The organism is Catenulispora sp. EB89 (genome assembly GCF_041261445.1).
Lineage (GTDB): Bacteria > Actinomycetota > Actinomycetes > Streptomycetales > Catenulisporaceae > Catenulispora.
Window position 1 is genome coordinate 457,646 of the sequence record NZ_JBGCCU010000004.1, and the last position, 57,671, is coordinate 515,316.

The 57,671-nt window shown below is 70.0% G+C and carries 53 protein-coding genes, 3 tRNA genes and 1 pseudogene (1 of these 57 cut by a window edge); 15 read left to right on the forward strand and 42 right to left on the reverse strand.

Annotation, left to right across the window (positions count from 1 at the left end; genetic code table 11):
* A protein-coding gene (locus tag ABH920_RS11650; RefSeq protein ID WP_370348919.1) for an AAA family ATPase crosses the window boundary here: on the forward strand, positions 1-728 show its 3' portion. It extends 1,132 nt beyond the left edge of the window; 728 of the gene's 1,860 nt are visible here — the last part of the coding sequence; the start codon falls outside the window, past its left edge; the stop codon is at positions 726-728.
* A gap of 206 nt (positions 729-934) precedes the next feature.
* On the opposite strand, the gene ABH920_RS11655 is transcribed toward ABH920_RS11650, so the two are convergent.
* From ABH920_RS11655 to ABH920_RS11690, 8 genes are all read right to left on the reverse strand, one after another.
* A complete protein-coding gene (locus ABH920_RS11655) occupies positions 935-1,816 on the reverse strand; it encodes a hypothetical protein (RefSeq protein WP_370348920.1) in 882 nt (293 codons plus the stop codon).
* Positions 1,817-2,212: 396 nt separating this feature from the next.
* On the reverse strand, positions 2,213-3,640 hold the full coding sequence (locus ABH920_RS11660) for a Fic family protein (RefSeq protein WP_370348921.1): 1,428 nt from the start codon (positions 3,638-3,640) through the stop codon (positions 2,213-2,215).
* Positions 3,641-4,337: 697 nt separating this feature from the next.
* A tRNA-Val gene (locus ABH920_RS11665) sits at positions 4,338-4,409 on the reverse strand.
* 139 nt (positions 4,410-4,548) lie between these two features.
* On the reverse strand, positions 4,549-5,250 hold the full coding sequence (locus ABH920_RS11670) for a Tellurium resistance (protein WP_370348922.1): 702 nt from the start codon (positions 5,248-5,250) through the stop codon (positions 4,549-4,551).
* Positions 5,251-5,333: 83 nt separating this feature from the next.
* On the reverse strand, positions 5,334-5,687 hold the full coding sequence (locus ABH920_RS11675; RefSeq protein ID WP_370348923.1) for a hypothetical protein: 354 nt from the start codon (positions 5,685-5,687) through the stop codon (positions 5,334-5,336).
* Between the two features lie 63 nt (positions 5,688-5,750).
* On the reverse strand, positions 5,751-6,212 hold the full coding sequence (locus tag ABH920_RS11680; RefSeq protein ID WP_370349036.1) for a peroxiredoxin: 462 nt from the start codon (positions 6,210-6,212) through the stop codon (positions 5,751-5,753).
* A 320-nt stretch (positions 6,213-6,532) separates the two neighbouring features.
* A complete protein-coding gene (locus tag ABH920_RS11685; RefSeq protein WP_370348924.1) occupies positions 6,533-7,048 on the reverse strand; it encodes a DUF3052 domain-containing protein in 516 nt (171 codons plus the stop codon).
* Between the two features lie 35 nt (positions 7,049-7,083).
* Complete coding sequence (locus ABH920_RS11690) at positions 7,084-7,317, reverse strand: DUF1918 domain-containing protein (RefSeq protein WP_370348925.1); 234 nt, start codon at positions 7,315-7,317, stop codon at positions 7,084-7,086.
* Between the two features lie 172 nt (positions 7,318-7,489).
* Between ABH920_RS11690 and aceE the strand changes: the two genes are divergently transcribed.
* The 3 genes from aceE (at position 7,490) to ABH920_RS11705 (ending at position 13,454) form a co-directional block, all read left to right on the forward strand.
* Positions 7,490-10,264 (forward strand): pyruvate dehydrogenase (acetyl-transferring), homodimeric type, encoded by a 2,775-nt coding sequence (gene aceE / locus ABH920_RS11695; protein ID WP_370348926.1) that lies wholly within the window; start codon positions 7,490-7,492, stop codon positions 10,262-10,264.
* 340 nt (positions 10,265-10,604) lie between these two features.
* Positions 10,605-12,998, forward strand: a complete 2,394-nt coding sequence (locus ABH920_RS11700; protein ID WP_370348927.1) for a tetratricopeptide repeat protein — start codon at positions 10,605-10,607, stop codon at positions 12,996-12,998.
* A 96-nt stretch (positions 12,999-13,094) separates the two neighbouring features.
* The gene (locus tag ABH920_RS11705) at positions 13,095-13,454 is read left to right on the forward strand and encodes a hypothetical protein (protein WP_370348928.1); all 360 of its coding nucleotides are present in this window, start codon (positions 13,095-13,097) and stop codon (positions 13,452-13,454) included.
* Between the two features lie 2 nt (positions 13,455-13,456).
* Here the strand turns inward: ABH920_RS11705 and ABH920_RS11710 are convergent, their stop codons facing one another.
* The 5 genes from ABH920_RS11710 to ABH920_RS11730 form a co-directional block, all read right to left on the reverse strand.
* Entirely contained in the window at positions 13,457-15,001 is a 1,545-nt protein-coding gene (locus ABH920_RS11710; protein WP_370348929.1) for a DHA2 family efflux MFS transporter permease subunit, read from the reverse strand.
* Between the two features lie 112 nt (positions 15,002-15,113).
* Positions 15,114-15,186: transfer RNA gene (locus tag ABH920_RS11715), tRNA-Arg, on the reverse strand.
* A gap of 83 nt (positions 15,187-15,269) precedes the next feature.
* A tRNA-Trp gene (locus ABH920_RS11720) sits at positions 15,270-15,342 on the reverse strand.
* A gap of 11 nt (positions 15,343-15,353) precedes the next feature.
* A complete protein-coding gene (locus ABH920_RS11725; protein ID WP_370348930.1) occupies positions 15,354-16,559 on the reverse strand; it encodes a hypothetical protein in 1,206 nt (401 codons plus the stop codon).
* A gap of 84 nt (positions 16,560-16,643) precedes the next feature.
* Positions 16,644-18,110 (reverse strand): gamma-aminobutyraldehyde dehydrogenase, encoded by a 1,467-nt coding sequence (locus ABH920_RS11730; protein WP_370348931.1) that lies wholly within the window; start codon positions 18,108-18,110, stop codon positions 16,644-16,646.
* 136 nt (positions 18,111-18,246) lie between these two features.
* Between ABH920_RS11730 and ABH920_RS11735 the strand changes: the two genes are divergently transcribed.
* The 4 genes from ABH920_RS11735 to ABH920_RS11750 all read left to right on the forward strand — a co-directional run bounded on the left by ABH920_RS11735 (position 18,247) and on the right by ABH920_RS11750 (position 22,312).
* Positions 18,247-18,738 (forward strand): Lrp/AsnC family transcriptional regulator, encoded by a 492-nt coding sequence (locus ABH920_RS11735; RefSeq protein WP_370348932.1) that lies wholly within the window; start codon positions 18,247-18,249, stop codon positions 18,736-18,738.
* Positions 18,739-18,801: 63 nt separating this feature from the next.
* Positions 18,802-20,178: an aspartate aminotransferase family protein gene (locus tag ABH920_RS11740; RefSeq protein ID WP_370348933.1), complete on the forward strand. Its 1,377-nt coding sequence runs from the start codon at positions 18,802-18,804 to the stop codon at positions 20,176-20,178.
* A gap of 56 nt (positions 20,179-20,234) precedes the next feature.
* Positions 20,235-20,915 carry a pyridoxamine 5'-phosphate oxidase family protein gene (locus tag ABH920_RS11745; RefSeq protein WP_370348934.1) on the forward strand — a complete coding sequence of 227 codons (681 nt, stop codon included), beginning with the start codon at positions 20,235-20,237 and terminating at the stop codon, positions 20,913-20,915.
* Entirely contained in the window at positions 20,903-22,312 is a 1,410-nt protein-coding gene (locus ABH920_RS11750; RefSeq protein WP_370348935.1) for an NAD(P)/FAD-dependent oxidoreductase, read from the forward strand. Before ABH920_RS11745 ends, ABH920_RS11750 begins: the two co-directional genes overlap by 13 nt.
* Before the next feature lie 134 nt (positions 22,313-22,446).
* Here ABH920_RS11750 and ABH920_RS11755 read toward each other — a convergent pair whose 3' ends face one another.
* Positions 22,447-23,001, reverse strand: a complete 555-nt coding sequence (locus ABH920_RS11755; protein ID WP_370348936.1) for a TetR family transcriptional regulator — start codon at positions 22,999-23,001, stop codon at positions 22,447-22,449.
* A gap of 161 nt (positions 23,002-23,162) precedes the next feature.
* Between ABH920_RS11755 and ABH920_RS11760 the strand changes: the two genes are divergently transcribed.
* From ABH920_RS11760 to ABH920_RS11780, 5 genes are all read left to right on the forward strand, one after another.
* Complete coding sequence (locus ABH920_RS11760) at positions 23,163-24,080, forward strand: oxidoreductase (protein WP_370348937.1); 918 nt, start codon at positions 23,163-23,165, stop codon at positions 24,078-24,080.
* Between the two features lie 256 nt (positions 24,081-24,336).
* Positions 24,337-25,161, forward strand: a complete 825-nt coding sequence (locus ABH920_RS11765; protein WP_370348938.1) for an ATP-binding cassette domain-containing protein — start codon at positions 24,337-24,339, stop codon at positions 25,159-25,161.
* A gap of 115 nt (positions 25,162-25,276) precedes the next feature.
* The gene (locus ABH920_RS11770; RefSeq protein WP_370348939.1) at positions 25,277-26,011 is read left to right on the forward strand and encodes a hypothetical protein; all 735 of its coding nucleotides are present in this window, start codon (positions 25,277-25,279) and stop codon (positions 26,009-26,011) included.
* Positions 26,008-27,045: an ABC transporter ATP-binding protein gene (locus tag ABH920_RS11775; protein ID WP_370348940.1), complete on the forward strand. Its 1,038-nt coding sequence runs from the start codon at positions 26,008-26,010 to the stop codon at positions 27,043-27,045. The genes ABH920_RS11770 and ABH920_RS11775 overlap by 4 nt, the downstream gene beginning before the upstream one ends.
* A complete protein-coding gene (locus ABH920_RS11780) occupies positions 27,042-27,884 on the forward strand; it encodes an ABC transporter permease subunit (protein WP_370348941.1) in 843 nt (280 codons plus the stop codon). The genes ABH920_RS11775 and ABH920_RS11780 overlap by 4 nt, the downstream gene beginning before the upstream one ends.
* Here the strand turns inward: ABH920_RS11780 and ABH920_RS11785 are convergent.
* From ABH920_RS11785 to ABH920_RS11805, 5 genes are all read right to left on the reverse strand, one after another.
* Complete coding sequence (locus ABH920_RS11785) at positions 27,881-28,597, reverse strand: NAD(P)-dependent oxidoreductase (protein WP_370348942.1); 717 nt, start codon at positions 28,595-28,597, stop codon at positions 27,881-27,883. The two genes, ABH920_RS11780 and ABH920_RS11785, sit on opposite strands and share 4 nt — an antisense overlap.
* 32 nt (positions 28,598-28,629) lie before the next feature.
* The gene (locus ABH920_RS11790; RefSeq protein WP_370348943.1) at positions 28,630-30,063 is read right to left on the reverse strand and encodes an MFS transporter; all 1,434 of its coding nucleotides are present in this window, start codon (positions 30,061-30,063) and stop codon (positions 28,630-28,632) included.
* A 19-nt stretch (positions 30,064-30,082) separates the two neighbouring features.
* Positions 30,083-30,505, reverse strand: coding sequence for a VOC family protein (locus ABH920_RS11795; RefSeq protein ID WP_370348944.1), 423 nt, complete (start codon positions 30,503-30,505; stop codon positions 30,083-30,085).
* Positions 30,506-30,567: 62 nt separating this feature from the next.
* Positions 30,568-31,725: a 23S rRNA (adenine(2503)-C(2))-methyltransferase RlmN gene (gene rlmN, locus ABH920_RS11800; RefSeq protein WP_370348945.1), complete on the reverse strand. Its 1,158-nt coding sequence runs from the start codon at positions 31,723-31,725 to the stop codon at positions 30,568-30,570.
* A 7-nt stretch (positions 31,726-31,732) separates the two neighbouring features.
* Positions 31,733-32,284: a PadR family transcriptional regulator gene (locus tag ABH920_RS11805; RefSeq protein WP_370348946.1), complete on the reverse strand. Its 552-nt coding sequence runs from the start codon at positions 32,282-32,284 to the stop codon at positions 31,733-31,735.
* A gap of 271 nt (positions 32,285-32,555) precedes the next feature.
* On the opposite strand from ABH920_RS11805, the gene ABH920_RS11810 reads away from it, so the two are divergent.
* Entirely contained in the window at positions 32,556-33,347 is a 792-nt protein-coding gene (locus ABH920_RS11810) for an alpha/beta fold hydrolase (protein WP_370348947.1), read from the forward strand.
* Between the two features lie 80 nt (positions 33,348-33,427).
* On the opposite strand, the gene ABH920_RS11815 is transcribed toward ABH920_RS11810, so the two are convergent.
* The 23 genes and pseudogenes from ABH920_RS11815 to ffh form a co-directional block, all read right to left on the reverse strand.
* Positions 33,428-34,576 (reverse strand): phosphatidate cytidylyltransferase, encoded by a 1,149-nt coding sequence (locus tag ABH920_RS11815; protein ID WP_370348948.1) that lies wholly within the window; start codon positions 34,574-34,576, stop codon positions 33,428-33,430.
* 155 nt (positions 34,577-34,731) lie between these two features.
* Entirely contained in the window at positions 34,732-35,289 is a 558-nt protein-coding gene (frr, locus tag ABH920_RS11820) for a ribosome recycling factor (RefSeq protein ID WP_370348949.1), read from the reverse strand.
* A 117-nt stretch (positions 35,290-35,406) separates the two neighbouring features.
* Positions 35,407-36,171 carry a UMP kinase gene (pyrH, locus tag ABH920_RS11825; RefSeq protein ID WP_012785746.1) on the reverse strand — a complete coding sequence of 255 codons (765 nt, stop codon included), beginning with the start codon at positions 36,169-36,171 and terminating at the stop codon, positions 35,407-35,409.
* Positions 36,172-36,225: 54 nt separating this feature from the next.
* Positions 36,226-37,056 (reverse strand): translation elongation factor Ts, encoded by an 831-nt coding sequence (gene tsf, locus ABH920_RS11830; protein ID WP_370348950.1) that lies wholly within the window; start codon positions 37,054-37,056, stop codon positions 36,226-36,228.
* A 100-nt stretch (positions 37,057-37,156) separates the two neighbouring features.
* Positions 37,157-38,170, reverse strand: a complete 1,014-nt coding sequence (rpsB, locus tag ABH920_RS11835; RefSeq protein WP_370348951.1) for a 30S ribosomal protein S2 — start codon at positions 38,168-38,170, stop codon at positions 37,157-37,159.
* A gap of 365 nt (positions 38,171-38,535) precedes the next feature.
* Positions 38,536-38,985 carry a Ser-Thr-rich GPI-anchored membrane family protein gene (locus ABH920_RS11840; RefSeq protein ID WP_370348952.1) on the reverse strand — a complete coding sequence of 150 codons (450 nt, stop codon included), beginning with the start codon at positions 38,983-38,985 and terminating at the stop codon, positions 38,536-38,538.
* 125 nt (positions 38,986-39,110) lie between these two features.
* Complete coding sequence (locus tag ABH920_RS11845; RefSeq protein ID WP_370348953.1) at positions 39,111-39,752, reverse strand: peptidoglycan DD-metalloendopeptidase family protein; 642 nt, start codon at positions 39,750-39,752, stop codon at positions 39,111-39,113.
* A 379-nt stretch (positions 39,753-40,131) separates the two neighbouring features.
* Positions 40,132-40,704, reverse strand: a pseudogene (locus ABH920_RS11850) (TetR/AcrR family transcriptional regulator); the annotation flags it as partial.
* Positions 40,705-40,771: 67 nt separating this feature from the next.
* Positions 40,772-41,599 carry an RNA polymerase sigma factor WhiG gene (whiG, locus tag ABH920_RS11855; RefSeq protein ID WP_370349037.1) on the reverse strand — a complete coding sequence of 276 codons (828 nt, stop codon included), beginning with the start codon at positions 41,597-41,599 and terminating at the stop codon, positions 40,772-40,774.
* Positions 41,600-42,146: 547 nt separating this feature from the next.
* Entirely contained in the window at positions 42,147-43,124 is a 978-nt protein-coding gene (locus ABH920_RS11860) for a tyrosine-type recombinase/integrase (protein ID WP_370348954.1), read from the reverse strand.
* Between the two features lie 278 nt (positions 43,125-43,402).
* Positions 43,403-44,644: a DNA-processing protein DprA gene (gene dprA, locus ABH920_RS11865; RefSeq protein WP_370348955.1), complete on the reverse strand. Its 1,242-nt coding sequence runs from the start codon at positions 44,642-44,644 to the stop codon at positions 43,403-43,405.
* A gap of 733 nt (positions 44,645-45,377) precedes the next feature.
* Positions 45,378-46,931 (reverse strand): YifB family Mg chelatase-like AAA ATPase, encoded by a 1,554-nt coding sequence (locus tag ABH920_RS11870; RefSeq protein ID WP_370348956.1) that lies wholly within the window; start codon positions 46,929-46,931, stop codon positions 45,378-45,380.
* Between the two features lie 627 nt (positions 46,932-47,558).
* A complete protein-coding gene (locus tag ABH920_RS11875) occupies positions 47,559-48,035 on the reverse strand; it encodes a YraN family protein (RefSeq protein WP_370348957.1) in 477 nt (158 codons plus the stop codon).
* A 215-nt stretch (positions 48,036-48,250) separates the two neighbouring features.
* A complete protein-coding gene (locus tag ABH920_RS11880) occupies positions 48,251-48,559 on the reverse strand; it encodes a DUF2469 domain-containing protein (protein WP_012785735.1) in 309 nt (102 codons plus the stop codon).
* A gap of 40 nt (positions 48,560-48,599) precedes the next feature.
* The gene (locus ABH920_RS11885) at positions 48,600-49,274 is read right to left on the reverse strand and encodes a ribonuclease HII (protein ID WP_194915428.1); all 675 of its coding nucleotides are present in this window, start codon (positions 49,272-49,274) and stop codon (positions 48,600-48,602) included.
* 114 nt (positions 49,275-49,388) lie between these two features.
* Positions 49,389-50,744, reverse strand: a complete 1,356-nt coding sequence (gene lepB / locus ABH920_RS11890; protein WP_370348958.1) for a signal peptidase I — start codon at positions 50,742-50,744, stop codon at positions 49,389-49,391.
* Positions 50,745-50,843: 99 nt separating this feature from the next.
* Positions 50,844-51,731, reverse strand: coding sequence for a signal peptidase I (gene lepB, locus ABH920_RS11895; RefSeq protein ID WP_370348959.1), 888 nt, complete (start codon positions 51,729-51,731; stop codon positions 50,844-50,846).
* Positions 51,732-51,923: 192 nt separating this feature from the next.
* Positions 51,924-52,283 carry a 50S ribosomal protein L19 gene (gene rplS, locus ABH920_RS11900; RefSeq protein ID WP_370348960.1) on the reverse strand — a complete coding sequence of 120 codons (360 nt, stop codon included), beginning with the start codon at positions 52,281-52,283 and terminating at the stop codon, positions 51,924-51,926.
* A gap of 159 nt (positions 52,284-52,442) precedes the next feature.
* Entirely contained in the window at positions 52,443-53,261 is an 819-nt protein-coding gene (gene trmD / locus ABH920_RS11905; protein WP_370348961.1) for a tRNA (guanosine(37)-N1)-methyltransferase TrmD, read from the reverse strand.
* A gap of 49 nt (positions 53,262-53,310) precedes the next feature.
* Positions 53,311-53,832, reverse strand: coding sequence for a ribosome maturation factor RimM (rimM, locus tag ABH920_RS11910; RefSeq protein WP_370349038.1), 522 nt, complete (start codon positions 53,830-53,832; stop codon positions 53,311-53,313).
* 38 nt (positions 53,833-53,870) lie between these two features.
* Complete coding sequence (locus tag ABH920_RS11915) at positions 53,871-54,110, reverse strand: RNA-binding protein (RefSeq protein ID WP_012785728.1); 240 nt, start codon at positions 54,108-54,110, stop codon at positions 53,871-53,873.
* Positions 54,111-54,112: 2 nt separating this feature from the next.
* Positions 54,113-54,601, reverse strand: coding sequence for a 30S ribosomal protein S16 (gene rpsP / locus ABH920_RS11920; RefSeq protein WP_370348962.1), 489 nt, complete (start codon positions 54,599-54,601; stop codon positions 54,113-54,115).
* A 242-nt stretch (positions 54,602-54,843) separates the two neighbouring features.
* A complete protein-coding gene (gene ffh, locus ABH920_RS11925) occupies positions 54,844-56,400 on the reverse strand; it encodes a signal recognition particle protein (protein ID WP_370348963.1) in 1,557 nt (518 codons plus the stop codon).
* 162 nt (positions 56,401-56,562) lie between these two features.
* On the opposite strand from ffh, the gene ABH920_RS11930 reads away from it, so the two are divergent.
* Positions 56,563-57,453, forward strand: coding sequence for an exonuclease domain-containing protein (locus tag ABH920_RS11930; RefSeq protein ID WP_370348964.1), 891 nt, complete (start codon positions 56,563-56,565; stop codon positions 57,451-57,453).
* The last annotated feature ends 218 nt before the right edge of the window (positions 57,454-57,671 follow it).

A 57,671-nucleotide genomic window follows, 5' to 3' on the forward strand; every position in this document is an offset into this window, starting at 1 on the left:
GCACCCAGGTGAGCGCAGCGATAACCAGCTCGCAAAGGGCAATCATTTCGGAGCATCTAGGCTTCCGTGCATCGGACTTGATCCAAGCAAATTCCATTATTTGGGTCGAGGGCCCTTCTGACCGGATTTACATAAACGCCTGGCTCCACCAATTGGACCCCGAACTTAAAGAAGGCGTCCACTACTCTGTCATAATTTACGGAGGGCGCATTCTGAGCCACTTGAGCGCAACCGACGGCGATGAATCTACCGAGCCCGTCGACGATTTTATCCTACTGCCGAAGATAAATCGGCACATGGCGATCGCCGTTGACTCCGATAGAACCAACGCACACGACCCAATCAACTCGACCAAGGAGCGTATTATTGCAGAGTTCGAAAACCGTGGATATGCGTGGGTAACGCAAGGGCGTGAGATCGAAAATTATGTGCCAGCCAACGTTCTACATCAAGCTGCGGCGAGTGTTCATTCGGAAACAGCAGTAGGCGCACCATCTGGCGACGCTTTTGGAAAGCGGTTCGAAGAGATGGGCCTACCTAATCCCAGGAAGGTTCGAATAGCAGAAGAGGCCGTAAAGTCATTGAACGGCGAAGTTTGGGATGTACTAGATCTCCAACAGCGAGTCACCGAACTCGCGCTACATATCCGCAAATGGAACGGACTCGATACCCGGCGGGACGGCAGCGGCGCGGTGGCGTGGCGTGGCGTTGAAGTCACCGCTCTGTAGGCTGAGGGGCGTTGTTGAACGCGAGTCGCGCGGAGGTCAACCTGACGATGGCAATGACGACGGAGCAAGTCGCGTCTGCGCTTGAGCGCCGGGGAGAGGCCTGACTTGCGACGTTTATCAACGCCCAGACGGCCAACTCGCTGCTGACGACTCGCATGGACCACCGCCAGGCATTCTAGTTGCAGAACTGCGCGATTGGCTTATCATCACGAAACTGCTGCCTGTTCGTGGGCTGATGGGTCCGGCGACGGTTGTGCAATGCCGGTCGCTGCCTGCATGAAGCCGTCGACTACTCGACTAAGGGCCTGCTGCTGGACGTCGTCCGACAGAGTGCGAGCTATTCTTTCGGCTGCAAGCATGTAGCCTGCTACGACTGGTTCTCGAAAGAAAACCTCTGCTTGGCGGACGGATATTTGGTAGCTCCGTAGTAAAGTTGTGGCAATGTAGCCGCCTACAGACGAGGCCAGACCCGAAAGACTAGCGATCGTCACGCTCGTAGCCGTGTTGTTGGCAAGGACTGCCAGCCCACAGCCAATTAGGATGAGGGTCGCTGCGGCCACCATTACACCCTGCGCTAGCCGGAACGCAGATCGGGACTGGCCCGTCGAAAGCTGGTGATACTGCTCAAGCAGCGCACGATTGACTGCCAGCAGCGTGCCCAAGTCTGTTGAACTGCTGGCAGCCTTCACAGTCTCTTCGGTTCGCGCAGCTAGATCTGCGAGCTCCAACTGAGTCTGCCGGCCAGCATGCCGCCATATATAGACGAAGAATACTATGCCCACAAGGGCAAGGGCGACGCATCCGGCAGTAACCCAGGGCCATACCGGTTTGGTGGGATCACCGTAGTTCTGATTTGCATTATCAAAGTCCACGGATAAAGCAAGGGATAAGAATATTACGCCTGTTCCCGCAAGGACCATGGTCGACGACCCGAAGATCATTCGATCCCTGCGAGTCTGAAGCCTAAGGCGTAGCCGAAGTGCCTCCCTATCCGCGTTGACGCTTGGGTCAGCCGATCGCTGGCCATGGTCTGTGCCAGGCCCTTTAGCAACAGGTCCGTCGATGTTTGCGCGTGCCTCCTCGGCCATAGGGCGATGATGCCATGAATATGAGTGTTGAGGAACACGGCTATCGGCACGGTCTAATCTTGTTCAACCGGCGGGGTGACTTGAGCTTGGGAAATCCGTTGTGTTCGGGGCGGATCATGCGGCCTAGCTGGGCACACAGTCGGGTGTAGGGCCATGGGCGTCTCGTGGACGGCCGACCCGTTAGCCGCGATTTACCGCGCTGCACCGCTCTTTCGGGCACGCGGCGGGCACGTGCCCTTGGGCCGCCGAGCAATGTTTGTATGCTATCTCCGTATGCCAAGCCTCTGACTTGCTGCTTATATGGAAGCCTACTGCGGCAAAGTCCGTAACGACCTGCGCCCGTTGGGTGCTAGTCCTCGACTGCTGGTGTCAGCCGTTGGTGACGGCCGGGGTTCGTCATAGGCTGTCCGGCTGAAAGCGTCGTGGACCGGTATCGCGCAATCCGGTAACTCTCTGCTGACCGCCTGACTTGGGATAGGCAGTCAAACACGTCGCAACATATCCGGCCGCATCGTGAATTCCCATCTCGCGAACATTAGAACCGCATCGAATAACGCAAGCTTTAGATTCAAGCGGTTTAATGATAACCTCGTCCGGAAATTTTCCATCGCTTGCGGGCACATGCATGTATTTATGCACTGACGCCAAGCTCGGATCGCGAACAGACGCGAAGATGGACGGGTATCCCGATGTACTTCCTACGGCGCTGACATAGTCTGGGCTATTAAAGCCAAACCATAGCAACCACTCTGGTTGGCGACTCTGCCCGAAGACCTTAAGGAACCATGAATTTCCCTCGGATGCAAGACTTGCCAATAACGAAAAGGATCGAACGTCGGGTAGGCCTTGAACTTCGGCGCTCCATCCCTTATCCAGCAGAGCGCTATTCAGGTGGACTGCGAACTCTCTCACGAGTGGACGCCACATAGCAAGCTTCTCGCTCCACGAGGCCAAGAACCTTCCTTGAACGATATCGCGCACATAATTCGGCGAAGACATCGACCGGACGGTCCGGCGCAGAATCTGAACAAACAAGTCGTAGAGAGGAAGGATATCACCTTCATCGCTAGCTGCAAGGCAATCATAATACTGGCCTCGATCGGCGCCTGACCTGACCAGCAGGGGAGGGTAGGAGTGCTGGGCAAGCGCCATGTTCGCTAATAGTCGGGCCATTCTGCCGTTGCCATCGTCGAATGGATGGATATGGGTGAGCCATGCGTGAATTACCGTGGCAGTCAGCACAGGATCGGCTTTAGTATCACTCCACCAGTCGGCCAGCTGGCCCATTACGCGCTGCGTATCCCAGGGTGCCGCCGTCTTCAGGTTTGTGCCTCCGATATCGTTCTTGGCCTGCTTATAGTTCCCGGCATAGTGCCCCCCTGCCATAATTAACCCGTGAAGTGACCTAATTTCAAACTGGCGGGGTGTTGTGTTACCTTTAGCCCACTCATCAGCAATTAGATGGGCTTTATATAGGCCAACTGCCTGAAATACGCGAGGATCGCTCCTGAGTGCTTCGACGATAGTGCCTACAGACTGATCAAGAAGTTCACGGTAAGTCGCCACTACATCGCGTACCTGTTCCGTCGTCCATGGCATATCCTCGATGGAGTTACTTTCTGCCACAAGGTCGCTACGTACCGCAGAAAGATATGGTAGGAGTAGTTCATGAGCCTCGCTCTGTATCCTGGCCTGAACTTCGATCGCTTTGCTACGCGCATTCTTTGCGCGATTTTCTACGACGTCCAACCTCTTCTCCGGTACCTCGCCGGTCGGCAGCAAGTACGGAGTTCCATCGAGCCCGCGATTCAAATCAATAATCATAGATGCCCGCCGTAATCGGATGGCCACTTAACGTACGCATGCCATAGTTTACTGCTACGGAGCGGCGCCAAACAGTTCCGGCGAAGCTGAACAATCGGCGAGTCTTGTCGCACTACTTAGCCGAGGTTCTGGTCCTCTCCTCGGTCGGGCAAAGCTTGTCTCTACGTCAGGTTCTGCCGGCACCGCAAGGCTCGGCGAAGCCGACCTCGCGAAGCGAGGCTTGGCCTTGCGGTGCCGGCAGGTTCTGACGTAGCCACTCGTGGTGTCCGACCGAGGAGAGGACCAGAACCGACCCACGCCACCCACCCAACCGCAGCTTCCCCGTCCACTCTCTGAGGGAGGGCCCGCCGGAGGCGCATGTTTTTCATCACGCTGCGGACGCGCGCGACCTGCCGGAGCCGGGCCGCGAGCGGGGCGGAGACAGGAGCGGCGGGCCGGTGGCGGCGCGCCGCGCGGCACGCCGCCAGGCGTGCCCTTGTATGAGCAGTGAAGCTCTTGACAGCCTCGCAGTGCGTCCACGCACGCGTCTGTCACTGGCCCCGTCTATCACTGCGGCCGTAACTATCGCATTGTCCCATGTCGGCGCGGACCGTTCCCTGTTCTCTCTCGACCCAAATGACGCACTGAAGTGGCAAGATAGTGGGCAGAACACCAGGAGGGGCGCACCGCACGGTGTGCCCCTCCTGGTCATTGCGGGTGGGCGCAGACAGGTTCGAACTGCCGACCGCTCGGGTGTAAACCGAGTGCTCTTCCGCTGAGCTATGCGCCCTCCAGGAGGCCGCCTGGGCGACCCTCAAGAGGGAAAGAGTACCCGACCCGACCCCGTCCTGCGGCACGTGATTCCCAGGCTGGAGCGCGCACGGGGCCCGGCATCCGCCGCCAACCCGATGCGACCCCCAGTAACGCCCTCAGCCCAGGCCCTTGGGCTGCCCGTCCTGCCAGCGCATCCCCCAGCCGTACATCCGGTCCAGTTCCGACTGGAACCCTGTCGTGAACTGCACCTCGCGCTGGACCACCAGCTCCGAGCCGTGCCGGAGCAGCATGGCCACCGCGCACGACTTCGCCTGCGCGATCGGGTTCTCCAGCTTGATCTCCAGCGGGTTGCCGTTGGCGGGGTGCAGGGTGACCTTCGCGTTGGCTCCGTCGAAGGCGCCTTGGTAGGCGAAGACGAAGATGAGGACGCGGTTCATCTCGTCGGCGTGGTCGAGGTTGATGAACAGGTTCTCGCCTATGGCGCTGCCGCTGCGGTCGTCCTGGTCCAGGCGGATGTAGGGCGGCCGTTCGAAGTCGCCTCGGCGGTGGCCGAGGGCCTGGACCACGCCGCGTTGGCCGGCTGTGAACTCGTAGAGGCAGCCGAGGTCCAGGTCGACGAGGCGGCCGTGGCTGATCGGCGGGGGTTCCAGGCGGCGGGAGGAGAGTTTCAGGCCTCCGGTGGGGCGGGGGGTGGGGATCATCGGGAGCTGGTCCCAGATCAGGTTCACGCGTAGCGTGCCGTTGGCGGCGCCGCGGCTGGTGAGCGACTGGACCGGGCGGGCCGCGGTCATCTTCTCGACGCGGTTGCCCCCCTCGCCCTCGTCCGACGCCCTGATGATCATCCGGTTCAGGCGCATCGCTCTCCCCCTTTGATGAAGTTGTCTGACATCCCTGTCCATCTGACTACAGTTTGCTACCCAGTGGCGGCAAGGCGGAACGTTCAGTCCGTTCTCTGGCCGAAATGGCGCTCCAGGGCGGCGTGGACGTCCTCGGACAACGAGGTGAGGCCGGAGCGGGATTCGGCCGGGTTGTCGGCCGGGTTGTCGGTCGGCGCGGCGGTTTCCGCGGCCACCTGGTCCTCGGCTCCGCAGTCCTTGCACTGCGTGCTGCCCAGGGCGCGGACCAGGCGTGCGGAGCCGCACGACGCGCAGTGGGCCAGGTCGGCGGTCCAGTCCCGGCCGTTCTGGCAGTCCGGGCAGACCAGGACCTGCTCGCCCGCGCGCACGCCCCGCCGCCACGGTGACGCGCCTCGGACCGGGTCGGTCTGGCGGGCGCCGCAGCGGTGGCAGGGCATGGCGTGGAGGTTCCTATACGGGTGAGTCGCCGGCGCCTGGGCCGGCGAGTCGGATGGGGTGGGTCACACGCCGGCCGCGGTGAGGGCGGCTCGGTATTCGTCCAGCGAGCGTGCGTCCGCCAGGCCGTTGACCACGGACCAGCGCACCACCCCCGCACTGTCGATCAGGAAGGTCCCTCGGACGGCGCAACCGCGCTCCTCGTCGAAGACCCCGTACGCGCGCGCCGCCCCGCCGTGCGGCCAGTGGTCGGCCAACAGCGGGAAGCCGAAGCCGGCTTCGTCGGCGTACGCGCGCAGCGAGTACAGCGCGTCGCACGACGCCGCGAGCACCTGGACGCGCTCGTTCTGGAAGTCGTCGACGCTTTCATGGATCGCCTGCAGTTCCGAGCCACAGACCCGGGAGAAGGCGAACGGATAGAAGACCAGCAGCACGGCCTGCTTGCCCCGGAAATCCGCCAGGGAGACGGTCTGCCCGTGCTGGTCGGTCAGCGTGAAGGCCGGGGCCCGTTCGCCGACCGCCGGCACCGGCGGCTGCTCTGCTTCGACCTGCGAGGCCGGTCCGGCCGCGGCTCGGGGCGCCGCTCCGGACCCGCTGGAGACGCCGGTGACGCCGGGCGCGCCGGACCCGTCGGAGACGACCGACAAGCCCGACACGCCCGAGACGCCCGAGACGTCAGACACGCCCGACACCGCGGACGCGCCCGAGGCGCCGGAAACGCCGGACGCTCCGGCACCGCCTCCGGGCACGCCGACAGCGCCGGACGACGCCGGACCGTTTGAGAGATGGGTGGTGGAAGGGCCGCCGCCTGGCGGCCCGTTCGGGGAGGACATCGCCGCTAGTTCCTCTAGTTCCCCGCGCTGTCGTCGACCTTGGCCCGGACCGTGGACTTCGCCAGCTTGCCGCCGGCCTTCGGGCTCACCAGGCGGGTGCCGGACCAGTTCGGGCCGGCGCTGATGCTGGAGGTCGCCGACAGTCCGGCGGTCGGGGCCGCCTCGCCGATCTCGCTGGGCTCCACGTGGCCGTCGCGCCCCACCTTGGGCGTCAGGAGCCAGATCGGTCCGCCGTCGGCCAGCGCGGTCAGCGCGTCGACCAGGTTGTCCACCAGGTCGCCGTCGTCCTCGCGGTGCCACAGCACCACCGCGTCGACCACGTCTTCGAAGTCCACGTCGACCAGATCCGCGCCGATCGTGTCCATGATGGCCTGACGCAGTTCCTCGTCGCAGTCCTCGTCCCAGCCGAGTTCCTGCACCACCTCGCCCGCCTGGAAGCCCAGGCGCACCGCCAGCGGATTGGCGGCGGCCGCCGGAACCGTGTCCGCGACCGCGCCCACGGAACTGTCCTCCTTCATGTCGTTCTGCATTCCCCTAGTCCATACGCCGGAAGCCCAAGACGCAACTACCCGTCGGACGGCGAGTCCGGCGCGGTGTCGCCCGAGAGGTCCTCCACGGCCCGCCCCTCGACCACCGCGTCGGGTCCGGGGAAAACCAGTCCTTGATGCCCGTCGTCGAAGCGCACCAGGTAGGGAGGGGTGCCGGCGGCCCCCTTGACGTCGATGATCTCGCCGGTCCGGTCGGCCTCGCCGACGTGGGCGGCGTGCACGTGAAGCCGGTCTCCCACTGAAGCTCGCATGTCTCCAGTTCACACCCGGCTGCCGGCGATGACCACCCCTCGGCACGCATTTATACCGATCTATAACGGTTACCATCGAGTAGATGTGACGTCCACGGCATGCGCGTTAGACGATGGTGGACGATGTAACCGAGAAGATCTACAAGATCTCTGTCTAGGTTGAAGGACGACTGTGGCACCCGGACAAGAGCGTTTCCCCATCATCAGTGACGGCCTGCCCACTCAGCTGCCGGACGTGGACCCGAACGAGACCGCGGAGTGGATCGAGTCCCTGGACTCAGTCGTCAACGAACAGGGCCGCCAGCGCGCGCGGTACCTGATGCTGCGCCTCCTGCAGGAAGCCCGCGCGAAACAGGTCGGCGTGCCCGGCCTGCGCTCCACGGACTACATCAACACGATCCCGCCGGAGGCCGAGCCCTGGTTCCCGGGCGACGAGGACATCGAGCGCCGGATCCGGGCGTTCATCCGGTGGAACGCCGCCATCATGGTGTCCCGGGCGAACCGTCCGGGCCTGGGCGTCGGCGGCCACATCGCCACCTACGCCTCGGCCGCGTCGCTGTACGAGGTGGGCTTCAACCACTTCTTCCGCGGCAAGGACCACGGCGAGTCCGGCGACCAGGTCTACTTCCAGGGCCACGCCTCGCCGGGCATCTACGCCCGCGCGTTCCTCGAGGGCCGGCTCACCGAGCAGCACCTGGACGGCTTCCGTCAGGAGACCTCCCAGGCGCCCTTCGGCCTGTCCTCCTACCCCCACCCGCGCCTGATGCCGGACTTCTGGGAGTTCCCGACCGTGTCGATGGGCCTGGGCCCGATCGGCGCGATCTACCAGGCCCGGTTCAACAAGTACATGTACTCCCGCGGCATCGCGGACACCTCGCGCAGCCACGTCTGGGCGTTCCTCGGCGACGGCGAGACCGACGAGCCGGAGTCGCTCGGCGCGATCGGCCTGGCGGCCCGCGACGAGCTGGACAACCTGACCTTCGTGATCAACTGCAACCTGCAGCGCCTGGACGGCCCGGTGCGCGGCAACGGCAAGATCATCCAGGAGCTGGAGTCCACCTTCCGGGGCGCCGGCTGGAACGTCATCAAGGTGATCTGGGGCCGCGACTGGGACCCGCTGCTGGCCCAGGACACCGACGGCGCGCTGGTGAACAAGATGAACACCACGCCCGACGGCCAGTTCCAGACCTACTCGGTGGAGTCCGGCGCCTACATCCGCGAGAACTTCTTCGGGGACGACGCCCGGCTGCGCAAGATGGTCGGCGACATGTCCGACGACCAGCTGCGCACCCTCTCGCGCGGCGGCCACGACTACCGCAAGGTGTACGCGGCGTTCAAGGCGGCCCGCGAGCACACCGGGCAGCCGACCGTGATCCTCGCCCACACCATCAAGGGCTGGACCCTCGGCGAGCACTTCGAGGCCCGCAACGCCACGCACCAGATGAAGAAGCTCACCAAGGCCGAGCTCAAGAGCTTCCGCGACCGGCTGCACCTGCCGATCACGGACGCCCAGCTGGAGGCGGACCTGCCGCCGTACTTCCACCCGGGCGAGAACTCCCCCGAGATCCAGTACATGAAGGAGCGCCGCGCCGCGCTCGGCGGCTACCTGCCGCGCCGGCAGATCCGCTCCAAGCCGCTGATCCTGCCCGGCGACGACGTCTACGGCCAGCTCAAGAAGGGCTCCGGCAAGCAGGCGATGGCCACCACCATGGCCTTCGTCCGGCTGCTCAAGGACCTGATGCGGGACAAGAACATCGGCGCGCGGTTCGTGCCGATCATCCCGGACGAGGCCCGCACCTTCGGCATGGACTCGCTGTTCCCGACCGCGAAGATCTACTCGCCGCACGGCCAGACCTACGACGCGGTCGACCGCGACCTGCTCCTGTCGTACAAGGAGTCCACGCAGGGCCAGATCCTGCACGAGGGCATCAGCGAGGCCGGCTCCACGGCGTCCCTGGTGGCCTCGGGCAGCTCCTACGCCACGCACGGCGAGGCGACGATCCCGGTCTACATCTTCTACTCGATGTTCGGGTTCCAGCGCACCGGCGACCAGTTCTGGCAGATGTCCGACCAGCTCGGGCGCGGCTTCGTGCTGGGCGCCACGGCCGGCCGCACCACGCTGACCGGCGAGGGCCTGCAGCACGCGGACGGCCACTCGCACCTGCTGGCCTCCACCAACCCGGCGGCGGTCGCCTACGACCCGGCGTTCGCCTTCGAGATCAGCCACATCGTGCAGGACGGTCTGCGCCGCATGTACGGGTCCTCGGAGGAGCACCCGCACGGCGAGGACGTGTTCTACTACGTCACCGTCTACAACGAGCCGTACCAGCAGCCCGCTGAGCCGGCCGGGGTGGACACCGAGGGCATCCTCAAGGGCCTGTACCGCTACGCGGCCGCCCCGGACGGCCCCGCCGACAGGCCCAAGGCCCAGATCCTGGCCTCGGGTGTCGGCGTCACGTGGGCTCTGAAGGCGCAGCAGATGCTGGCCGAGGAGTGGGGCGTGGCGGCGGACGTGTGGTCGGCCACCTCGTGGACCGAGCTGCGCCGCGACGCGCTGGCCGCCGACGAGCGCGCGCTGCTCTATCCCGAGGAGGAGCCGCGCACGCCGTACGTCACGCAGATCCTGGGCGCCACCGAGGGCCCGATCGTGGCGGTCTCGGACTGGATGCGCGCGGTACCGGACCAGATCGCGCAGTGGGTGCCGGGCGACGCCACGTCGCCGCAGCGGTACACCTCGCTGGGCGCCGACGGCTTCGGTTTCGCGGACACCCGCGGCGCCGCGCGCCGGTTCTTCCACATCGACGCCGAGTCCGTGGTGACCGCGGTCCTGGCCCAGCTCGCCAAGCGCGGCGAGGTCAAGCGGGAGGCCCCGGCCGAGGCGGTCCGCAAGTACCAGCTGCACGACGTGCGCGCCGCGGGCGCCGGTCCGACCGGCGGCGAGGCGTAGCGCACATTTCGGCGCAAAAAGCGCCCCGGCCGTCGGAACTCGACGGCCGGGGCGCTTTTTGCTTGGGGCGGGAAAGCCGCAGCCGCGTCTTGCGGAACCCCCCACGAGTTCCGCAAGACGCGGTGAAGTCGGCCGTCGCAACCCCCCGATCCCGGTGGGCGCGGCCCCGGCTCCGCCCCACGCAGCCGGGTCGCCGCCGCACCGTCAGTTGCGCGACTCGCAGGGTCGAGGTTATGCATTGGCGATACCCGGAAGCGAGAATCCCGTACAACTCCGTACACTCGTCCGCAAGCCGTAGACCTGCGGCGATCCTCGGAAGCGGTGCCACGGAAGGGGTTCTGTGACGGACGAGACGATCTCCGCGGCGCCCGAGCCGGCGGGGGCGGTGGATCTTGCCGACTTCATCGAGCGGCTGCGGACGCTGCGGGCGCACGCCGGCTCGCCGTCGTTCCGGGTGCTCGCCAAGCGCGTCGGGCCGCTGCTGAAGCCGCCGCAGGAGATCACGCACTCGACGGTCAGCGACGTCTTCGATCCGAGCCGGCGACGGCTGAACCAGGAGCTGGTCGCGGCGATCGTGCAGGCCCTCGGCGTCCCCGAGGCGCAGGTCCCGCGCTGGCGCGCGGCGTGTGTGGCGGCGCACGCGACCCGGCGCCCGACCGGCACCGCCGGGGTGTTCCGGCAGCTGCCGGCGGAGCTGGCGACGTTCACCGGCCGACGTGCGGAGCTGGCCGCGGTGATGGGGCTGGTCGGCGCCGCGGACGCCGCTGGAGCTGCTGGAGCTGCTGGCGCCGCTGGCGCAGCCGCCGATATCAGCGCCGCTGATATCACCCCGCCCCACACCGTCGTGGTCTCCGCGATCGAGGGCATGGCCGGCGTCGGCAAAACCCAGCTGGTCATCCGCGCCGCCCACGAACTGGTCCGCGCCGGCCGCTTCGCCGACGTCCAGCTCTACGTGAACCTGCGCGGCTTCGACGCCGACGCCGACCCCGCCGACCCGGCCGACGTCCTCGACTCGTTCCTGCGGCAGCTGGAGGTGCCGGCCCGGCGGATCCCGGCGGACCGGGCCGAGCGCGCCGCGATGTTCCGGGACCGGATCGCCGGCCGCGACGCGCTGGTGGTGCTGGACAACGCCGCCGACGAGGCCCAGGTCGCCGATCTGATCCCGGCCGATCCGCGGTGCCTGGTGCTGGTCACCAGCCGGCGGAACCTGGCCGGGCTGGACGGCGCGCGCCTGTTCCGGCTGGACGTCTTCCCGCTGCGCGACGCGCTGGAGCTGCTGGCACGCGTGGTCGGCGACGAACGGGTCGCGGCCGAACCGGACGCCGCCGAGCAGGTGGTGCGGCTGTGCGGGCTGCTGCCGCTGGCGGTGTCGTTGGCGGCGGCGCGGCTGCGGTCGCGGCCGGCGTGGAGCCTGGAGCGGCTCGCGGCGTATCTGCGGGACAGCGGGCTGGACGCGGTGCGGGCCGGGAGCAGGGAGCTGCGTCCGGTGTTCGATCTCTCCTACCGCGACCTCCCGACGGACCCGGCGCGCGCCTTCCGGATGGTGAGCCTGCATCCCGGCCGCGGCTTCACGACCGGCGCGGTGGCGGCGCTGATGGGGACGTCGGAGGGCGCGGCGCGGGGCGCGCTGGAGATGCTGGTCGACGAGAACCTGGTCGAGCAGCGCACCGCCGACCGCTACGAGCTGCACGACTTGCTGCACGCCTACGCCTTGGAGCGTGCCGAGATCGACGAGAGCGCGGCGGAGCGGGACGAGGCGCTGGCGCGGTTGCTGTCGTGGTACCTGCACACCGCCGAGAACGTCTCGCGCGCCGTGGAGAAGCGGCGCCTGCTGGAACCGCTGCCGCCGCGCCCGGGCGAGCCGGCGCCGCCCCGGTTCGACTCGGCACCGGAGGCGATGGCCTGGTACGACGCCGAGCGCGGGAACCTCAGCGCGGTCCTGGCGCTCGCCGCCGACACCGGCCGGCACGAGCTCGCGCTGCGGCTGCCGGTGACGCTGCTGGGCTGCTACCAGCTGCGCAAGGACTGGACCCACTGGCGGGCCGGCTACGAGAGGGGGCTGGCCAGCGCGCGCGAGATCGGCGACCGGGCCGGGGAGAACCGCCTGCTGAACGGCCTCGGCCTGGCCCTGTACGACGTGCAGGAGTACGAGAAGGCGGTCGAGGTCTACGAAGCCGGCTTGGCGGTGGCCGAGGAGCTGGGCGACCTGTCGCAGGTGGCCTCGATCCTGGGCAACATCGCCGGCTGCCACAGCCGCCTCGGCGACTACGCCACCTCCGAACAGATGCACCTGCGCGGCCTGGAGCTGTTCCGCGAGGTGGGGAACCCGCAGAACCTGGCCTCGTCGCTGACGAACCTGGGCAACATGCTGCAAGAGGCCAAGCGCCTGGAGGAGGCGCGCACGGCGCAGACGGAGGCGTGGGCGGCGGCGCGCGAGGCCGGCAACCGCCGGTACGAGGCGATCATCCTGTTCAACCTCGCAGAGGTCTGCATGGACCTGGGCCGCCTGGCGGAGGCCGAGGAGGACTACCGCCTGTCGGTGGCGGCCGCCCGCGAAGCCGGGGACCGCCCGGTCGAGGCGGAGGCGCTGCGGTCGCTGGCACGGCCGCTGAGGGCCCTCTCGCGGCCCGCGGAGGCCCGGGAGGTGTTGCGGGAGGCGCTGGCGGTTTTCGAGGCGCTGGGGTCGCCGGAGGCGGCGGTGACGCGGGAGCGGTTGGCGGAGCTGGGAGGGTAATCCCCGACGGCGCGGGCGCGAGGCGCCGGTTACCTCCGGATCACGAGCGGCGTAGCTTGATATCAGAGGTCATATTCACTGCGAACGGGGATATTCATGAATGCCGATCCGCAGCACGAAGGCACCGTCGAGCGGCCCGACCCGGGGGAAGTCACAGGCGGTGCCGTCGAACGGCCGGCCCCGGGCTACACCGGTGGAGCCGTCGAACGACCCGATCCGGACATGACCGGCGGGGCCGTCAAGCAGCCCGACCCGAGCGAGATCTCCGGGGCCGTCGAGCAGCCCGATCCGGACGTCACCGGCGGGGCCGTCAAGCAGCCGGACCCGAGCGAGACGTCCGGCGCTGTCAAGCAGCCGGACCCCGAGGTCACCGGCGGCGCCGTGAAGCAGCCCGACCCGAGCGAGATCTCAGGCGGGGTCTCCCAGCCCGACCCGGGCGGCGTGACCGGCGGCTGATCTCAGGCCGAAGCCCCGCCGACCCCCGCCGGAGCGTTCCCCGCTCCCCGCTGGTGATCCGGCTCCAGCCCCGGACTGCCGATCGGCAGACACGTCGTGCACTGCGGTCCCTCGACCGGGTGCTCCGGGGTCGGCCGGGTCGCCGCGTCGCGGATGCCGAACCACGCGATCGCGCCGCTCACCGCGAACAGCGCCGCCGACAGCACCATCGCCTTGCTGAACGCCGGCTCCAGCTTGGCCGGATCCGCGTACCCGTCGCCCTTCAGTCCCACCAGCAGCGGGAACGCCGCCACCGCCAGCGCCCCGGCCGCGCGCGCCACGGCGTTGTTCACGCCGCTGGCGATACCCGCGCGGTCGGTGGTGGTCGAGTTCAGGACCGTCACGGTCACCGGGACCGCGACCATCACCATGCCCAGCGAGAACACCAGCAGCGCCGGCAGGATGTGCGCCCAGTAGTTCGGGTGGTGCCCGGAGGTCGCCAGGAGCAGCGTGCCGATCGCGGTCAGCACGCCGCCGGCGGTCATCAGGCGGCGCGCGCCGAGCTTCGTGGTCAGGGCGCCGACCCGGGAGGACAGCGTCATCATCACGATCGTGGTCGGCAGCGACGCCAGCCCCGCCTGGAGCGGCTTGTAGCCGCCGACCACCTGCAGGTACGTGGCGAAGAAGAAGAACAGCGCGCCGAGCGCCCCGTACGCGGTCAGCGTCAGGGCGTTGGCCGCGCTGAACTCCCGGGAGCTGAACAGCGACAGCGGCATCATCGGGGCCGGCGAGCGCCGTTCCACCAGCACGAAGGCCACCAGCGCGGCGATCCCGGCCACAGCCGTCACGATCACGCTCGCCGATCCCAGCCCCTTCGCCCCGGCCTCGACCAGCGCGTAGGTGACGCCGGCCAGTCCCAGCGCGCCGAGGACGGCGCCGGGCAGGTCGAAGTGGCCGGCGACCAGTTCCCTGGACTCCGGCACGTAGCGCAGCGCGATCGCCACCACCGCGACCGCCAGCGGCAGGTTGATCAGGAAGATCCAGCGCCACGACGCGTACTCGATCAGGTACCCGCCGACCAGCGGGCCGGCCGCGCCGGCGATGCTCGCCAGGCCGGACCAGGCGCCGACGGCCTTCGCGCGGTCGTCGGGGTGGAAGACGGACTGGATCAGCGCCAGGGCGCCGGGCGTCAGCAGCGCGCTGCCCACGCCCTGGATCGCCCGGAACGCGATCAGGAAGCCCAGGCTCGGGGCCAGGCCGCAGGCCAGGGAGGCGAGCGCGAACCAGATCACGCCGATCAGGAACACCCGGCGGCGGCCGAAGCGGTCGCCGAGCGAGCCGCCGACGAGGACGAACGCCGCCAGCGTCAGCGTGTAGCCGGTCACGGTCCACTGCAGCCCGGCCAGCGAGGCGCCGAACTGGTGGCCGATCCGCGGCAGCGCGATGTTCACGACGGTCCCGTCGAGGAACGCCATCGCCGAGCCCAGGATGGTGGTCGCCAGGACGCCGCGGCCGATCGGCGTGCCCAGTCGGACGCTGCCCGCTTCGGCGGAGGCAACCGGGGTCACGACTCGTTCACCATGCGGACCATCGTGTCACGGGCTGGGGGCGAGCGCATGCCGTCAGGGGCGCGGGGCTGGCAGGACCATGACACGAGGTGAGCGACGGCGATTCGCGGGGCCCAGGCGGCCGGATTCGAACCGGCGTCCTCCGCATCCGTAGTGCGGCGCGATTTCCTCTGCGCTACGCCTGGATTCACCCGCCGCCGCGTGTCAGGAGCATGGCACGAAAGCCCGCGCTCGCGCGACAGCGTTCGGCGACGCGGTTGGGCGAAGGACCGGGCGGCCGGATTCGAACCGACGTCCTCCGTATTTGGAGTACGGCGTGACTGCCTCTGCACCACACCCGGAAGGGAGCACCCTACAGCGCCGCCCGATCGGAGACGAGGCCGTCCACCACCGCCAGCCGATACGCGTCGCAGTCCACGCACTCACGGATCAGCTCGGTGTACGGCCCCGGCTCGATCAGCGGAGCACCGAGGTCGATCGGCGTCCGCGGAAGGCCGGCGCTCCCCAGAGCGCCGTCGGCGGCGTCCAGGATCGGATCCACCGCCCCGGCCAGCATCGAGGCACGCACCGGCTCGACCATCCGCGACAACGCGCCGGCGCGCTCCTGCTCCAGTACCCACACCGGCTCCGGCCCGGTGGTGAGAGCCAGCGTCACATAAGCGGCCCAGCGGATCGCCGGCTCTGTCAGGCTGCTGTTGACGCGCCGCAGAACCCAGTGCACCAGCACCGGATCGTCAGCCACCAGCAAGGGCTCCAGCACCGACGCGTCCTTGTTGTGCGTCTTCAACCGGGACACGAAATCGGGCCGGAAGCCGCCGGCCGCATCCGCCAGGCGGACCAGGCCGACTCGCAGCGCGCGGTCGGCCCCGGGCGTGAAGTACGCATGCTCCAGCACTGCGATGTCATGGCGCTCCCGCAGTACGTGCTCCCGGACTTTCGCGAGCTCGTAGGCCGGATTCCGGTCGAGCGCGACGCGCATCGCGCGCGTCCCGGAAACCCCGAGCGCGTGGTCGACGAACTCCGGGTGCAGCGGACCGCGGTCCAGCATGCGCGTCAGGATCCCGCCGGCCGCCTCGTTCGTGGCGCACTCGCCGAGGAACGCCTCCCGCACCCCGGGCGGCGCCATCGCCAACAGCACCGCCGAGGCGTCCACGCCACGCGGCCAGCGCGAAGCCCGGCCCGACCACGATCCGGGATCGGCGTGCTCAGGATGCACGACGGAGTCGATCAGCTCCGGCACCGAGCCGCGGTGGGAACCGGCGCGCATCGCCAATGCCAGCCAGGAATCCTCGTCGTCCCCGACCCACCGCTGCACCAACGCCGCGACGACGGCGAGCAGCTGCCGACGCCAGGGCTCGAAGTCGCTGCGGGTGACACGGAGCCCCTGCGGCTCGCGACCGCTCAGGTAGTCCTGGGTCAAGGAGTCGATCGGCACCAGCAGGCCCAGCAGTTCCACCGCCGGGCGGGTGTGCACCACCACGTCGGCGGCGTCCAGCGCGCCGGACATCAGGCCGGTGATCAGCTCGCCGCGCTCACGGAAGTGGGTGCTCGCGTCCATGCGCTCATCATGGTCGAACGCGCGTGGGGCCGGCCCGGGAATTCCCGAGCCGGCCCCGCGCCGTGCCGGCCGCGCCGGGGCGCGTCAGCCCTCGATGTTGCTCATCACGTGCTTGATCCGCGTGTAGTCCTCGAACCCGTACACCGACAGGTCCTTGCCGTACCCGGAGTGCTTGAACCCGCCGTGCGGCATCTCGGCGACCAGCGGGATGTGCGTGTTGATCCACACGCACCCGAAGTCCAGCGCCTTCGCCGCGCGCATCGCCTTGCCGTGGTCCTTGGTCCACACCGACGAAGCCAGCGCGTACTCCACACCGTTGGCCCAGCTGAGCGCCTGCTCCTCGCCGGAGAACTTCTGCACGGTGATCACCGGCCCGAAGACCTCGTTCTGGATGATCTCGTCGTCCTGCTGCAAGCCGGAGACGACGGTCGGTGCGAAGAAGAAGCCCACGTCCCCGACCCGGGTCCCGCCGGTCTCCACCTTCGCGTGCGCCGGCAGCCGGTCGATGAAGCCGGTGACGTGGCGCAGCTGGTTGGCGTTGTTCAGCGGGCCGTACAGCACGTCCTCGTCGTCCGGGTTGCCGGTCTTGGTGTTCTTCGCGGCCTCGGTCAGCTTCTCGACGAAGGCCTCGTACGCCGCGTCCTCGACCAGCACGCGGGTGGCCGCCGTGCAGTCCTGTCCGGCGTTGAAGAACCCGGCGACCGAGATGCCCTCGACCGCGGCGTCCAGGTCGGCGTCGGCGTAGACGATGACCGGGGCCTTGCCGCCGAGCTCCAGGTGCACGCGCTTGACGTCGGCGGCGGCGCTCTTGGCCACCTCCATGCCGGCCCGCACCGAGCCGGTGATCGAGGCCATCGCCGGGGTCTTGTGCTCGACCATCGCGCGGCCGGTGTCCCGGTCGCCGCAGATCACGTTGAACACGCCGGCCGGCAGGATCTCGCCGATGATCTCGGCCATCAGCAGGGAGGACATCGGCGTGGTGTCCGAGGGCTTGAGCACCACGGTGTTGCCCGCGGCGATGGCCGGCGCGAACTTCCACACCGCCATCATCGCCGGGTAGTTCCAGGGCGCGACCTGCGCGCAGACCCCGACCGGCTCGCGCCGGATCCAGGAGCTGTGGCCGGCCAGGTACTCGCCCGAGGCGGTGCCCTCCAGCATCCGGGCGGCGCCGGCGAAGAAGCGGATCTGGTCCACCATCGGGGGCAGTTCCTCCGAGGCGGTCAGGCCCAGCGGCTTGCCGGTGTTCTGCGACTCCACCGCGACGATCTCGGCGGCGCGCGCCTCGATCGCGTCGGCCACCTTCAGCAGCAGCCGCTGCCGCTCCGAGGGGGTGGTGTCGCGCCAGGCCGGGAAGGCCTCGGCAGCGGCGCGCATCGCGGCGTCGACGTCGTCGGGCTCGGAGATCGGCGCGTTCGCGACCACCTGCTCGGTGACCGGGTCGATGATCTGGCTGGTCCGGCCGGACACGGTGTCGACCGGCTTGCCGCCCACGTAGTTGCGCAGCTGGCGTGGTTCCACGGTGTGGTTCTCCTCTGGGATCAGGTGGATCATGGCCGGTCCGGATGAGACCAGCCTACACAGTTGAGTCGACAGTGACGATGGATTCAGTGCTCAAAAACGCCCTCGCGTACGGATTCCATCGAGGAAGCCTTGCCAAGATACCGTTCCCGTTGTCACAATCCCTTTCGTGACCGACAGGACGAACGACCGGGCCAGCGGCGGCGTGGGCGGCTACCACTTGGACCCGCTGTCCAAGGCCATCATCGAGCAGCTCCAGCAGGACGGTCGGCGCGCCTACGCGACGATCGGCCGCGCGGTGGGCCTGAGCGAGGCGGCGGTGCGCCAGCGCGTGCAGAAGCTGATCGACGCCGGCGTGATGCAGATCGTGGCCGTGACCGACCCGCTGACCGTGGGCTTCCACCGCCAGGCGATGATCGGCATCCGCGCCGAGGGCGATCTGGAGCCGGTGGCCGACGCGCTGGCGGCGATGGCCGAGGTGGACTACGTGGTGATGACCGCCGGGTCCTTCGACCTGCTGGTCGAGGTGGTCTGCGCGGACGACGACCACCTCCTGGAGATCATCAACAAGCGGATCCGTGCTCTCCCGCAGGTCCGGTCGACCGAATCTTTCGTCTACCTGAAGCTTCGCAAGCAAACGTACACCTGGGGCGCTCTGTAACGGCAAGAACGACGCCCGCGACAGCCCCGCCCCGAACGATCCACTCCTTGACGCGAGGAAGATATGAGCACCGACAGCCAGGACAAATCCGCCTACGACCATCTCTGGATGCACTTCACCCGGATGTCCGGGTACAAGGACAGCCCCGTGCCGACGATCGTCCGGGGCGAGGGCGCACGCATCTACGACAGCAACGGCAAGAGCTACCTGGACGGCCTGGCGGGCCTGTTCGTCGTGCAGGCCGGGCACGGCCGCGTGGAGCTCGCCGAGGCGGCCTACAAGCAGGCCCAGGAGCTGGCGTTCTTCCCGCTGTGGAGCTACGCGCACCCGCAGGCGATCGAGCTGGCCGACCGGCTGGCCCACTACGCCCCCGGCGACCTGAACAAGGTGTTCTTCACCACCGGCGGCGGCGAGGCCGTGGAGACCGCGTGGAAGCTGGCCAAGCAGTACTTCAAGCTGGTCGGCAAGCCGATGAAGCACAAGGTGATCTCCCGGAACATCGCCTACCACGGCACCCCGCACGGCGCGCTGTCCATCACCGGCATCCCGGACGCCAAGAAGTACTTCGAGCCGCTGGTCCCCGGCGCGCACAAGGTGCCGAACACGAACTACTACCGCGCCGACGAGATCACCGGCGTGCCCGGCATGAGCGAGGAGGAGTTCGGGATCTGGTGCGCCAACCAGGTCGAGAACATGATCCTCACCGAGGGCCCGGACACGGTCGCGGCGGTGTTCGTCGAGCCGGTCCAGAACTCCGGCGGCTGCTTCCCGCCGCCGCCCGGATACTTCCGGCGGCTGCGCGAGATCTGCGACGAGTACGACGTCCTGATGGTCTCCGACGAGGTCATCTGCGCGTTCGGCCGGCTGGGCACGATGTTCGCCTGCGACAAGTTCGACTACGTCCCGGACATCATCACCTGCGCCAAGGGCATGACCTCCGGCTACTCGCCGATCGGCGCGACCATCGTCTCCGACCGCATCGCGGCGCCGTTCTACGAGGGCACCAACTACTTCCCGCACGGCTACACCTTCGGCGGCCACCCGGTCTCCTCGGCGGTGGCGCTGGCCAACCTGGAGCTGTTCGAGCGCGAGGGCCTGAACCAGCACGTGCTGGACCACGAGGGCGCGTTCCGCTCGACGCTGGAGAAGCTCAAGGACCTGCCGATCGTCGGCGACGTGCGCGGCGACGGGTTCTTCTACGGCATCGAGCTGGTGAAGGACAAGGCCACGAAGGCGACGTTCGACGACGACGAGTCCGAGCGCCTGCTGCGCGGCTTCCTGTCCAAGGCGCTGTTCGACGCGGGGCTGTACTGCCGCGCCGACGACCGCGGCGACCCGGTGGTGCAGCTGGCGCCGCCGCTGATCGTCGGGCAGAGCGAGTTCGACGAGATCGAGCAGACGCTGCGCTCGGTGCTCACCGAGGCCTGGACGCGGCTGTAGCCGCGCAAGCCTGGCGCCTTCGGTCCCCTTGCCGGAGGCGTCTTTTCTCCCCCTGAATGGTTCTGATACAGATGAACGCCCTGGGCTCCACATCACGAACCCGAGTCCGCCGACTGCCCGAGAAGGCGGCCACCGACCACGCCGCGCTGCACACCGTCCTGGACGCCGGCCTGGTCGCGCACGTCGCGGTCACCGACAACAGCGGCCCGAACGGCGCGGCGCAGCCGTACATCCTCCCGGTCGCCTACGCGCGGGACGGCGAGCGGGTGCTGTTCCACGGCTCGACCGGCTCGCGGCTGTTCCGCGCGCTGGCCGAGGGCGCGCCGACGTGTCTCACCGTCACGCTGCTCGACGGTCTGGTCGTGGCGCGCTCGGCCTTCGAATCCTCGATGAACTATCGGGGTGCGATGGTCCTGGGGACCTGCCGGATGCTGCCGGAGAGCGAGAAGGAGGCGGCGCTGGAGCGGATCACCGAGCACCTGATGCCCGGCCGCTGGCAGGAGCTGCGCGCGCCGAAGCGCAAGGAACTCGCGGCGACCGTGGTGCTGGCGCTGCCGCTGACCGAGGCCTCGGTGAAGATCTCGACCGGCGACCCCGACGACGATCCGGACGACCTGGATTCGCCGGTGTGGGCCGGGGTCGTACCGCTGCACGAGGTGTACTGCGACCCGAGGCCGGCGGCGAACCTCGACCCGGGAATCGACGTGCCCGCCTCCGTCAGGAAGTGGCGCCGGTGAGCACCGTCGACGGCAGTCTCTCGCTGTGGCTGGAACAGGCTTCAGCCACCGACGCCGCGCCGAGCCGGCCCGCGCCGGACCGCGACATCGAGGCCGACGTCGCGATCGTCGGCGCCGGCTACACCGGCCTGTGGACCGCGTACTACCTCGCCAAGGCCGATCCGTCGCTGCGGATCGTGGTGCTGGAGCGCGAGTTCGCCGGGTTCGGCGCGTCGGGACGGAACGGCGGCTGGTGCTCTTCGCTGTTCCCGTCCTCGCTGGCGAAGGTCGCCAAGGTTGCGAAAACCAGTGGCGGCCGAGAGCGCGCAACCGCCTTGCAGCGCACGCTGAACGAGACCGTCGACGAGGTCGGGCGCGTCGTGGCGGCCGAGGGCATCGACTGCCACTTCACCAAGGGCGGCACCGTCGTCCTGGCGCGCACGCCGATCCAGCTGGACCGCGCGAAGGCCTCGATCGAGGAGGAGCGCTCGTACGGCTTCGGCGAGGAGGACGTCCGGCTCCTGAGCGCGTCCGAGGCCTCGGCGATGGCCGGCGCGACGAACGTCCTCGGCGGCACGTTCACCCCGCACTGCGCGGCGATCCAGCCCGCGCTGCTGGCGCGCGGCCTGGCCGAGGCGGTCGAACGGCTCGGCGTGACGATCCACGAGCACACGGCGGTCACGGCGATCCGCGACGGCGTCGTGGAAACCGCGGGCGGCCGGCGCGTCCGGGCCGGCAAGGTCGTGCGCGCGACCGAGGGTTACACGCCCTCGATCGCCGGCTTCCAACGCGACGTGGCCCCGGTGTACTCGCTGATGGTCGCGACCGAACCATTGCCGGACGCGGTCTGGGAGCAGATCGGGCTGGCCGAGCGCCAGACCTTCTCCGACTTCCGCCACCTGATCATCTACGGCCAGCGCACCGCCGACGGCCGGCTGGCGTTCGGCGGACGCGGCGCGCCGTACCACTTCGGCTCGCGGATCGAGGCCGGCTTCGACCGGGACGACCGGGTGCACGCCGAGATCCGCCGCACCCTGCGCGAACTGTTCCCGGTGCTGAAGGACACGACGTTCACCCACCGCTGGGGCGGGGCGCTCGGCGTGCCGCGCGACTGGTTCGCCTCGGTCGGCTACGACCCGGCGCGCCGCCTGGGCTGGGCCGGCGGCTACGTCGGCGACGGCGTGGGCGCCACCAACCTGGCCGGCCGCACGCTCGCGGACCTGCTGACCGGCAGCGACACCGAGCGCACCCGGCTGCCCTGGGTGAACCACCGCTCGCCGCGCTGGGAGCCCGAACCGCTGCGCTGGCTCGGCGCGAACATCGGCCTGCGGACGATGAGCGCGGCCGACGCCGAGGAGGAGCGAACCGGGAAGGCTTCGGTGCGCGCGAAGGTGTTCGGGCGTTTCCTCGGGCACTGATTCAGAGGTGTGGAGAGACGGCCGATCCGTCGCCGCTACTTGGTTAGCTGGTCCAGCCCTGCCAAGACCCACTCAGCGAATTCCATGTCCCACCCCTCGGCTCGCCGCGAACAGACGACGCCCGGAACCTCAGCTCAGACCGCGAAGGCTTGACCAGCCTCTTCGAACGCCGCGTCGAGGACTGAGGCGGGGTCCTCCCGGCCGTCGGAGGCGGCCCAAAACTGCATGGCGCCGGCGAACGCGAGCAGACCGAGGCCGGCGGCGAACTGATCACGCGGGCTGGGGACGTCCCGGCCGGCGCGGCGCGCCAGGACCGCGGCGAGGTCGTCGCGCAGCAGGTCCTGGCGTTCGGCGAAACGCGCGCGCAGCGCCGGGATCTGCATGGTGTGGCGGATCAGGGCCACCGACTTCTCGCGGTCCTCGGCGAAGTCCTCGGCGGTGACGGTCTTGACCGCCTCGCGGATCGCGACCGCCGGCGGCTCCTCGGCCGGCCGCGCGGCGACCTCGGCGACGATCGCCTCGCAGACCACGACGACGGAGGAGATGACGACGTCCTCCTTGGACGCGAAGTACCGGAAGAACGTCCGGCGGCTGACGCCCGCGGCGGCGGCGAGCTCGTCGACGGTCGTCTCCTCGAAGCCCTGCCGGGCCAGCAGGCGCAGCGCGGCCTCGGCCAGCTCGTCGCTCACCAGCCGGCGTTTGCGCTCGGCCAGCGTTAATCCAGGCTCTTCGGTTCTGCGCCTCACCCGACCACAGTAGCAGCGTGTCGGCGCCTGAGGGTCATTGTTGACACTGAGTGCCAAGCAAGGCATCGTGTGCAGCAGACCGCACGGCACGAGGAGGAGAAGTCATGAGCACGAAGTGGACCGCCGACGCGATCCCGGCCCTGGCCGGACGCACGTTCGTGGTCACCGGCGCGAACAGCGGCCTGGGGCTGGAGGCCGCGCGGCTGCTGGCCGGGAACGGCGCGCACGTGGTGATGACCGCGCGCAGCCAGGCCAAGGGCGAGGCCGCGGCGGCCCGGATCGGGCAGGACGTGCCGGGCGCGTCGCTGGAGCTGCGGACGCTGGACCTGGCCGACCTGGACTCGGTCCGGGCCTTCGCCCGGGGGCTGCACGACGACAAGGTCGGCGTCGACGTCCTGATCAACAACGCGGGCGTCATGATGGCGCCGCAGGGCCAGACGAAGCAGGGCTTCGAGGTGCAGTTCGGCACCAACCACCTCGGGCACTTCGCGCTCACCGGGCTGCTCCTGGACCTGCTCACAGAAGGCAGCGACCCCCGCGTGGTGACCGTCTCTTCGACGTTCCACAAGCAGGGGTCGATCGACTTCGACGATCTGATGCGGACCAAGAGCTACAACCCCAACGCCGCCTACGCGCAGTCGAAGCTGGCGAACCTGTTGTTCGGCCTGGAGTTGCAGCGCCGGCTCAGCGCCGCCGGCTCCCCGGTGCGCTCGCTGATGGCGCACCCCGGGTACTCGGCCACGAACCTGCAGTTCGCCGGGCCGACCGGCTGGCGCAAGGCGATGATGTACGTCGGCAACCCGCTGTTCGCGCAGAAGGCGTCGATCGGCGTGCTGCCCGAGGTGCGGGCCGCGGTCGCGCCGGACGTGGTCGGCGGCCAGTACTACGGCTCCCCCAAGTTCATGGAGATGCGCGGCTACCCGGAGCTGGTGCAGCCGAGCAGGCGCGCGCAGGATCCGGCGGTGGCGGCGCGGCTGTGGGAGGAGTCGGAGAAGCTGACCGGGGTCGTGTTCCCGCTGTAGGCGCGGTCTGATTCCGGTTCGGCTCTGCTGTGACTCCGATGTAGCTCCGTTGTCGGTCCGCTGTAGCTCCGGGCCGGATTCCCGCTTTTACTATGGATTCCGCGCTGTTCGAACACTGCCGGGCACGCGGGGGTACACGGCACGCATTCCACGACTCCCGGCGCCTGCGCCCCCGCCGCTGGTCCAGCGTGGGAGGGTCGCACATCCGGCGCAACGTTGGTTAGGCGGTTGCGCCCTTCAGGGCACACGGCTGCTCGTGAGCATCCCGTCCGACAACCCGATCCTGCTGGCCCGCGACTTCGGGCCCGACGCGGTCTCCCTCGCCGTCGGCGAAGGCGAGATCGTGGCCCTCAGCGGCGCCTGCGACGAAGCGTTCCTGCGCGCACTGTCCGGCGCCGACCCGGCGTGGCCGGGCGGACTGTGGCTGAAGGGCGAGCCGCTGCACACCCTGCGGCCGGCGGCCCGGCTGCGCTTCGCCCACGCGCAGTGCGCCGTCGTCCCGCGCGTCGGCAAACTGCTGGCCGAACTCACGGTCCTGGAGAACACGGCCCTGCCGTTGATCCTGACCGGCCTCGGCCGCCAGGAAGCGCGCCGCCGCGCCCTGCGCTGGCTGGAGCGCCTGGACGCCGTCCACTGCGCCGAATGGCGGGTCGCGGAGCTGACCCCGTCGGAGATGCGCCGCGTGGCGCTGGCCCGGGCGCTGGTGCTGGACCCGGCGGTGCTGCTGGCCGAGGACCCGACCGAGGGCCTGAGCGCGCCGGAACGCTTCCACCTGCTGCGGATCCTGCGCGCGGCGTGCGGCACACACGGCCTGACGATCGTGGTCGCCAGCGACGACCCGGACGTGATCGGCTGGGCCGACCGGCGGATCACGGTGAAGGTCGCCGCGGCCGAGGCGGCGGAACCGGTCGCCGAACCAGCTGCCGAACCCGCCGTCCCGGCGGTCGCCGCTCCGATCACCGACCCGGCCACGATGATGGGCCACCAGTCACGGGGCCTGCCGCACCGGATCGGCCGGCACGCGCGCGGCGAGCACCGGTTCTCGTCGTCGGTGGGCTCCGGATCGGAGCGCGGCCGATGAGCACCCTGACCACGACGCCGGCAGCCACCACGCCGGCCTGCTCGACCACCCGCGTCGACGGCCCACACGCCGCCGTTGCGCAGCCGTGCGGCGCTTCCGGTTGGGAGGCCTCGCGATGAGCGCCCTGACCACCACCCCCATCGCCCGCTTCGACTACCGCCTGCGGATCGCCGCAGCGCTGCTGCGCGCCGCGCCGCGCGCCGAGCACCTGCTCGTCGGCGGCATGGCGCTGGCCTCGGCCGCCGCCGCGTGGCCGTTCGCCGGGGCCCTGTACCCGGCGGTCGCGATCCCGGCGCTGCTCGCCCTGGCCGCCCTGATCCGCCACCATCTCGACGGCCTCGACGCCCGCCGCGACGCCCTCACCGCCGCCGGCGCCGACCCGGCCGACACGCTGGTGATCCAGGTCGCCGGTCCGCTCGGGGCGACGTGCGCGGGCACCGTGCTCGGGATCGGCGCCTCGGTCGCCGTCGGCCGGCCCCCGGCGCACGCGCTGCTCCCGCTCGCCGTCGGCCTCGTCGCCGCGCTTCTCATCCGGCGCGCGTGGCTCGGGGCGCCGGCGCTCGCCACCGGTTCGGTGGTCGCGCTGGTCACGGCCGCCCTGGTGCGGGTGTCGTCGTCCGCGTCCACCGCCGCGCCGTTGGCTGAAGCGCGCTCCCGGAGCGGCGCCGTCGTGCACCTCCCCCAAGCCACCGCCTCCGCCTGGAGCGCCGCGTGGCCGACCGCGCTCGCCGCGGTCCTCGCGCTGGCCGCGACGCAGCTCGTCATCGCGCGGCGGCAGCAGCTCCGCGGCCTGGCGCGCGCCCTGACCGCCGCGGCCATGCGCCGCATGATCGCGAGGAGCGGCGCATGATCCGGGCCGTCGGACTCACCAAGCGCTACGGCGACAAGGTCGCCGTGGACCACGCCGACTTCACCGTCGAGGCCGGGACCGTCACCGGCTTCCTCGGCCCGAACGGCGCCGGCAAGTCCACCACGATGCGCATGGTCCTGGGGCTGGACCGGCCGACCGACGGCACGGTCACGGTCGACGGCAAGCCGTACCGGAACCTTCCGGTGCCGCTGCGCGAGGTCGGTGCACTGCTGGACGCCAAGGCCGTGCACGGCGGCCGCACCGCCTACAACCACCTGGCGTGCCTGGCCAAGTCCAACGGCATCCCGCTGCGCCGGGTCGACGAGGTGATCGGCCTGGTCGGGCTGGAGCAGGTGGCGAAGAAGCGCTCGAAGAACTTCTCCCTGGGCATGGGCCAGCGCCTGGGCATCGCCGCGGCGCTGCTCGGCGACCCCGGCACGCTGCTGTTCGACGAGCCGGTCAACGGCCTGGACCCCGAGGGCATCCTGTGGGTCCGCAACCTGATGAAGTCGCTGGCCGCGCAGGGCCGCACGGTCTTCGTCTCCAGCCACCTGATGAGCGAGATGGCGCTGACCGCGGACCGGGTGATCGTCATCGGCCGCGGCGAGATCAAGGCCGACACCACGATGCGCGAGTTCATCGCGCAGAACGCGACCACGCATGTCCGCGTCCGCTCCCCGCACATCGGCAAGCTGCGCGAGCTGATGGTCGGGCAGGGCTGGCGCACCGAGGCCCTGCCGGACGACGACGGCGCGGTGGAGGTCTTCGACGTCGCCTCGGAGGCCGTCGGCGACCTGGCCGGCCAGAACGGCCTGTGGCTGCACGAGTTGGCGGTGGTCCAGCCGTCCCTGGAGGAGGCGTTCATGAGCATGACCGCGGACAGCGTCGAGTACCACGCCGGGGTGCCCGGCATGGAGCCCGGCCAGGTTCTGGGCCAGCCGGGAATGGGTCAATGGGGCGCGAGCCCGAACCAGGGTCAGGCTCAGGACCAGGTCCGGCCGCAGTCCGGCGACAGCGGGGAGGCCCGCCGATGACCGCCGCTCCCGCCACCGCGACCGGACCGGGGCCGGGGCGCGCCGTCGAGGGCCACGCCGGCTTCGGCAACGTGATCTCCAGCGAGTGGATGAAGATCCGCACGGTCCGCTCCACCTTCTGGACCCTGGTCGCCCTGTTCGCCGGCTCGGCGCTCATCACGCTGCTGATCTGCCTGGCCGCCGCGAACTCGTACGCCAAGGACCTGGCCGCCGGCAAGCCGGACTCGGCCGACATCGTCCTGGTCGGCCTGGCCTTCGTCGGCCAGATCGCGGCCTACGTCCTGGGCGTGATGACGATCAGCGCCGAGTACTCCACCGGCGGCATCCGCACCACGCTGACCGCGATGCCGCGGCGCACGGAGATCCTGGTGGCCAAGGCGATCCTGCTGGCCGCGTTGGTCTTCGTCATCGGCCTGGCCACCGCGTTCCTGTGCTTCTACCTGGGCAACATCCCGCTGAAGGCCAAGCACGTCGGCGTGGACATGTCCTATCCCGGCGCCACGCGCGCCATCTTCGGCAGCGCGCTGTACCTGGCCGGGCTGTCGGTGTTCGGGCTGGCGATGGGCTTCCTGCTGCGGCACACCGCTGGCGCCATCACCATCGGCCTGGCCCTGATCTTCATCATCGGCAACCTGGTGCAGCTCATCCCCGGCTCGGTCGGCCGCTGGCTGTTCAAGGTGATGCCGGGCAACGCCGGCGGGCAGGTGACCTCGTTCGGCGAGACGAACCGCCATCCGGACAAGGCGTTCGCGCCGTGGACCGGGTTCACGGTGTTCGCGATCGAGGTCGTGGTGCTGCTGATCGTCGGGGCGCTGCTGTTCGAGCGGCGGGACGCTTAGGCGCCTACCGCCAAGCCGTAGACGGCGGCCTGGCTGCGGTGCACCGTCGGCGTGTCGATCTGGTCCAGCACGGCGACGGCCAGGTCGGCGTAGGACAGGTGCACGGTGGCCTTGGGATCGAAGACGTCGTCCCCGAGGAGGTAGCGGCCGGTCGACCGGGTGTGGGACGCCAGGCCCGGCGGCGGGCTCAGGACCAGCCAGTCGACGCCGTCGGGCTGGTCGCGCCAGGCGTTCAGGCCGCGCAGCCGGGCCACGGCGAAGGGCCGCAGGAACTCGGGGAACGCCACGACGTCCTGGTACACACGCGAGACGTCGCTGGTCTTCAGCATCGCGAACAGGCCGATCTCGACCACGCGGCAGTCCCGGTCCGCGACCGCGCGGCTGAGGTTCTCGACGAGGTGCACGTAGTAGTCGTCGTCGAAGTCGTCGAACGACTCCGGTGGGGCCGTGAAGGGGGTCACGGCGTTCACCACCGCCGCGGCTTCGCCGGACACTCCGGAAATCACCGACTCGACACTGCCCGCGTCGGTGAGATCGCCGGCCACGACCGTGACATCGTCCCCCAGCTCGGCCAGCCCCGGATACCGGGCCGGATCCCGGACGACGCCGACCACGCGGTGCCCGCGGCGCAGCGCCTCGGCGACGATCGCCCGGCCAGCCCGGCCGCCGGCCCCGAAAACGATGATCGAGCTGTTCTTCCGGTCCATGGCCATGAGGCGGACGCTATCCCGGGCCGCCGGTCTCTTCAACGAAGCGCAGGCGGCGTCTGGACCAACTCGCGGGCGCCGACCCGGGGCGCGAGCAGCGCGGTCGCGCCGGCCGCCGCCGCCATGATCGCGAAGATCAGAATGTACATGCCCTGATTCCCGGGCCCGGCGTGGTGCAGCGCGTGGAACACCGCGCCGGTGCCGCCGGTCAGCGCGATGGCAGCCAGGCTGTCGCAGATCTGCATGGCCGAGGAGTTCGTGCCCTGACTCTCCTTCGGCGAGTACCGGAGCAGCAGCAGGTTCAGGGTCTGGTAGACCAGGCTCATCCCGAAGCCGCCGAGCACCATGCCGACCGCGACGATCACCGCCGGCGCCGGAAGCACCGCGGCCGAACCGGTCACGACGATCGACGCGATCGTCACCAGCGGCCCGAGCCGCACCATCGTCTCGCGCGAGAACGGCAGCTTCCCGCGGCTGGCGAGCTGCGCGGCGCCGGCCCAACTGGCCGCCTCGCCGACCAGGGTCAGGCCGGCGATCGTCGGCGACAGACCGCGGTCGGTCTCCAGCATCGTGGTGATGTAGTTCTCGGCCCCGAAGAAGGCGGCGCCGAGCACGCCGTGCATGACGATGACCGACGGCAGGCCGCGCGCGGCGCGCAACGTCCCGCGTGGCAACAGCTTGGGGACGCTCGGGACCAGCAGCGCGATCCCGCCGAGCGCCAGCACGATGCCGACCGGCGTGAAGTCCTGGCCCGAATACTGCAGCGCACCGGCGCCGACGGCGACGACGATCGCGAGCCGGACGCGTCGGCGAGGCGTGCCGCTCGCGCCGCTTTCCCCTGACGCCGCAACGGATCCGCTCATCCTCCGGAGCGGCGCGGCCGTCAGGGCCACCGGCAGCGGCACCAGCAGCGCCACGCCGAGGAAGACCCAGCGCCAGGACACGTCCTCGGTCAGGAACCCGGCCACCAGCGGACCGACGATCGACGGCATCACCCACAGCGCGGCCATCATCGCCAAGGCCGACGCGCGCAGGCTTTCCGGATAGCCGCGGCCGAGGATGACGTACAGCAACACCATCACCAGCCCGGCGCCGAAACCTTGCAACGCGCGCCCCGCGACCAGCTGCGCCATCGTGTCCGCGGACCCGGCGACGAGCAGCCCGATTCCGAAAACCGTTGTGCCGCCGAGGAAAGGCACCGCCGGCCCGGCCCGGTCCGCACGGACGCCGCTGACCACCATGCCGACCAGGCTGGCCGTGGTGAAGGCGGTGAAGCAGAGCGAGAGGTAGGCCGTGCCGTGGACCGCGCCGACGGCCACCGGCAGCGCCGTGAAGACGGCCAGACCTTCGAAGGCGGTCAGCAGGACCGAGGACGCCAGGCCGAGGGTGATGGCGAGATACCGAGGCGAGAACAGGGAATCCGGCTTCGCCGCTGAGAATCCGCTCCCGGCGGCCGCGGCTGAGGCGGACATCGTTCCAGCGTAGGGAAAATCAACCCTCTACGTCGGGTCCGTGCTCCCCGGGCGCCACGACCTCGATCTCGAAGCCGGCGGCGTCGGTGAGGTAGGCGGCGTAGTGGTCCGGTCCGCCGGCGTGCGGGTATTTCTCGGCGAACAGCGGCTGCCAGCCGTTTGCTTCTGCTGCCGCGTGGATGCGGTCGACCGTCGTACGGTCGGGCGCGTGTACCGCCAGATGGTTCAGGCCGGGACGCATCCGGTCGTAGGGCAGCCCCGGCCGGACCGCCGAGGACTGCTCGACCACCAGGTACGACTCGCCGATGCGCCAGCTGCGCCCGGCGGGCCAGTTCTGGTAGAGCGCCCAGCCGAGTTCGCCGAGGATCCAGTTCCAGGAGGGCTCGGCCGACGCCAAGTCCGCCACCCAGATCTCGACGTGGTGGAATCCGGACGGCGGCATCTGTGCTCCCAGCTCTCGGCGCTCCTCGGGTTCCGCGTGGCCCGCGTGGCCCGCGTGGTCCGCTACTTCACCGCCGCGGCGAGCTGACCACACGCTCCGTCGATGTCGCGGCCCCGGGTGTCGCGCACCGTGACCGGCACGCCCCACTCCTCCAGCCGGCGCACGAACTCGGCCTCGTCCTGCGGCCGGGAGGCGGTCCACTTCGAGCCCGGCGTCGGGTTCAGCGGGATCAGGTTCACGTGCACCAGCTTGTTGCGGAGCATGCGGCCCAGGCGGTCGGCGCGCCAGGCCTGGTCGTTGATGTCCTTGATGAGCGCGTACTCGATGGAGACCCGGCGCTTGGTGACCGAGGCGTAGCGCCAGGCGGCGTCGAGGACCTCGGAGATCTTCCAGCGGGTGTTCACCGGGACCAGGGTGTCGCGCAGCTCGTCGTCCGGGGCGTGCAGCGAGACGGCCAAGGTCACCGGGATGCGCTCGGCGGTCAGCTTCTCGATCGCCGGGACCAGACCGACCGTGGAGACGGTGATGTGCCGCGCGGACAGCCCGAGGCCGTCCGGCACCGGCTCGGTCAGCCGCCGCACGGCGCCGATCACGGCCTTGTAGTTGGCCAGCGGCTCGCCCATGCCCATGAACACGACGTTGGAGACCCGCCCCGGCCCGCCGGGCACCTCGCCGCGCGCCATCGTCCGGGCACCGGCCACCACCTGCTCGACGATCTCGCCGGTGGACATGTTCCGGGTCAGCCCGGCCTGGCCGGTGGCGCAGAACGGGCAGTTCATCCCGCAGCCGGCCTGCGAGGACACGCACATCGTGGTGCGGTCGCGGTAGCGCATCAGCACCGACTCGACGGTCGCGCCGTCGAAGAGCCGCCACAGCGTCTTGCGCGTGGTGCCGTTGTCGGCGGTCTGCTCCTGGATCGGCGTGAGCAGCTTCGGCGTGAGAATCCCGGCCAGCTCCTCGCGCTTGGCGGCCGGCACGTCGGTCCACTCGGCCGGATCGTCGGTGAGGTGGCCGAAATAGTGCTTGGAGACCTGCGCGGCGCGGAACCCCTGATGCCCCAGCTCGGTCAGCGCCTGCTTGCGCTCGGCCGAGGTGAGGTCGGCCAGGTGGCGCGGCGGCTTGGCCCGGCGCGGGGAGCTGAAGGTCAGCTCGCCGGGGCGCGGCGGCTTCGGCGCGATCTCGACGTCGACGGCGGGCGTTTCAGGAGCTTCAGCAGACATAGTGTTACTAGTTTCCCACGGCCGAGTGACCACTCTGCGCCTCGAGCTCCCCGATGGTGTTCCGCAGCCACTCGATCTCCGTGCGACTGGTCACACGCGCGATCTGCAGCACGCCGCGCCGGAAGGGGTCGCCGACGTCCTCGGCGCTGAGCGGACGGTCGCCCTCGTAGAAAAAGCTCGCGGGAGTGCTCAGGAACTCCAGACGGCGACGGAGGACGGCGGCCTGGGCTGCCGGGTCGTCGAGGTGGCGGAGGAACGCCAGGAGACAGAACCACTGGTTCTCGTCGGTGATGAAGATGTCATCGGGCTCACGCAGCATGAGCAGCAGCGTGCCGTGGCCGGCGGGGCTCAGCTCCAACATGTGCCGAGGCGCGGCGATCGACCCCGCCTCGAGGTTCTTGAGCACCAGGTCGGCCGCCACCAAGCGCTTGATCGCCGGGTAGAGCGTGCCGTCGGAGAGCGGTCGCACGTGGCCGGTGAGCGCGGCGAGACGCTTGCGCAGCTCGTAGCCGTACAAGCGGGACTCGAACAGGAAGCCAAGGATCGCGAACTCCAACACAGGTTGAGGATACCTCGACGCCGAGGTATGGTCCTCGCCATACCTCGACACCGAGGTATATCGGCACCGAGGTATATCGAATCGATGTACATCGGATCGAGATGCATCGACACCGAGGTATCTCGCTACCGAGGTACCGCGGTCACGATGCGCGCCTCGAATCGATGTACATCGGATCGAGATACCTCGCCGCCGAGGTATCTCGCTACCGAGGTACCTCGGTCACGATGCGCGCAAGCAGCGCGATGCACGCAAGCAGGAGGGGCAAGTCATGACACTGCACACCGCCGAAGTCCGCGCCGACGGCTCGGCCATCCACTGGACCGAACTGCCCGGCACCGAGCCGGCCCGCGTGTACATCCACGGCCTCGGAGGCAGCTCGGCCCACTGCTTCGCCGAGGTCGCCACGAGCGACGGCCTGCGCGGCCGGCGCTCCCTGCTCCTGGACCTGCTCGGCTTCGGCGCCAGCGACCGGCCCGCCGACGCCGGCTACACCATCGAAGACCACGCGGACTGGGTCGCGACCGCGCTAAGGACCGCCGGCGTATCCGGCGCGCAGATAGTCGCGCACAGCATGGGCGGCTCCATAGCGACAGTTCTCGCGCTCAGACACCCCGACGTAGTGACGAGCCTGGTCCTGATCGACTCGAACCTCGACCCGGCTCCGGAGATCCCGCGCTCCGGCTCCTCGCAGATCGCGCGTTATGGCGAGACCGTGTTCCTGCGCGGAGGCGGCTATGAGGAGACTCTGGCTCGTGTGAACCCGGGGTGGCGCGGGACGATGCGGATGGCCGGTCCCGTGGCTCTCTATCGGAGCGCGGCCAGCCTGGCGCGGTTCGAGGGGCGCGCAATTCTGAAGACGCTCGACATCCCGCGGACCTACCTCTACCCAGCCGCCGACGGCCCTCTGGAGGGCGCTGACGCACTGATCGACGCAGGGGTCCGGGTCGTGGCGCTGCCGGATTGCGGGCACAACATCACCCTGGACAATCCGACCGGCTTCGTCGAAGCGGTTCTCGCCTCCGAGGCGGCTACTGCGAACTCCTGGGTAGACGCTGCTTAACGGAATCAAGCTCTAATAACGAAGAGCCCTGCGAGATTTCCCTGTAGGGATTTCTCGCAGGGCTCCTGCTCTATAGGGCGCTACTTCCACCCGAGGAAGAGGCTCAGCAACAGCCACGCCACCGGTGCCGTCGCGAGCATCGAGTCCAGCCGGTCCATGATCCCGCCGTGGCCGGGCAGCAGGTTCCCCATGTCCTTGATCCCGAGGTCCCGCTTGATCACCGACTCGACCAGGTCGCCGAGCGTCGCCGAGGCCACTCCCGCGACGCCGAGCAGCACGCCCTGCCAGATCTTGCCGTCCAGCATCTGCGAGATGCCCACGGCGCCGACGGCGGCGGTCACGATCAGCGAGCCGACCAGGCCCTCCCAGGTCTTCCCGGGGGAGATCTTCGGGGCCAGCTTGTGCTTTCCGAAGAAGGCGCCGGTGGCGTAGCCGCCGGTGTCGTTGGCGATCGGCAGGGTCAGGAACAGGATCACGCGCTTGTAGCCGTTGTCCTGGGCCAGCATCAGCACCGCGAACGAGGCCAGCATCGGGACGTAGACCAGGGTGAACAGGCCGGCCGTGGCGTCGCGCAGGAAACCGTCCGCGCCCTCGGCCATCCGCCAGACCAGCACCGCCAGCGAGGTCATCGCCAGCACCGCGACCATCGCGGTCGGGCCGCCGAACCAGGAGCCGGCGATCATGCCGAGCCCGCCGGCGGCGATCGGGGGCCAGGGGACCTGGACGTCCCGGGTGGCCATCGCCCGCGCGAGTTCGCGGACTCCTATGACCACCGCGATCGCGACCACGACGGCGAAGGCGCCGCGCAGGAAGAGCGTGCCCAGCAGCACCGCGGCCAGGCCCACGCCGACGCCGATGGCGGCCGGCAGGTTGCGCCCCGCACGGCCCGGGGACTTGCCGGGGGCGTCGCCCGCGCTTCCGGGGTTGCCGCCCGCGCCGCGCGCACCGGCGCCGGAGCGTCCGCCACCGCCGCCGTTTCCGCCGCCGCCCGCGCCGTCGTCGGGACCGCCCGGACCGCCGGGGCCGCCCGAACCGCCAGGACCACCTCGGCCACCGGGTCCGCCCGAACCGCCGGGCCCACTCGGACCGCCGTAACCGCCCGGACCCGGACCAGGACCGCCAGGACCGCCGCGGCCCCGCGAGCCCGCGCCAGGACGCCCGGCACCGCCGCCGCCCGGCCCCTCGCCGGGGGCCTGCGCCTCACCGCGCCTGGTCTGCGTGGATGCCATGCGCCCGCACCATCCCCTACTCGCCCCTCGTGAACTCCGCCGTCCCTCTCCCGTGAACTAGGTGAGAAAAAACGCGACGGACCGGCAGCGATCATAGCCGCCGGTCCACGGTGGACGTCGGATAGCCTGCCCGGCCGGTGCGAGCCCCGAAGGGCTCAGACCTCCAGCAGCTCGGATTCCTTGTGCTTGAGCAACTCGTCGATCTTCCCGGTGTGCTTCTGGGTCAGGTCGTCCAGCTGCTTCTCGGCGCGGCGCACGTCGTCCTCGCCGGCGTCGCCGTCCTTGGCCAGCTTGTCCAGGGTCTCCTTGGCGTGCCGGCGGATGTTGCGCAGCGAGATCTTGGCGTCCTCGCCCTTGCTCTTGGCGACCTTGATGTACTCCTTGCGGCGCTCCTCGGTCAGCTGCGGGAACACCACCCGGATCACCACGCCGTCCGAGGACGGGTTCACGCCCAGGTCGCTGTCGCGGATCGACCGCTCGATCGCGCCGAGCGCCGTCTTGTCGTACGGCGAGATGACCACCATGCGCGCGTCCTGGACCTGGAAGGAGGCCATCTGGCTCAGCGGCGTGGGAGTGCCGTAGTAGTCGGCGGTCAGCTTGTTGAACATCGCCGGGTTGGCGCGGCCGGTACGGACCCCCGACAGATCCTCCTTGGCGACCTCGACGGCCTTGTCCATCTTCTCCTCGGCCTCGAGGAGGGTCTCATCGATCACTTGGGGGCTCCCTAGAAGTCTTCGCGCTCTGCTGTGTCCACTACAAAGCTCAAGCGCAGCTTAGTGCGTTCGCGGTCGGCCGCACTGAAACAGTGCGCGCTCGCCTTGATGCGCCGGTTAGTGCGCCGGGCCGATGACGGTGCCGAGCTTCTCGCCGCGGATGGCGCGCGCGATGTTGCCGGGCTGCAGGCCGAACACCACGATCGGCATGCCGTTGTCACGGCACAGGGACACCGAGGTGGCGTCCGCGATCTTCAGGTTGCGCGCCAGGAACTCGTCATAGGACAGCGTGTCGTACTTGACCGCGTCCGGGTTCTTGTTCGGGTCGGAGTCGTACACGCCGTCGGTGCCCTGCTTGGCCATCAGGATCGACTCGGCGTGGATCTCCAGCGCGCGCTGCGCGGCGGTGGTGTCGGTGGAGAAGTACGGCATGCCGGCGCCCGCGCCGAAGATGACCACGCGGCCCTTCTCCAGGTGCCGGATCGCCCGGCGCGGGATGTAGGGCTCGGCGACCTGGCTCATTGTGATCGCGCTCTGCACCCGGGTGGGGATGCCGAGCTTCTCCAGGAAGTCCTGCAGAGCCAGACAGTTCATCACTGTGCCCAGCATGCCCATGTAGTCCGCGCGGGAGCGCTCCATGCCGTGCTGCGACAGCTCGGCGCCACGGAAGAAGTTGCCGCCGCCGACGACGACCGCGACCTCCACACCGCCCTCGGAGACGACGTCCGCGATCTCCTTGGCGATGCTCTTGACGACCTCGGGGTCCACCCCGATCTGCCCGCCGCCGAACACCTCGCCGGAGAGCTTGAGCAGAACCCTGCGGTTCTTTTCAGTACGCGAAGGAACCGCCGCCGTGTCGGTTTCCTTATTGGTTTCCTTCACAGCAGCGGCTCCTTCGACGTAGCTATTCGGTGCTCTTTAGTTTTTCAGATCCGGTCAGCTACCGACGCGGAACCGCGCGAAACGCTTAAGCGTGACGCCGTTCTCGTCGAGAATCTTCTTCACGGTCTTCTTCGGGTCCTTGGCGAACGCCTGCTCCAGGACGACGTTCTCCTTGAAGAAGCCGTTGACCCGGCCCTCGATGATCTTCGGCAGCGCGGCCTCCGGCTTGCCCTCCTCGCGGGAGGTCTCCTCGGCCAGGCGCTTCTCGGTCTCCACGACGTCGGCCGGGACCTCGTCGCGGGTCAGGTAGGTCGGCGAGAACGCGGCGATGTGCTGCGCGATGTCCTTGGCGACCTCGGCGTTCTCCTTGTCCAGCTCGACCAGGACGCCGATCTGGGCCGGGATGTCCGGGGAGGTCTTGTGCAGGTAGGAGGCGACGTAGCCGTCGTGGAACTGCGCGAAGCGGCGCAGCTCGATCTTCTCACCCAGCGTGGCGTTGGCCGAGTCCAGGAAGACCTGCACGGTCTGGCCCGGCTCGATCTCCGAGGCCAGCAGCGCCTCGACGTCGGCCGGCTTGGCGTTCACGACGTGCGCGAGCACGGTGGCCGCCACGGTCTGGAACGCCTCGCCCTTGGCGACGAAGTCGGTCTCGCAGTTCAGCTCGATCAGGGTGCCGGACACGCCGTCCACAGCGCTGGCGACCAGGCCGTTGGAGGCCGAGCGGCCCTCGCGCTTGGTGACGCCCTTCAGACCCTTGACGCGCAGGAACTCGACAGCCTTGTCGAGATCGCCGTCGGTCTCCTCCAGCGCCTTCTTGCAGTCCATCATGCCGGCGGCGGTGAGCTCGCGGAGCTTCTTGACGTCGGCGGCGGTGTAGTTCGCCATGGTTACTCGTCCTTAAGAGTGGATCGTCGTGGATCGGCTTCCGGCGCGCCGGACGGGGTCACCGCCCGGCGCACCGCGGAAATCAACCAGTCGGACCGGCTCAGGCCTGCGCGTCCTCGGCCGGAGCGGCCGGGGCCTCGGCGGCCTCCGCAGCCGGCGCCTCCTCGGCCGGAGCCTCGGCAGCGGCCGGAGCCTCGGCGGCGGCGGCCGGAGCCTCGACAGCCGGGGTCTCGGCAGCCGGGGTCTCGGCGACCGGAGCCTCGGCGGCCGGGGCAGCCGGGGCGGCGTCGGCGGCGACCGGGGGGACGGTGGCGGCCTCGGCGGCCTTGGCGTCGTCCACGGCCAGCAGGTCGCGCTCCCAGTCGGCCAGCGGCTCGTCGACGGCGACGGTGCCGGCCTGCTCGCCCTCGGCGGCCTTGCTGCCGGCGCGGGCCATCAGGCCCTCGGCGACGGCGTCGGCCACGACGCGGGTCAGCAGCGCGACGGAGCGGATCGCGTCGTCGTTGCCCGGGATCTTGTAGTCGACCTCGTCCGGGTCGCAGTTGGTGTCCAGGATCGCCACGACCGGGATGCGCAGCTTGCGCGCCTCGCCGACGGCGATGTGCTCCTTCTTGGTGTCGACGATCCACACCGCGGACGGGACGCGGGACATGTCCCGGATGCCGCCCAGAGTGCGCTCCAGCTTCTCCTTCTCGCGGCGCTGGACCAGCAGCTCCTTCTTGGTCATGCCGGAGCCCGCGACGTCGTCGAAGTCGATCTCCTCCAGCTCGCGAAGGCGCTGGATCCGCTTGTAGACGGTGCTGAAGTTGGTCAGCATGCCGCCCAGCCAGCGGTGGTTCACGTACGGCATGCCCACGCGCGTCGCCTGCTCGGCGATGGCTTCCTGGGCCTGCTTCTTGGTGCCGATGAACATCACCGTGCCGCCGTGCGCGACGGTCTGCTTGACGAACTCGTAGGCGCGGTCGATGTACGACAGCGACTGCTGCAGGTCGATGATGTAGATGCTGTTGCGCTCGGTGAGGATGAAACGCTTCATCTTCGGGTTCCAGCGCCGGGTCTGGTGCCCGAAGTGCACGCCGCTCTCCAGGAGCTGGCGCATCGTGACGACGGCCATGCCGTGTCCTCCTTGGTCGGATCTCGGTTGTCCCTGGTGACCGGCAATCACGGCGACGAGGCGGTTGAGCCTTGTCGCCGAGCAGGCCCGGGGCGCTGTACCGCTCGCCGGGCTTGCGCTGGGAGGGCGGACCGAGGCGCCTCGGGGCCGTCTGGCCTTACGGTTGGACGGCTGCCGGACACGCGAAGTCAGCCAGAGGGGACTCCGGCTGCTGAGAGCAGTCTACCGGGCCGCGGGGAGGAGTTTTCCCACGCGGGCCGGAGCCGAGTGGACACGGTGCGTTTCGGGGCGGGGGCCGGGGGCGGTCTTCGGGGGTGGTGGGGTGGGTGGGGGTGGTGGGTTCGGGGGGTGTGGCTGGGGCGCACCTATGCGGGCTGGGGCTCCGGCTCGGCGATGGTGAGCACCCGGCTGTAGACGGTCAGCGGATCCGCGCTGGAGATGCTGATGGCGTAGTCGCCGCCGGGCGGTACATCGGGGACCTCGATGGTGACCTTCTTCTCGGCCGGATCTACGCCGCGGGCCAGCGTGAAGAATGCCAGCCGACCGAAGTTCGGCCCCGAGCGGTCGCCGGTCTGCCGGACCAGCGTCACGTCCAGGGGACGCTGCACGTCGCCGCGCAGGTCCCAGGTCACGTCGATCTCCTCGGCGGGCGACCACACCGCGTCGTCCCCGGGATAGGTGATTTCCAGCCGGTCGGCGGTGGGGAGCGTGGTCGAGGCGGAGTGCACGCGCCACCGTCCTTTGGAGGGAGATTCGTCGACCTTGGCGTCCAGCTTCCCGAGGTTCTTGCCCAGGCTCATCGGTTCGGCCCTCACTTCTCGCTCGCTCGGTCGGTCGGTCGGTCGGTCGGTGACTGGGCCGAGGACATCGCGGCCCGCGTCCGACGCTAGGCGCGGCGGCCGAGGAGCGCTCTTCCGGACTGCGCCTTGTGAGGCTGCGCCTACCTCACACCCCACACCGGCAACAACCGCACCGGGCCGCGCTGCAGAAGCCCGACCGGATTGAGGTAGCGCTCGGCGTGCCCGAAGCCGCGCACGAGGCCCCAGTGCAGACAGGTCCGCGGCGCGCAGTGGTTGGCGGGAGAGTCCACGAGATGGCCGATGAGCTGACCGGTCCGCACCTTGTCCCCGACCTTCACCACGGGATCGACAGGCTCGTAGGTGGTACGCAGCGTGTCGCGACCCGGAGCGGTGTGATCGATGGCGACGACGGGACGGCCGAAGAGCGTGCCCGCGTAACTGACGGTGCCCTGGCCGGCGGCAAGAACCTCCTGCCCGGGACCGCCGAGAAGGTCGACGCCACGATGACCGGTCTGCCAGCGCTTCGCCGGCGGCTGGAAGGGATGGACGACGACCGGACGCCGCGCACCGGGAGGCGGCGTGAGCGGCCAGGTCCAGGTACGGGCGGGATCGTGCGGGGGCCCGGGTGGCGGCGGGACGGGCTGGGCCTGTTTCGCACCCTTGGAGATGGAGGTGCCAGAGACGGCAGCGAGAAGACGCGGACCGGAGTACGCCAAGGCCGGCAGCGCAACAGAGAGCGCGATGGCGATGGCGGCGAGCGCCAGGGTTCTGCGGAGGCGCATGCGGCCAGGATGGTGCGGGGGTTAGGGGATGTCACGGATTCGTAGTGCTTTTGAGTTATTTGTCGGATTGTTAGGGGACTGGGACGTGGGTCGCTGCGCTCAGCGCTGCCCGCACTCACCGGCTCGCTTCTAGTCCGGTCTGCCCTGCTCTCGGCGCCGGATCGTGCGCGCGGGCCATCGCGCGTGCCGAGCTGCCACACCAGGCGGCTCCGCGCCGGATCGTGCGCGCGGGGCCGTCTCACGTGCCAAGCTGCCACACCGGGCGGTTCGGGTGGCTACGTCAGCTCGCTGACGTCGCGCGCCGCCGCGTATTCCCCCCAGGCTGCGGCCGCGTCTGGCCGGCCTGGGCGTTCAGCGCCTGCGTGTGGCGGCGGGCCGAGCCGAGGCCGCCGAACAGCACCATCGAGACAGCGGTCTCGGTGACCTCCGCCGGGTCCGCCCCGAGGCTGATGCGCTTGGCCGCGGCGTCGACCGTGCCCTGCACCAGCGCGGCGGCCAGGCGCGGCTCCGGGTGGCCGAGGGCGCGCAGGACGCCGATGCCGAGGTCGAGCATCCAGCCGTGTGCCGCGCGGATGCGGTCGCGGGCGTCGCCGTCGAGTTCCTGGCCGGACAGGGCCAGCAGGGCGCGGTGCCCCGGTTCGGAGACCAGGCCCAGCTGGCGGCGGACGTAGGCGGCGAGCTGCCGTTCGGCCGTGGACTCGGCCGCCATCGCCGCGCGGACCTCGCCGATCCAGGCCGGGAACTCGTGCGCGACCAGGGCCTCGATCACGTCGGCGCGGGACTTGAAGTACTCGTACACGCTCGAGCGTGCGAGCCCGGTCGCCTTGGCCAGCGCCGGAAACGTCAACGCGGCGACACCGCCCTCGGCCACCAGGTCGCGCGCCGCCTCGAGCAGCGCGCGGCGCTGCATCTCCCGGTGCTCGACGACGGTGGCGGCACGGATCCTGGGCATGCGCACTAAGGTGCCGCGTCCACACACCTGTACACAACCCGGCGTTGAGAACGGTCCGATGAAGGTCCTACTCCTTCGCGGACAACTTGCCGCGCAGCGTCAGCACCGCCTTGGTGTGGATCTGGCACACCCGGCTCTCGCTGACGCCGAGCACCTCGCCGATCTGCGCGAGCGTCATGCCCTCGAAGTAGTAGAGCGTGACGACCGTCTTGTCCCGCTCCGGCAGCGAGTTCACCGCGCGCGCCAGCAAAGCCCGCGTCTCCTGCACCTCGAAGAGCGCCACGGGGTCGGGCGCGTCGCCGTCCTCCAACGTCTCCATGAGCGGAATCCGGTCCCCGGACTGCGTCGGCAGCGCGAGCAGCTCGTCGAGCGCCGCGACGTTCACCAACGACAGCTTGCTGAAGATCTGCCGCAGCTCCCCGAGCCCGATCCCCAACTCCCGCGCGATCTCCGCCTCACTCGGCGTCCGCCCGAACTCCTGCTCCAGCCGCACCGACGCCTGCTCGATCTCCCGCGCCTTCTGCCGCAACGACCGCGGAATCCAGTCCAGCGCCCGCAGCTCGTCGATGATGGCGCCGCGGATCCGCGCGATGGCATACGTCTCGAACTTGACGTGCCGATGCGGCTCGAAGCGCTCGATCGCGTCGATGAGCCCGAAGATGCCGGAGGAGACGAAGTCGGCGGAGTCCAGCGCCCCGGGCAGGCCGACGCGGACGCGGCCGGCGACGTACTTCACCAGCGGGGAGTAGTGGAGGATCAGGCGCTCGCGGAGGCCCAGGTCGCCGGTGCGCTTGAAGTCGTCCCAGAGGATGTCCAGGGCGGTGGCGGCGGGCTCTTCAGCGGCCTCGCCGGTGGGGTTGTCGGAGGCCGAGGGGTTGGGTGCGCTTGTGGGCAGGCGTGACTCGGTGTTCGGCGGTGGGGCGGCGCTCGGCGGTGGGGCGGTGTTGGGCGGTGGGGCGGCGTGCCGCGATGACTCGGTGTTGGGCGATGGGTCGGCGCTCGGCCGTGGGTCGGCGTGCGGCGACGACTCGGTGTTGGGCGCTGGCTCGGCGCTCGGCGGTGGGTCGATGTTCGGCGCTGGGTCGGCGGCGCCCCCGGACACGGGGAAAGCGGGCGAGGTTTTGGCTGCGTCGCCATCGGCACCACGGATGCCGTCCAGGCTGCTGCTGTGGTCCATGTGCTCGCTCAGGGCCCGGGTTCCGGCGCTCGGGGCCGGGAGCGTGACGGGCGGGGCGGGCTTGGCCGCGTCGTCGTCGGACGCGGTGGCGTCGGCCGCGGCGTGCGGCGTGCGGGGGTGGTTGGCGGCGGGGGCGGAGTCGCGCGACGGCGTGCGCTCATCCGGGGTGTGACCTGCCCGGGGACGCGGGGCAGCCGCGACCTGCGACGCCGCGTCGGCGACGCCGGGGGCCGCTGCGGGCTGCGCCTGGTCGAGGACGCTGTCCTCACGCCCGCGGGTGGGACTGGGCATACCGTGCCTTGATCCGCTCTGCCGTCACATGGGTGTAGATCTGGGTTGTTGCGAGCGTAGCGTGACCGAGGAGCTCTTGAACGTCACGAAGATCCGCGCCCCCCTCGATCAGGTGAGTCGCGGCGGTGTGGCGGAAACCGTGGGGGCCGGTGTCCGGGGTGTTGGGGGTCGCGCGCAGGCGGGCGTGGACGAGGCGGCGGACGACGGCGGGGTCGATGCGGGAGCCGCGGGCGCCGAGGAAGACCGCTTCGGTGTCTTTGACAGTTTTCTGGTTTCCCCCTCCCCCACCCACCCACCCAGCTGCCGCAACGGCACGCTTGCCGCCGTTCGCGCGCGCGGCGGCCAGCACGCTGCCGCGCGCGGAGTCCGCCAGCCACGCGCGCAGCGCACGCTCGGCCGGCACGCCGAACGGCACCGTGCGGTCGCGTCCGCCCTTGCCGGACAGGCGGGCGGTGCGGCGCGCGAAGTCCACGTCGTCCACGTTCAGCGCGCACACCTCGGACACGCGGGCCGCCGTGGCGTACAGGAACTCCAGGATGGCCACGTCTCGGAGCGCCAACGGTTCCGTCGGGCGCGTCGCGGCGTCGTCGGCGGCCGTCGCGAGCGCGTCGGACATCTGGCGCTGCGACAGGACTGTCGGCAACGGCGAGCGCGGTTTCGGCGTCACCAGGCGGACCAGCCCGGGCAGCGAGGCCTCGCGGCCCCACGCACGTGCGGCTGCCGTGCGTCGCGCCAGGGTGGCTCGGGCCGCTCCGGATTCGGCCGTCTCGGCGAGCCAGGACCTTGCGACGTCCAGACCGATCTCCGTGGGCCGCCCGACGCCGGCGCGCTCGGCGAAGGCGAACAGGTCCACGAGGTCGGCGACGTAGCCACGCACCGTGTGCGGGGACAACCTGCGCGCCCGCAGATCCTCCTCGAAGCGGTCCAGGGCCGCCCGGTACGCGTCGTCCACGTCACCAGCCTACGTCGGATGACGCTCCAGGAGCAGGTCGGCAGTCCGGGCAATCGCTCCGGGATCCGACCCGCGCCAGGTGACGGCTCCGCCGCGGCGGTTCCGGACCCGGGCGCGGCGCGGACCTGCACGGGGGCGAGGGGAAGGGGTCGGGGTGCGGTCGATCTCGGCTCCTTTCTCGAGGGGGAAATCGGATACGGGTCCTGAGTCGAATCGCGAGTGAGGCTGACAACGAGACGGTGAGTCGGCGGCGGCATTCGTAGGGCTCCGCTGCGGGCTCACGGGAGCAGGCGCGCGCACCACCCCCTCTCCTCACGGTCCACCCAGCCGGCCGCGGTGAGCCGGTTCAGCGCCTGGTGCACGGTGCGGGGCTCGAGACCCGCGGCCAGGGCGGCTTCGACGGTGTCGAGCGTGCCCCGACCGGCGACCGGGAGCGCGTCCAGCACGCGGGCCGCGATCGGGTCGAGGGAGTCGCGGGGGCGTCGGGAGCTGGTGCGCTCGGCCAGGTCGGCGCCGAGTTCGCCGAGTTGTTCGATGACTTCGGCGGCCCTGGTGACCAGGAGTGCGCCGTCACGGATCAGTTGGTGGGTGCCCTCGGAGGCTTCCGACGTGACCGGGCCCGGCACCGCGAGCACCGGACGGCCGAGTTCGTCGGCGAGGCGCGCGGTGACGAGGGAGCCGCTGCGAGCCGCCGCTTCCACGACGACGGTCCCGAGGCCCAGCGCCGCGATGACGCGGTTGCGGTCGAGGAACCTGAAGCGGCTGACGGAGGTGCCCGGCGGCAGTTCGGAGACGACGAGGCCGTCGGAGGCGATCGCTCCGATCAGCGCCTCGTGGCCGGCGGGATAGACGAGGTCGATGCCGCAGGCGAGCGCCGCGACCGTCACGCCGCGCGCGGCCAGCGCTCCGCGGTGGGCGGCGCCGTCGATACCGCGTGCGGCACCGGAGATCACGGCCCACCCGCGCTCGGCCAGGCCAGCCGCGAGCTCGCCAGCGACGTGCATGCCGTAACCGGTGGCGATGCGCGCGCCGACGATGGACACGGCGCGCCGCGACGCCGCGACCAGATCGGCCGTGCCGAGGAACCACATGCCGAGCGGGGCGGCGTCGCCGAGATCGTCGAGCGCCGCCGGCCATTGCGGGTCGGCCGGGATGACGTAACGGGCGCCCGTCTTCTCGCCGACGGCGAGATTGGCGTCGGGATCGGCGCGGTAGCAGCGGGTCTGGAGCGTGTTGGCGCGGGCGATGAGGGCCGCGCGGTCGCCGGCCGACGTTTCGTCTTGGGACGACAGGAGGTCCGCAGCACTTCCGGAGAGGAGCGCCGAGGCGACGGTCGGGGCGCCGAAGCGAGCGACGAGGCGGCAGAGCAGCGCGTCGCCGGGCTCGGAGGCGTGGTGGAGGACGAGGCGCGCGCGGCGGTCCGCGGCGGTGGGGTCGTGCGGGGCGGAGGTGACGAGGACGGGTTCGGGCGCGCGGCGGAGGGTTGGCGATGGAGGGGGAGGTTCGGGGGCGGGTGGCACGGGAGGCTCGGACAGATCGTTGTCGGACGATGCGGCGCGAGGCTCTGGGGTGGTGCTTGGCGAGCGGTTGGTGGCCGCGTAGAAGAGTGAGGTCGGCGCGAGGAGCGGCTCGGGGGTGGGAGCGGTGTCGGCGGGCGGGGTCGGGGCGGCGGGTGCGTAGTACAAGGATGTCGGTGCGAGAAGCGAAGGCTCGGGGCTGGATGCGGCGGGCTCAGGAACGGCCGAGGGCGCTGCATCAGAGGGTGACTGCGCGTTGGGCGCGCTTGCGTAGAACAAGGAATTCGGCGCGAGAAGCGAAGGCTCCGGACTCGATGGGCCAGGCTCAGGAACGGCCGAAGACGCTGCATCAGAGGGTGACTGCGCGTTGGGCACGCTCGCGTAGAACAAGGAATCCGGCGCCAGGAGCGACGGCTCAGAGCTGGATGGGGCGGGCTCAGGTGCGACCGATGGCGCAGGGCCGGTCGGTGGATCAGTGTTCGAGCTCTTGTAGAAGAGCGAGTCCGGGGCGAGCAGCGATGGTTGGCGGATCGATGCACCGAGCTCCGGTGGCGGGGCGGGTTCGGGCGCGGTGGGTGGCTCGGGTCCGGTGTAGCGGGGCAGCGTGACGGTGGTCGAGAGGTCGGGGTTCGGGGTGGGTGGGGTGGCGGTGCGGGGCGTCATGGTGGGCTCCGGGGTGTCGGGGGATGCGAGCAGGGAGGTCATCGGGGGCTCCTGGGGTCGGGGGTGGGTGGGGTCAGGTGGCTAGTTGGCCGGGGAGGCCTTGGCGGAAGGCGAGGGCGGTGGCCACTTCGTCGGGGCCGGGGCGGGGGCGGCCGGCGAGGTCGGCGATGGTCCAGGCCACGCGCAGGAGGCGGTCGTAGCCTCGGGCAGTGAGGGTGCCTGCTTGGTAGCGGGCGTCGATGTCCGTGAGGCTGGCGGGGGCGGGGGCGAATTCGGCGCGGAGGGCGTTGCCGGGGATCTGGGCGTTGGTGGTCCAGGGGCGGTCCGCATAGCGGTGGGTGGCTCGGGCTCGGGCTTCGAGGACGCGGTCGCGGACGTCGGCGCTGGATTCGCCGGGGAGGGCGCCGAAGAGCTCGGCGCGGCCGACGGGGTGGACCTGGAGGCGGAGGTCGATGCGGTCGAGGAAGGGGCCGGAGAGCTTCTGGGTGTAGCGGCGGCGGGCGTCGGGGGTGCACGTGCACTGGCCGCCCGCGGTGCCGGCGCGGCCGCAGGGGCACGGGTTCATGGCCGCGACCAGGAGGAATCTGGCGGGGAAGATGACCGTGCCGGACGCTCGGGCGATGACGATCTCGCCGGCTTCGAGGGGTTCGCGCAGGGCTTCCAGAACGGCGCGCTGCATTTCGGCGATCTCGTCGGCGAACAGGACGCCGTGGTGCGCACGGCTGATCGCGCCGGGGACGATGCGGCCGGTGCCGCCGCCGACCATGCCGGCGACCGTGCAGGTGTGGTGGACGCTCTGGTAGGGCGGGTCGGTGATCAGGGGCTTGTCCCAGGGCAGGGTGCCGGAGATCGAGTGGAGGGAGGACACCTCCAGTGCCTCGGCCTCGGCCAGGGGCGGCAGGATCGAGGGGAGGCGTTCGGCGAGCAGGGTCTTGCCGGCTCCGGGGGCACCGGCCAGGAGGAGGTGGTGGCCGCCGGCCGCGGAGACCTCGAGGGCGCTGCGCGCGTCGTACTGGCCGAGGACGTCGGCCATGTCGGGCAGGGGGCGCGGGGAGCGCAGGGGGCCGGTGCGCGGGGCGGTGTCCTGTGGGAGGGGTTCGGCGTCAGGGATCTCTGTGCCCTGGAGGAAGGCGACGACCTGGGCCAGCGAGCGCATGCCGTGGACTTCGAGGCCGGATATCTGGGAGGCCTCCAGGGTGTTGGGCTCGGCGACGAAGACCTTGGTCAGGCCGTTGTCGCGGGCGGCGCGGGCGGCCGGGAGCACGCCGCGGACCGGGCGCAGGCGGCCGTCGAGGCAGAGTTCGGCGAGGAACATGGCGCCTTGGAGCGACAGCTGGCTGACAGTGCCGTCGGCGGCGAGCGCGCAGGCCGCGACGGCGAGGTCGAAGGCCGAACCCTCCTTGCGGACCCAGGCCGGAGACAGGCCGACGGTCACGTTGCCGTCCGGCCAGCGGTGGCCGGAGTTGTAGGCGGCGGCGCGGGCCCGGTCGCGGCACTCGGACAGGACGGTGTCACGCAGGCCGAGGATCTGGGTGCGGGTGGCGCCGCGGGTCACGTTGACCTCGACCTCGACGACGACGCCCTGGGTGCCGTTGAGGGCCACGGCGTGGGTGCGCGCGATGCTCATGGCCGGACCGCCTGGGGAGGAGCGCTGAGGCGAGGGGCTTCGGTGCGACGGTGGCGGCCGAGGTACGGCAGGGGCGGGAGCCGGTCCGGGGCGGCGGAGAGGGCCGGGCCGAGACGGATCGCGGCGGTGATGAACGCTTGGGCGACGCGGTGCTGGTCGGAAATATCGACACAGCAGGTGGTGGAGATAGCGACCGCCTGAGCTGGGGCGGTGCGGACGGCGACGGCGGCGGCGATCGGGGCAGCGCAGGCGGCGGCCGGAACCGTGGCCGGGGCGGGCGCGGTGGAGGCGATCGCCGGAGCGCCGGCGGCCAGGGTGCTGGACGGAGCCCGACTAGAGCATGCGGCGACAGAAACAGCGGGGACGGCGGCGGCCGGGGCTGGGGCGGTAGAGGCAATAGACGAGACGGCCGGCGCAGCACAGGCAGCGGTCGGAGCCTGGCCAGAGCATGCAGTGGCAGAGACCGTAAGTACGGCGGCGGCCGGGGCTGGGGCGGTAGAGGCGATGGCCGGGGCACCGGCGAGAGCGGTAGTGAGTCGGGCGGCGCCGGGCGGAGTGGCGGCGATCCGGGCGGCGGGGACCTGGGCGGCGGGAGTCGGGGCGGCGGCGGTGCCGATGGCGCGCATGTCACACCGCCTGCAGGTGGTCGATGAGGGGTTCGGTGCGGCCGTCGGCGGGGAACTGGAGGCCGATGACGTCCAGGCGGATGCCGCGGACGCCGCCTCGGGGGAGGTGGGTGCGGAAGGCGGGGTCGAGGCGGTGTTCGGCGAGCCAGCGGTTGGTCAGTTTCCACAGGCGGGCTCGTTTGGCTTCGGTGATCGCGTCGAAGGGGCGGCCGCCGGTGCCTTCTCGGCGGGCCTTGACCTCGACGGTCACCAGGAGGTCGGAGGCCAGGGCGATGATGTCGAGTTCGCCGCGGACGTCGGGGCCGCGCCAGCGCCAGTTGCGGTCCAGGACGTGGTAGCCGCAGGCGGTCAGGTAGACCGCGGCGATTTCCTCGCCTTCGCGGCCCAGGCGGGTTGGGGACATCGTGCTGTGGTCGGCCGCCGACGGGAATTCCGTCAGGTGGTGTTCGACCTCCAGGAACGGGGTTGTGCCGGTCACCTCTGAGCTCCTCCCGGTCGTTCGGTCGGCCCCGGTTTCGGGTGGGCCGCTTGGGATCGAGGGTGGCTCGGGGTGGGGGTGGGGGGCCAGGTGGGTTCGGGAGGTTGTGGATAAGTCGGGGCAAAAGGGGACGCCCGTCACTCGTGTGGCCCAGTGGGCCAGCGTGACGGGCGTCTTTGTTTGCTATTCAATTAAAATTGCGGCCGGGTGGCCTTTCAGTCGGTGGGGACTTCCAGGTCGCTCTTGGCCAGTTCCTCGACGTTCACGTCCTTGAACGTGACCACCTTGACGTTCTTCACGAACCGCGCCGGCCGGTACATGTCCCACACCCAGGCGTCGGCCATGGTCACCTCGAAGTACACCTCGCCGTCCGCCGAGCGCACCGCGAGGTCCACCTGGTTGGTCAGGTAGAAGCGGCGCTCGGTCTCGACCACGTACTTGAACAGGCCGACCACGTCGCGGTACTCGCGATAGAGCTGGAGCTCCATCTCGGTCTCGTACTTCTCGAGGTCCTCAGCGCTCATGCCCACGCTCCCCTTGGTCGGTCTTCAATCACAGTCATTGTCACCCACAACGCGGGGAAACGTTCGCCACGTTGGCATATGTGAAACGGTGCTCCGGACAAGGCCCGTGCTCCGTCAATGCGGCCTGGTGGGCGGGGGTGGAGTAGCCCTTGTGGACTTCGAAGCCGTAGGCCGGGTGGCGCTGGGCCAACTCGGTCATCATGGCGTCCCGCACGGTCTTGGCCAGCACCGACGCGGCGGCGACGCACGCGGCCACCTGGTCCCCCTTCCACATGGCAAGGCTAGGGCAGGGAAGCCCGTCGACACGGAACCCGTCCGACAGGACGTAGGAGGGGGCGACGTCCAGGCGGGCCACGGCGCGCCGCAGCGCCTCGATGTTCGCCTGGTGCAGGCCCCGGCGGTCCACCTCGGGCGCCGGTATGGCGACCCACGCATAGGACAGCGCGCGCTTCTCGATCTCCACGCGCACCCGGTCGCGGGCCTTCTCCGTGAGCAGCTTGGAGTCGGACAGGCCGGGGATGCGGCCGGAGGCCCCGGGGCGCAGGATCACGGCCGCCGCCACCAGCGGTCCGGCGCAGGCACCCCGCCCGGCCTCGTCCGCGCCGGCGACCTGAGCGAACCCGGCGCGGGCCAGAGCGCGCTCGTAGCCGTAGATCCCCGCATCGGAGCGGATGGCTACGCCGCGCGGCAGCGTGAGAGTGGGCGTCGTGGTCATCGTCTCTAACGTACAACGCGCCGGTGACGACTACGGCGGCCGCACAGGGAAGTCCCTGCCGCGGCCGCCGTAGGTCGGTGGTCAAATCACTACATAGGTAGTGAAACTACACCTCTAGTTGTTGAGGAGGTCGAGCTTCTTCAGCTTCCGACGCCGGTGGACGACCCGGATCGGCACGCCCACGGCGAACGCCGCCAGGGGCACCGCGCCGGGCGCCGACGACATGGCCTGGAAGCTCTTCTTGAACGTCGCGGGCACCGGCAGCGTCCCGAAGTGCGACGGCGGCCACACCTTCAGCACCGCGATGCCGACCACGTTCCCGACCGGCACGAAGCCGCCGGTCTGGCTGTTGATGTGGGCCCGGGAGTCCACCGACACCTCGCGGTGGTCGCCCATGACCCAGATCTTGCCCTGCGGGACGTGCACCTCGAAGGGCTCCATGGAGGGCAGGTTGCTCGGGTAGAGGTAACCCGACTCCTGCAGCGGGACGCCGTTGACGGTCACCGGCGCGCCGTTGCCCAGGCACTTCACGTCGTCGCCGCCGACCCCGATGACCCGTTTGATCAGGTCGCCGTTGTCCTCCGGCAGCAGGCCGACCGCGGTCAGGACCTTGCTGAAGACGTTCTTCGGCTTCACCGGCTCGCTGTCCAGCCAGCCGCCCGGGTCCTGGAAGACCACGATGTCGCCGCGGTTGGGCTCGTGGCCCATCCAGTTCGAGAACCGGTTCACCAGCACGCGGTCGTTGATCTCCAGCGTCTGCTGCATCGAGCCTGAGGGGATGACGAACGCCTGGACCAGGAACGTCTTGATGATGAAGGCCAGCACCAGGGCGATGGCCAGCAGGAACGGCAGTTCGACGATGAACGGCCGCGGCTTCTTCGGGAACGCGAACCGCCACACGACCGCGAACGGCAGCAGGACCCACTGCCACCAGGTGCGCGGACCGGCCGGCTCGGCCGGCTCGCGGATCGGCTCCTCGTCCTCGGGGGACGGCGAGGCGCCCTCGGGGCCGCTGCCGGAGGCGTCGGGACCCTCACCGCCGCCGGGGCCGAAAGGACCACCGGGGCCGCCCGGACCGCCCGAGCCACCAGGCCCGCCAGGACCGCCGTAACCGCCGGGCCCGCCGGCACCCGGGCCGCCGGCGCCAGGACCACCCGGTCCCTCAGGCCCGCCGTATCCGCCGTAGCCGCCGTAGTTTCCCTGCGCGGGAGCCGGCGCAGCCGCGGGGTAACCGCCCTGAGCGGTATAGCCGCCCTGTCCGGCGTACCCGCCCTGATTCCCGTAGCCGCCGGCCCCACCGGCCGCACCAGGCTGGCCAGGCTGGCCGGACTGGTCATAGCCCGACGAAGGCGCGTACCCGGAGGCCTGCGCGTAGCCGGCCCCCTGATCGTGCGCCGGATACTCGGGGCGCGGGACCACGGCCTCGCCGCGGCCGACCGGGTTGTCGGCGGTCTCGGAGCTTTCGTCCACTGTCACAGTCTGCCCTTCCGGTGACCCGCCAGGCCCGCTCGGCTTCGCTGCCGCCTGGTCCATGTCGCTGTTCCCTTCGCAATCCCTCGAAAGTTCGCTTCAGCCAAGCGGCCGCTCCGTACCCAACCGCCCGCGTAGCCGATTGGTTACGCCCGCGGGGTCCGGAAGGAGAGGCCCGCCCCGGCGGCGGCGCCGCTGCACACCGGCCCGCAGCGGCACGGCGAGCGTGAACCCCCACATGAGCGGCGGCACAGTGGCGGCGCTCTGCGCGGCCCGCGCGGGGTTCTTCAAGGAGAACGTAGAGGGAGTACCCAGACCGCTGATGCGTGTCAGCGGCCATATCCGCACGAAAGCGTGACCCTGCATGTCCGAGTACGGCACCAGCCCCTGGGAGGCTTCCTGCAGGTGCACCCGCGAGTCCCCGGAGTCGCTCCGGTGGTCGCCGAGCACGAACACAGTGTGCGGCAGCACAGTGATCGGCCCGAAGGGCGTCTGCGACGGGTCGTCCAGTTGTCCGTCGACCCCGCGGTAAAGATAGGAGTGCTCGTCCAGCGGCACGCCGTTGACCGTCACCGGCTGCCCGACGCCCTTGCACTGCACGACGTCCCCGGGCACCCCGACGACCCGCTTGATGAGGTCCTGTTCGTTGCCCTCGGGCAGCAGCCCGACCCAGGAGAACACCTTCTTGACTCCGCCGACGAAGGCGTTGTCCTTCTTGATCTCCGAGGGGTCCAGCCAGCCGCCGGGGTCCTTGAAGACCACGATCTGGCCGCGCTGCGGGGTCCAGCCGAACCACGGGGTGAGCTTGTTCACCAGCACGCGGTCCCCGGGCTCGATGGTGTGCTGCATGGACTCCGACGGGATGAAGTAGGCCTGGACGAAGAACGTCTTGATCACCAGGGCGAGCAACAGCGCGACCCCGAACAGGATCGGCAGTTCCTTCCACAACTTCACCGGTTTCAGCCGGCGCCTTTGCCCCTTGGCCACCGGCCGCACCCTAGCCTGTTCGTCGTCGGGTCCGCACGACCCGGGTCAGCACATCTGGACAGACAGGAACAGCCGTTCCCAGTCGAACAAGTTATAGGACTTGCCTGAGGATTGTGTAAACGGCTCCGGGCCACGTCCTCGTGGTGAGAACGTGGCCCGGAGCCGTGGAAAAGCGTGCCGGAAGGCGCAGGCTCAGTGGCCCGCGACCGCCTCGCGCTTCTCCTTGATCTTCGCCTTCTTGCCGCGCAGGTCGCGCAGGTAGTACAGCTTCGCCCGACGGACGTCACCGCGGGTCACGACCTCGATCTTCTCGATGATCGGGGTGTGCAGCGGGAAGGTGCGCTCCACGCCGACGCTGAAGCTGACCTTGCGGACGGTGAACGTCTCGCGCACGCCGGAGCCCTGGCGGCGGATGACGACGCCCTTGAACTGCTGGATGCGGGAGCGGTTGCCCTCGACGACCCTGACGTGCACGTTGACGGTGTCGCCGGGACGGAAGTCCGGGACGTCGATGCGCATCGACAGCTCGTCGATGGTGGACAGCTTGTCCATGATCTCTCCTCGTGGACGCCACAGGTCGGCCACGGCTTGGGTGGTGAAACCAGATTCCGGCTTGAAATCGCCGTGGGCGGGTCCCCCTGTGGCAGGGCGCGTCCGGCGGGCAGGTGGCTGTGCCTAGGAAGGACCGGCACCTGCTCAAGCAATACCGGCCTAGTCTGACACAGCGTCGGGGTCGAAACGAAATCCGCCGGGGGTCTGCGACCAGCCCAAAGCCTCCAGGCGGGCCCGGTCCTTCTTGTCCAGCGCGGCGGGGTCCAGGGCGGCGATCAGATCGGGGCGCATCGCAGCGGTGCGCTCCAGCGCCTGGTCCCGACGCCAGCGCGCGATCAGCGCGTGGTTACCGGACAGCAGCACCGGCGGGACCTCGCGGCCGTCCCAACTCGCGGGCTTCGTATATACGGGCCCCTCCAGGAGCCCTGCCATACCGCCCTCAGAGGAGTGCCCGAAGGAATCGTCCTTAGCAGACTCCGCATTGCCCAGGACGCCGGGCAGAAGACGACCCACGGCCTCGACCATCACCAAGACCGCGACCTCTCCCCCGGCCAACACATAGTCGCCGATGGAGAGCTCTTCTACAGGCATCCGCTCTGCGGCGGCCTCTATGAACCGCCGGTCGATCCCCTCATAGCGCGCCGGGGCGAACACCAGGTGCGAAGCGGTCGCGAGGTCTTCGGCGACCCGCTGGGTGAACGGCCGGCCCGACGGCGTCGGCACGATCAGCCGCGCCCCGGCCTCCGACCCCGGCGGCACGATCTGGGTCAGCGCCTCCGACCACGGCTCGGGCTTCATCACCATGCCCGGCCCGCCGCCGCACGGCGAGTCGTCCACGGTGTTGTGCCGGTCGTGGGTCCAGTCGCGCAGCTCGTGCACGCGCACGTCGAGGATCCCGGCGGCCGCCGCCTTGCCGATCAGCGAGACGTCCAGCGGCGCCAGGTACTCGGGGAAGATGGTGACGATGTCGATGCGCATGGGGTGACCGTTCTCGCCGCTCGCGAAGACTCACCGCTCCGAGGAGCGGTTACTCGACGCTGTCCAGGTCCAGCAGCCCGGCCGGCGGATCGACCACGACCCGCTTCGCGGCCACGTCCACGACCGGGACGAACTGCTTGATGAACGGGATCAGCACCTCGGGCGCGTCCGGCCGTTTGACGGCCAGCACGTCCTGCCCGGGCAGGTGCAGCAGGTCGGCGATCTCCCCCAGCACGGTCCCGTCCGCCAGCTCGACCGGCAGGCCGAGCAGTTGGTGGTCGAAGAACTCCTCGGGGTCGTCCGGGGTCTCGTCGGGGTCGGCCTCGACCACCAGGATGGTGTTCCGCAGCGCCTCGACGGCGTTCCGGTCGGTCACGCCCTCGAAGGACAGCAGCAGGATGCCGTTGTGGAAGCGGGAGTCGGTCACCACCAGCGGTCCGCGCTCGGCCGGCTCGGTCAGCAGCCGGGCGCCGGGCGCGAAGCGCAGGTCCGGGTCGTCGGTGCGGACCTCGACGGTGGCCTGGCCGCGGATGCCGTGCGCACGACCGATCCGGCCGACCACGAGGCGCAGGGCCTCGGGCCGGCCGGAGGTATTCTCCGTGTCGGGGCTCACCGGTAGCCGGCCGCCTCGACCAGGTCGACGCGCAGCGAGCGGCCGCCGAGGGCGGCCATCACGGTGCGCAGCGCACGGGCGGTGCGCCCGCCGCGACCGATCACCTTGCCCAGGTCGTCCGGGTGCACCCGGACTTCCAGGACCTTGCCGCGGCGCTGGTCGCGCTCGCGGACCCGGACCTCATCGGGGTGCTCGACGATGCCCTTGACCAGGTGCTCCAGGGCCTCTTCCAGCATGCTCAGCCCTCGGAAGCGATCTCAGCCTCGACAGCCGGGGCCGGGGTCTCCACCGGAGCCTCGGTCGCCGGGGTCGCCGGGGTCTCGTCGACCTTCTTCTCGGCCTTCTCGGCCTTCTTCTTCGGCGTGGTGGCGCCGGTCTTCGGCTCGTCGGCGGCCTCCTTGGCGGCGGCCTCGAAGACGGCCTTGCGGTCGGCCTTGGGGGCCGCGACCTTCATCGGCGCCGGGGCGTCCAGGCCCTTGAACTTCTGCCAGTCGCCGGTGACCTTCAGGATGGCCTCGACGGCCTCGGTCGGCTGCGCGCCGACGCCCAGCCAGTACTGCGCACGCTCGGAGACGACCTCGATGTACGAGGGGTCCTCCTTCGGGTGGTACTTCCCGATCTCCTCGATCGCCCGGCCGTCGCGCTTGGTACGGGCGTCGGCCACGATGATCCGGTACTGCGGGTTCCGGATCTTGCCCATGCGCTTGAGCTTGATCTTGACTGCCACGGTGTGGTGTCTCCTGCTTGGTTGACTACGGGTGGTGCCGCCGCGCCGCCACGTGGGGACATGGCATCGGCAGCAGCCGGATGGACTCGGCGTAGCGCAGGAGAGAGGGCCATGCGCGACCGGTACAAGCTTCCATTGTGCCAGAAGGTTCAGGCTGGTCGGGACGCCCCCGGCACCCGCGGCCACCGGGACGCCCCACTGCGTGAGGCGCCCCTGACGGACCAGATGCGCACTACCGGGGACTACTGCGGGGGCAGCAGGTTCTTGAACTCGTCCGGCAGCTCGAACTGGCCGCCGCCGTCCGCGTCGCCGAACGCCGCGCCGTTGCCGTCCTTGCGCGCCTGGCGCGCCGCCTCCTCGGCCTTGGCCTTGGCCGGGTTCCCCGAGCGCGAGCGGCCCTTGGACTTGGCCGACTTGTCGGCGGCCTTGGCCTTGGCCGACTTGCGCTTGGTGCCGCCGAGCCCGCCGGCGCCGGGCAGCCCCGGCATGCCGGGCATGCCGCCCTTGGCCATCTGCTGCATCATCTTGCGGGCTTCCAGGAAGCGGTCGATGAGGTTGTTGACCTGCTGGACCGTGGTTCCCGAGCCGCGCGCGATGCGCTGTTTGCGGGAGCCGTTGATGATCTTGACGTCCTCGCGCTCGCCCGGGGTCATCGACTTGATGATGGCCGCGATGCGGTCGACGTCCTTGTCGTCGATCTCGTTGAGCTGCTGCTTGATGTCGCCGACGCCGGGCAGCATGCCCAGCAGCTTCTTCATGGAGCCCAGCTTCTTGAGCTGCTCCATCTGCTTCAGGAAGTCGTCGAGGGTGAACTCGTTGCGGGCCAGCTTGCCCGCCATCGCCTCGGCCTCGGCCTGGTCGAAGGCCTTCTCGGCCTGCTCGATCAGGGTCATCATGTCGCCCATGTCGAGGATGCGGCCGGCCATCCGCTCGGGGTGGAAGACGTCGAAGTCCTCCAGCTTCTCCCCGGTGGAGGCGAACATCACCGGCTTGCCGGTGACCTGGCGCACCGACAGCGCGGCACCGCCGCGGGCGTCGCCGTCGAGCTTGGTCAGCACCACGCCGTCGAAGCCGACGCCGTCCATGAAGGCCTGCGCGGTGGTCACCGCGTCCTGACCGATCATGGCGTCGACCACGAACAGGACCTCGTCCGGCCGGACCGCGTCGCGGATGTCGGCGGCCTGCTTCATCAGGTCGGCGTCGATGCCCAGGCGGCCGGCGGTGTCGACGATCACCACGTCGTGCAGCTTGGCCTTGGCGAACTCGACCGAGTCCTGGGCCACCTTCACCGGGTTCCCGACGCCGTTGCCGGGCTCGGGGGCGAACACCGGCACACCGGCCCGCTCGCCGACCACCTGCAGCTGGGTGACGGCGTTCGGCCGCTGGAGGTCGGCGGCGACCAGGATCGGGGTGTGGCCCTCGGACTTGAGCCAGCGGGCCAGCTTGCCGGCCAGCGTGGTCTTACCGGCACCCTGCAGACCGGCGAGCATGATCACCGTCGGCGGGTTCTTGGCGAACCGCAGCCGCCGGGTCTCGCCGCCCAGGATGGCGACGAGCTCCTCGTTGACGATCTTGATGATCTGCTGCGCCGGGTTCAGCGCCTTGGAGACCTCGGCGCCCTCGGCCCGCTCCCGGACGGCGGCGATGAAGGGCCGCACGGCCTGCAGCGAGACGTCGGCCTCCAGCAGCGCCTGCCGGATGGCCCGCAGCGTGTCGTCGATGTCCTGCTGCGAGAGCCGACCCTTGCCGCGCAGGTTTTTGAACGTCGTGGCCAAACGATCGGAGAGCGTGTCGAACACGTCGTAGTCATCCTTCGCGCGGAAATCAACAGATCGGGCGGATTAGAAAAACCGCCGTAGTCCACCAGGGTAGCCGCTGACGTCGCCGGACCCGAGTCTGACGGTGTTTGTCAGAACGGTGCGCCACCATGGTGACAACACGAGGTGAGGGAGAACAACACAGTGACTCTGGTCAACAAGTACGCGGGAACGTGCGCCGCGTGCAAGGGTCGGGTGGAAGCCGAGGCCGGTGAGCGCGCCAACGTGGACGGTGCGTGGCAGACCTATCACCATGGGTGTGCCCCGGCCTGGGAGCCCCGGCCCGCCGGTGAGACCGCCGCCCCGCAGGCGGCCGTGCCGCCGCAGCGCGGGTCGCACGACGGCTGGCACCGCCGCCGGCTGGCCGGCTTCGACACCGAGACCACGGGCCGCGACCCCAAGACCGTGCGCATCGTCTCGGCGGCCATCGTCACCTCCGACGGCGCCGAGAAGACCTTCCTCATCGACCCCGGCATGGAGATCCCGGCCGAGGCCACCGCCATCCACGGCATCACCACCGAGTACGCCCGCGAGCACGGCGCCCCGCCGCGCCGCACGCTGGACGAGATCGCCGACGCGCTGGCCCTCGAGCTGCGCGCCGGCACGCCGCTGGTGGTGTTCAACGCCCCGTACGACCTGACGCTGCTGGAGGCCGAGCTGGCCCGCAACGGCCTGGCCCCGCTGGCCGCTCGCGCCCCGGTGGCGCCGGTGATCGACCCGCTGGTCATCGACCGGCAGATGGACAAGTTCCGCAAGGGTGCGCGCACGCTGGAGGCGCAGTGCCAGTTCTACGGCGTGACCATCACGCACGCGCACGACGCGGCGGCCGACGCCCTGGCCGCGATGAACCTGGCGCAGGTGATCGGCGCCAGCTACGCCGCGGTGGGGACGCTGGACGCGGTCCGGCTGCACGAGGCCCAGGCGCGCTGGAAGGCCGAGCAGGAGGCCGACCGGGCCGCGTACCGGGAGCGGCGCGGGGAGAAGTCGTACTCCGAGCCGGAGTGGCCGACCCGGCCGCTGGCGACCTCGGCCTGAGCGGGGATCAGGGGTCGTAGACATCACCACGGATATCGACCCATAGACATCGCCACGATCCACAGACGAGTGGCGGGAGACCCGCAACGCGGGTCGCCCGCCACCGTCGTTTAAACAGGCCACTGACATCCTCCGCACGACCGCCCCGGGACTCCGCCGGGCGGCGCCGCCGACGCCGACGAAATGCCGGACTAGCTGGCACTCTTGCAGTAGTTTCA

Bases quoted from the DNA above. Each gene is read 5' to 3' on its own strand.
- ABH920_RS11655 (WP_370348920.1), bottom strand. From the start codon at position 1,816: ATGGCCGAGGAGGCACGCGCAAACATCGACGGACCTGTTGCTAAAGGG.
- ABH920_RS11660 (WP_370348921.1), bottom strand. From the start codon at position 3,640: ATGATTATTGATTTGAATCGCGGGCTCGATGGAACTCCGTACTTGCTG.
- ABH920_RS11670 (WP_370348922.1), bottom strand. From the start codon at position 5,250: ATGCGCCTGAACCGGATGATCATCAGGGCGTCGGACGAGGGCGAGGGG.
- ABH920_RS11675 (WP_370348923.1), bottom strand. From the start codon at position 5,687: ATGCCCTGCCACCGCTGCGGCGCCCGCCAGACCGACCCGGTCCGAGGC.
- ABH920_RS11685 (WP_370348924.1), bottom strand. From the start codon at position 7,048: ATGCAGAACGACATGAAGGAGGACAGTTCCGTGGGCGCGGTCGCGGAC.
- ABH920_RS11690 (WP_370348925.1), bottom strand. From the start codon at position 7,317: ATGCGAGCTTCAGTGGGAGACCGGCTTCACGTGCACGCCGCCCACGTC.
- ABH920_RS11705 (WP_370348928.1), top strand. From the start codon at position 13,095: ATGAATGCCGATCCGCAGCACGAAGGCACCGTCGAGCGGCCCGACCCG.
- ABH920_RS11725 (WP_370348930.1), bottom strand. From the start codon at position 16,559: ATGGACGCGAGCACCCACTTCCGTGAGCGCGGCGAGCTGATCACCGGC.
- ABH920_RS11730 (WP_370348931.1), bottom strand. From the start codon at position 18,110: ATGATCCACCTGATCCCAGAGGAGAACCACACCGTGGAACCACGCCAG.
- ABH920_RS11740 (WP_370348933.1), top strand. From the start codon at position 18,802: ATGAGCACCGACAGCCAGGACAAATCCGCCTACGACCATCTCTGGATG.
- ABH920_RS11745 (WP_370348934.1), top strand. From the start codon at position 20,235: ATGGTTCTGATACAGATGAACGCCCTGGGCTCCACATCACGAACCCGA.
- ABH920_RS11760 (WP_370348937.1), top strand. From the start codon at position 23,163: ATGAGCACGAAGTGGACCGCCGACGCGATCCCGGCCCTGGCCGGACGC.
- ABH920_RS11770 (WP_370348939.1), top strand. From the start codon at position 25,277: ATGAGCGCCCTGACCACCACCCCCATCGCCCGCTTCGACTACCGCCTG.
- ABH920_RS11775 (WP_370348940.1), top strand. From the start codon at position 26,008: ATGATCCGGGCCGTCGGACTCACCAAGCGCTACGGCGACAAGGTCGCC.
- ABH920_RS11780 (WP_370348941.1), top strand. From the start codon at position 27,042: ATGACCGCCGCTCCCGCCACCGCGACCGGACCGGGGCCGGGGCGCGCC.
- ABH920_RS11785 (WP_370348942.1), bottom strand. From the start codon at position 28,597: ATGGCCATGGACCGGAAGAACAGCTCGATCATCGTTTTCGGGGCCGGC.
- ABH920_RS11790 (WP_370348943.1), bottom strand. From the start codon at position 30,063: ATGTCCGCCTCAGCCGCGGCCGCCGGGAGCGGATTCTCAGCGGCGAAG.
- ABH920_RS11795 (WP_370348944.1), bottom strand. From the start codon at position 30,505: ATGCCGCCGTCCGGATTCCACCACGTCGAGATCTGGGTGGCGGACTTG.
- rlmN (WP_370348945.1), bottom strand. From the start codon at position 31,725: ATGTCTGCTGAAGCTCCTGAAACGCCCGCCGTCGACGTCGAGATCGCG.
- ABH920_RS11810 (WP_370348947.1), top strand. From the start codon at position 32,556: ATGACACTGCACACCGCCGAAGTCCGCGCCGACGGCTCGGCCATCCAC.
- ABH920_RS11815 (WP_370348948.1), bottom strand. From the start codon at position 34,576: ATGGCATCCACGCAGACCAGGCGCGGTGAGGCGCAGGCCCCCGGCGAG.
- tsf (WP_370348950.1), bottom strand. From the start codon at position 37,056: ATGGCGAACTACACCGCCGCCGACGTCAAGAAGCTCCGCGAGCTCACC.
- rpsB (WP_370348951.1), bottom strand. From the start codon at position 38,170: ATGGCCGTCGTCACGATGCGCCAGCTCCTGGAGAGCGGCGTGCACTTC.
- ABH920_RS11845 (WP_370348953.1), bottom strand. From the start codon at position 39,752: ATGCGCCTCCGCAGAACCCTGGCGCTCGCCGCCATCGCCATCGCGCTC.
- ABH920_RS11870 (WP_370348956.1), bottom strand. From the start codon at position 46,931: ATGAGCATCGCGCGCACCCACGCCGTGGCCCTCAACGGCACCCAGGGC.
- ABH920_RS11880 (WP_012785735.1), bottom strand. From the start codon at position 48,559: ATGAGCGCTGAGGACCTCGAGAAGTACGAGACCGAGATGGAGCTCCAG.
- ABH920_RS11885 (WP_194915428.1), bottom strand. From the start codon at position 49,274: ATGACCACGACGCCCACTCTCACGCTGCCGCGCGGCGTAGCCATCCGC.
- rplS (WP_370348960.1), bottom strand. From the start codon at position 52,283: ATGGACAAGCTGTCCACCATCGACGAGCTGTCGATGCGCATCGACGTC.
- trmD (WP_370348961.1), bottom strand. From the start codon at position 53,261: ATGCGCATCGACATCGTCACCATCTTCCCCGAGTACCTGGCGCCGCTG.
- ABH920_RS11915 (WP_012785728.1), bottom strand. From the start codon at position 54,110: ATGCTGGAAGAGGCCCTGGAGCACCTGGTCAAGGGCATCGTCGAGCAC.